Annotated in this window: 57 protein-coding genes (1 of these 57 running past the window's edge); 40 read left to right on the plus strand and 17 right to left on the minus strand. The window is 72.8% G+C overall.

From position 1 onward, the window contains the following. Positions 1–126: 126 nt before the first annotated feature. From mshD to pstB, 8 genes are all read left to right on the plus strand, one after another. Positions 127–1086: a mycothiol synthase gene (gene mshD, locus IE98_RS0113910; RefSeq protein ID WP_052390492.1), complete on the plus strand. Its 960-nt coding sequence runs from the start codon at positions 127–129 to the stop codon at positions 1084–1086. A 264-nt stretch (positions 1087–1350) separates the two neighbouring features. Next, on the plus strand, positions 1351–3768 hold the full coding sequence (locus tag IE98_RS0113915; protein WP_234443536.1) for an RNA degradosome polyphosphate kinase: 2418 nt from the start codon (positions 1351–1353) through the stop codon (positions 3766–3768). Between the two features lie 98 nt (positions 3769–3866). Next, complete coding sequence (locus IE98_RS0113920; RefSeq protein WP_052390493.1) at positions 3867–4916, plus strand: CHAD domain-containing protein; 1050 nt, start codon at positions 3867–3869, stop codon at positions 4914–4916. Continuing rightward, positions 4901–5449: an NUDIX hydrolase gene (locus IE98_RS0113925; protein ID WP_078661008.1), complete on the plus strand. Its 549-nt coding sequence runs from the start codon at positions 4901–4903 to the stop codon at positions 5447–5449. The genes IE98_RS0113920 and IE98_RS0113925 overlap by 16 nt, the downstream gene beginning before the upstream one ends. A gap of 309 nt (positions 5450–5758) precedes the next feature. After that, on the plus strand, positions 5759–6895 hold the full coding sequence (gene pstS, locus IE98_RS0113930) for a phosphate ABC transporter substrate-binding protein PstS (protein WP_030268707.1): 1137 nt from the start codon (positions 5759–5761) through the stop codon (positions 6893–6895). A 147-nt stretch (positions 6896–7042) separates the two neighbouring features. Then, positions 7043–8026: a phosphate ABC transporter permease subunit PstC gene (gene pstC, locus IE98_RS0113935; protein ID WP_030268708.1), complete on the plus strand. Its 984-nt coding sequence runs from the start codon at positions 7043–7045 to the stop codon at positions 8024–8026. After that, the gene (gene pstA / locus IE98_RS0113940; protein ID WP_030268709.1) at positions 8023–9096 is read left to right on the plus strand and encodes a phosphate ABC transporter permease PstA; all 1074 of its coding nucleotides are present in this window, start codon (positions 8023–8025) and stop codon (positions 9094–9096) included. Before pstC ends, pstA begins: the two co-directional genes overlap by 4 nt. Positions 9097–9132: 36 nt before the next feature. Beyond that, the gene (pstB, locus tag IE98_RS0113945; protein WP_030268710.1) at positions 9133–9909 is read left to right on the plus strand and encodes a phosphate ABC transporter ATP-binding protein PstB; all 777 of its coding nucleotides are present in this window, start codon (positions 9133–9135) and stop codon (positions 9907–9909) included. A 140-nt stretch (positions 9910–10049) separates the two neighbouring features. Here the strand turns inward: pstB and IE98_RS0113950 are convergent, their stop codons facing one another. Both IE98_RS0113950 and IE98_RS0113955 read right to left on the minus strand, forming a co-directional pair. Next, positions 10050–11045: an inorganic phosphate transporter gene (locus IE98_RS0113950; RefSeq protein WP_030268711.1), complete on the minus strand. Its 996-nt coding sequence runs from the start codon at positions 11043–11045 to the stop codon at positions 10050–10052. Positions 11046–11050: 5 nt separating this feature from the next. Further along, positions 11051–11671 (minus strand): DUF47 domain-containing protein, encoded by a 621-nt coding sequence (locus tag IE98_RS0113955; protein ID WP_030268712.1) that lies wholly within the window; start codon positions 11669–11671, stop codon positions 11051–11053. A gap of 232 nt (positions 11672–11903) precedes the next feature. Here IE98_RS0113955 and IE98_RS0113960 point away from each other — a divergent pair, with 232 nt between their 5' ends. Next, positions 11904–12290 carry a metal-sensitive transcriptional regulator gene (locus IE98_RS0113960; protein ID WP_030268714.1) on the plus strand — a complete coding sequence of 129 codons (387 nt, stop codon included), beginning with the start codon at positions 11904–11906 and terminating at the stop codon, positions 12288–12290. A gap of 119 nt (positions 12291–12409) precedes the next feature. On the opposite strand, the gene IE98_RS0113965 is transcribed toward IE98_RS0113960, so the two are convergent. Both IE98_RS0113965 and IE98_RS0113970 read right to left on the minus strand, forming a co-directional pair. Then, positions 12410–12613 (minus strand): hypothetical protein, encoded by a 204-nt coding sequence (locus IE98_RS0113965; protein ID WP_159400907.1) that lies wholly within the window; start codon positions 12611–12613, stop codon positions 12410–12412. Positions 12614–12774: 161 nt separating this feature from the next. Further along, entirely contained in the window at positions 12775–13617 is an 843-nt protein-coding gene (locus IE98_RS0113970; RefSeq protein WP_159400908.1) for a hypothetical protein, read from the minus strand. A 159-nt stretch (positions 13618–13776) separates the two neighbouring features. Here IE98_RS0113970 and IE98_RS0113975 point away from each other — a divergent pair, with 159 nt between their 5' ends. Further along, entirely contained in the window at positions 13777–13959 is a 183-nt protein-coding gene (locus IE98_RS0113975; protein ID WP_030268718.1) for a hypothetical protein, read from the plus strand. Positions 13960–13991: 32 nt separating this feature from the next. Here the strand turns inward: IE98_RS0113975 and IE98_RS0113980 are convergent, their stop codons facing one another. Both IE98_RS0113980 and IE98_RS0113985 read right to left on the minus strand, forming a co-directional pair. Beyond that, positions 13992–14702, minus strand: a complete 711-nt coding sequence (locus IE98_RS0113980; RefSeq protein ID WP_030268719.1) for a phosphatase PAP2 family protein — start codon at positions 14700–14702, stop codon at positions 13992–13994. 190 nt (positions 14703–14892) lie between these two features. After that, positions 14893–15942 (minus strand): NlpC/P60 family protein, encoded by a 1050-nt coding sequence (locus IE98_RS0113985; protein ID WP_030268721.1) that lies wholly within the window; start codon positions 15940–15942, stop codon positions 14893–14895. Between the two features lie 249 nt (positions 15943–16191). On the opposite strand from IE98_RS0113985, the gene IE98_RS0113990 reads away from it, so the two are divergent. The 5 genes from IE98_RS0113990 (at position 16192) to IE98_RS0114010 (ending at position 21672) form a co-directional block, all read left to right on the plus strand. Then, positions 16192–16542 carry a hypothetical protein gene (locus IE98_RS0113990; protein ID WP_052390495.1) on the plus strand — a complete coding sequence of 117 codons (351 nt, stop codon included), beginning with the start codon at positions 16192–16194 and terminating at the stop codon, positions 16540–16542. Between the two features lie 112 nt (positions 16543–16654). Then, positions 16655–17479, plus strand: a complete 825-nt coding sequence (locus tag IE98_RS47895; RefSeq protein ID WP_030268725.1) for a hypothetical protein — start codon at positions 16655–16657, stop codon at positions 17477–17479. Then, complete coding sequence (locus IE98_RS0114000; protein WP_052390496.1) at positions 17469–18734, plus strand: hypothetical protein; 1266 nt, start codon at positions 17469–17471, stop codon at positions 18732–18734. Before IE98_RS47895 ends, IE98_RS0114000 begins: the two co-directional genes overlap by 11 nt. Before the next feature lie 3 nt (positions 18735–18737). Continuing rightward, positions 18738–20312: an SCO6880 family protein gene (locus tag IE98_RS0114005; RefSeq protein WP_052390497.1), complete on the plus strand. Its 1575-nt coding sequence runs from the start codon at positions 18738–18740 to the stop codon at positions 20310–20312. Between the two features lie 49 nt (positions 20313–20361). Continuing rightward, positions 20362–21672: an ATP-binding protein gene (locus IE98_RS0114010; RefSeq protein ID WP_052390528.1), complete on the plus strand. Its 1311-nt coding sequence runs from the start codon at positions 20362–20364 to the stop codon at positions 21670–21672. 28 nt (positions 21673–21700) lie between these two features. Here the strand turns inward: IE98_RS0114010 and IE98_RS0114015 are convergent, their stop codons facing one another. Further along, entirely contained in the window at positions 21701–22141 is a 441-nt protein-coding gene (locus IE98_RS0114015) for a hypothetical protein (protein ID WP_030268733.1), read from the minus strand. A 200-nt stretch (positions 22142–22341) separates the two neighbouring features. Between IE98_RS0114015 and IE98_RS0114020 the strand changes: the two genes are divergently transcribed. Next, a complete protein-coding gene (locus IE98_RS0114020) occupies positions 22342–24147 on the plus strand; it encodes a bifunctional metallophosphatase/5'-nucleotidase (RefSeq protein WP_030268735.1) in 1806 nt (601 codons plus the stop codon). Between the two features lie 86 nt (positions 24148–24233). Here IE98_RS0114020 and IE98_RS0114025 read toward each other — a convergent pair whose 3' ends face one another. The 5 genes from IE98_RS0114025 to IE98_RS0114045 all read right to left on the minus strand — a co-directional run bounded on the left by IE98_RS0114025 (position 24234) and on the right by IE98_RS0114045 (position 29813). Further along, positions 24234–25679 (minus strand): sensor histidine kinase, encoded by a 1446-nt coding sequence (locus IE98_RS0114025; RefSeq protein WP_052390498.1) that lies wholly within the window; start codon positions 25677–25679, stop codon positions 24234–24236. Positions 25680–25738: 59 nt separating this feature from the next. Continuing rightward, on the minus strand, positions 25739–26515 hold the full coding sequence (locus tag IE98_RS0114030) for a response regulator transcription factor (RefSeq protein WP_030268738.1): 777 nt from the start codon (positions 26513–26515) through the stop codon (positions 25739–25741). 92 nt (positions 26516–26607) lie between these two features. Continuing rightward, the gene (locus tag IE98_RS42440; RefSeq protein WP_043174143.1) at positions 26608–27786 is read right to left on the minus strand and encodes a S1C family serine protease; all 1179 of its coding nucleotides are present in this window, start codon (positions 27784–27786) and stop codon (positions 26608–26610) included. A gap of 89 nt (positions 27787–27875) precedes the next feature. Beyond that, the gene (locus tag IE98_RS0114040) at positions 27876–28928 is read right to left on the minus strand and encodes a LacI family DNA-binding transcriptional regulator (protein ID WP_030268742.1); all 1053 of its coding nucleotides are present in this window, start codon (positions 28926–28928) and stop codon (positions 27876–27878) included. A gap of 150 nt (positions 28929–29078) precedes the next feature. Continuing rightward, positions 29079–29813, minus strand: coding sequence for a response regulator transcription factor (locus IE98_RS0114045; protein ID WP_030268743.1), 735 nt, complete (start codon positions 29811–29813; stop codon positions 29079–29081). A 657-nt stretch (positions 29814–30470) separates the two neighbouring features. On the opposite strand from IE98_RS0114045, the gene IE98_RS0114050 reads away from it, so the two are divergent. The 6 genes from IE98_RS0114050 to IE98_RS42445 all read left to right on the plus strand — a co-directional run bounded on the left by IE98_RS0114050 (position 30471) and on the right by IE98_RS42445 (position 33591). Next, positions 30471–30782: a MoaD/ThiS family protein gene (locus IE98_RS0114050; protein WP_052390499.1), complete on the plus strand. Its 312-nt coding sequence runs from the start codon at positions 30471–30473 to the stop codon at positions 30780–30782. 89 nt (positions 30783–30871) lie between these two features. Next, a complete protein-coding gene (locus IE98_RS44565; RefSeq protein ID WP_159400909.1) occupies positions 30872–31561 on the plus strand; it encodes a DUF2993 domain-containing protein in 690 nt (229 codons plus the stop codon). Positions 31562–31798: 237 nt separating this feature from the next. After that, entirely contained in the window at positions 31799–31879 is an 81-nt protein-coding gene (locus IE98_RS52565; protein ID WP_350637490.1) for a putative leader peptide, read from the plus strand. Positions 31880–32092: 213 nt separating this feature from the next. Beyond that, entirely contained in the window at positions 32093–32929 is an 837-nt protein-coding gene (locus tag IE98_RS0114060; protein WP_030268748.1) for a sulfurtransferase, read from the plus strand. A gap of 36 nt (positions 32930–32965) precedes the next feature. Then, positions 32966–33256 (plus strand): DUF1416 domain-containing protein, encoded by a 291-nt coding sequence (locus IE98_RS0114065; protein WP_030268750.1) that lies wholly within the window; start codon positions 32966–32968, stop codon positions 33254–33256. Between the two features lie 62 nt (positions 33257–33318). Then, positions 33319–33591 (plus strand): DUF3099 domain-containing protein, encoded by a 273-nt coding sequence (locus IE98_RS42445; protein WP_043174144.1) that lies wholly within the window; start codon positions 33319–33321, stop codon positions 33589–33591. Here IE98_RS42445 and IE98_RS0114075 read toward each other — a convergent pair. After that, on the minus strand, positions 33585–33947 hold the full coding sequence (locus IE98_RS0114075) for a DsrE family protein (RefSeq protein ID WP_030268753.1): 363 nt from the start codon (positions 33945–33947) through the stop codon (positions 33585–33587). The two genes, IE98_RS42445 and IE98_RS0114075, sit on opposite strands and share 7 nt — an antisense overlap. 279 nt (positions 33948–34226) lie before the next feature. On the opposite strand from IE98_RS0114075, the gene IE98_RS0114085 reads away from it, so the two are divergent. From IE98_RS0114085 to IE98_RS0114095, 3 genes are all read left to right on the plus strand, one after another. Beyond that, complete coding sequence (locus tag IE98_RS0114085) at positions 34227–34811, plus strand: FABP family protein (RefSeq protein ID WP_030268755.1); 585 nt, start codon at positions 34227–34229, stop codon at positions 34809–34811. Positions 34812–34908: 97 nt separating this feature from the next. Further along, positions 34909–35358 (plus strand): Fur family transcriptional regulator, encoded by a 450-nt coding sequence (locus tag IE98_RS0114090; protein WP_030268757.1) that lies wholly within the window; start codon positions 34909–34911, stop codon positions 35356–35358. A gap of 10 nt (positions 35359–35368) precedes the next feature. Further along, positions 35369–36343: a YgfZ/GcvT domain-containing protein gene (locus IE98_RS0114095; RefSeq protein WP_030268759.1), complete on the plus strand. Its 975-nt coding sequence runs from the start codon at positions 35369–35371 to the stop codon at positions 36341–36343. A 27-nt stretch (positions 36344–36370) separates the two neighbouring features. Here the strand turns inward: IE98_RS0114095 and dtd are convergent, their stop codons facing one another. Next, positions 36371–36802 carry a D-aminoacyl-tRNA deacylase gene (gene dtd / locus IE98_RS0114100; protein WP_030268761.1) on the minus strand — a complete coding sequence of 144 codons (432 nt, stop codon included), beginning with the start codon at positions 36800–36802 and terminating at the stop codon, positions 36371–36373. 338 nt (positions 36803–37140) lie between these two features. Between dtd and IE98_RS0114105 the strand changes: the two genes are divergently transcribed. The 3 genes from IE98_RS0114105 (at position 37141) to IE98_RS0114115 (ending at position 39037) form a co-directional block, all read left to right on the plus strand. Continuing rightward, complete coding sequence (locus tag IE98_RS0114105) at positions 37141–37650, plus strand: hypothetical protein (RefSeq protein ID WP_030268763.1); 510 nt, start codon at positions 37141–37143, stop codon at positions 37648–37650. 56 nt (positions 37651–37706) lie between these two features. Beyond that, positions 37707–38657, plus strand: coding sequence for an asparaginase (locus tag IE98_RS0114110; protein ID WP_030268764.1), 951 nt, complete (start codon positions 37707–37709; stop codon positions 38655–38657). A 164-nt stretch (positions 38658–38821) separates the two neighbouring features. After that, positions 38822–39037: a dodecin gene (locus tag IE98_RS0114115; protein ID WP_030268766.1), complete on the plus strand. Its 216-nt coding sequence runs from the start codon at positions 38822–38824 to the stop codon at positions 39035–39037. Between the two features lie 101 nt (positions 39038–39138). Here IE98_RS0114115 and IE98_RS0114120 read toward each other — a convergent pair whose 3' ends face one another. Next, the gene (locus IE98_RS0114120; RefSeq protein ID WP_030268768.1) at positions 39139–39630 is read right to left on the minus strand and encodes an inorganic diphosphatase; all 492 of its coding nucleotides are present in this window, start codon (positions 39628–39630) and stop codon (positions 39139–39141) included. A 74-nt stretch (positions 39631–39704) separates the two neighbouring features. On the opposite strand from IE98_RS0114120, the gene dacB reads away from it, so the two are divergent. From dacB to folE, 6 genes are all read left to right on the plus strand, one after another. Further along, positions 39705–41225, plus strand: a complete 1521-nt coding sequence (gene dacB / locus IE98_RS0114125; RefSeq protein ID WP_159400910.1) for a D-alanyl-D-alanine carboxypeptidase/D-alanyl-D-alanine-endopeptidase — start codon at positions 39705–39707, stop codon at positions 41223–41225. A gap of 78 nt (positions 41226–41303) precedes the next feature. Then, positions 41304–42470 (plus strand): zinc-dependent metalloprotease, encoded by a 1167-nt coding sequence (locus IE98_RS0114130; protein WP_043174145.1) that lies wholly within the window; start codon positions 41304–41306, stop codon positions 42468–42470. A 237-nt stretch (positions 42471–42707) separates the two neighbouring features. After that, positions 42708–43832 carry a tRNA lysidine(34) synthetase TilS gene (gene tilS, locus IE98_RS0114135; protein WP_030268773.1) on the plus strand — a complete coding sequence of 375 codons (1125 nt, stop codon included), beginning with the start codon at positions 42708–42710 and terminating at the stop codon, positions 43830–43832. Between the two features lie 63 nt (positions 43833–43895). After that, the gene (hpt, locus tag IE98_RS0114140) at positions 43896–44450 is read left to right on the plus strand and encodes a hypoxanthine phosphoribosyltransferase (RefSeq protein ID WP_030268775.1); all 555 of its coding nucleotides are present in this window, start codon (positions 43896–43898) and stop codon (positions 44448–44450) included. A gap of 218 nt (positions 44451–44668) precedes the next feature. Further along, on the plus strand, positions 44669–46711 hold the full coding sequence (gene ftsH, locus IE98_RS0114145) for an ATP-dependent zinc metalloprotease FtsH (RefSeq protein ID WP_030268777.1): 2043 nt from the start codon (positions 44669–44671) through the stop codon (positions 46709–46711). A 127-nt stretch (positions 46712–46838) separates the two neighbouring features. Next, positions 46839–47444, plus strand: coding sequence for a GTP cyclohydrolase I FolE (folE, locus tag IE98_RS0114150; RefSeq protein ID WP_030268778.1), 606 nt, complete (start codon positions 46839–46841; stop codon positions 47442–47444). A gap of 103 nt (positions 47445–47547) precedes the next feature. On the opposite strand, the gene IE98_RS0114155 is transcribed toward folE, so the two are convergent. Continuing rightward, a complete protein-coding gene (locus IE98_RS0114155; RefSeq protein WP_030268781.1) occupies positions 47548–48732 on the minus strand; it encodes an alpha/beta hydrolase in 1185 nt (394 codons plus the stop codon). Between the two features lie 435 nt (positions 48733–49167). Here IE98_RS0114155 and IE98_RS0114160 point away from each other — a divergent pair, with 435 nt between their 5' ends. The 6 genes from IE98_RS0114160 to IE98_RS0114185 all read left to right on the plus strand — a co-directional run bounded on the left by IE98_RS0114160 (position 49168) and on the right by IE98_RS0114185 (position 54423). Beyond that, positions 49168–51024, plus strand: coding sequence for a phosphatidylglycerol lysyltransferase domain-containing protein (locus tag IE98_RS0114160; RefSeq protein ID WP_078661011.1), 1857 nt, complete (start codon positions 49168–49170; stop codon positions 51022–51024). Positions 51025–51160: 136 nt separating this feature from the next. Then, positions 51161–52015: a dihydropteroate synthase gene (folP, locus tag IE98_RS0114165; protein WP_030268786.1), complete on the plus strand. Its 855-nt coding sequence runs from the start codon at positions 51161–51163 to the stop codon at positions 52013–52015. A 73-nt stretch (positions 52016–52088) separates the two neighbouring features. After that, positions 52089–52565 (plus strand): nuclear transport factor 2 family protein, encoded by a 477-nt coding sequence (locus IE98_RS0114170; RefSeq protein ID WP_030268788.1) that lies wholly within the window; start codon positions 52089–52091, stop codon positions 52563–52565. 207 nt (positions 52566–52772) lie between these two features. Further along, positions 52773–53132 carry a dihydroneopterin aldolase gene (folB, locus tag IE98_RS0114175; RefSeq protein ID WP_030268790.1) on the plus strand — a complete coding sequence of 120 codons (360 nt, stop codon included), beginning with the start codon at positions 52773–52775 and terminating at the stop codon, positions 53130–53132. A 40-nt stretch (positions 53133–53172) separates the two neighbouring features. Continuing rightward, positions 53173–53772 (plus strand): 2-amino-4-hydroxy-6-hydroxymethyldihydropteridine diphosphokinase, encoded by a 600-nt coding sequence (gene folK / locus IE98_RS0114180; protein WP_030268792.1) that lies wholly within the window; start codon positions 53173–53175, stop codon positions 53770–53772. 159 nt (positions 53773–53931) lie between these two features. Next, complete coding sequence (locus tag IE98_RS0114185; protein WP_030268794.1) at positions 53932–54423, plus strand: DUF3180 domain-containing protein; 492 nt, start codon at positions 53932–53934, stop codon at positions 54421–54423. Positions 54424–54454: 31 nt separating this feature from the next. Here IE98_RS0114185 and IE98_RS44570 read toward each other — a convergent pair whose 3' ends face one another. Beyond that, positions 54455–55490: the 3' portion of an alpha/beta hydrolase gene (locus tag IE98_RS44570; protein ID WP_052390502.1), read on the minus strand. It continues 521 nt past the right edge of the window; the window shows 1036 of its 1557 coding nt (coding positions 522–1557); the start codon falls outside the window, past its right edge; it ends in the stop codon at positions 54455–54457.

The raw sequence follows: 55490 nt of genomic DNA on the forward strand, positions 1-55490 counted from the left end.
CCTGTGGGAGAGTAGGACGCCGCCGAACAATTCTTCTGAGAAGCCCCGCCCGGGGACACCGGGCGGGGCTTCTCGCATTTCCGGGTTCGGCACGGCCGGTGAGCGACCGCGACGTAGGGTCGCCCTATGGAGACCACCACGACGCCGCCCTCCGGCGAGAGCATCCGTGTCATGTCCGAGCTGACCGCGGAGGACCTGTTCCTCGCCCGGTCCGTGCTGACGGCGGCCGCCGTCGACGACGGCCGGGAGGCGGTCTCGGAGGCGGGCCGGCTGCGGCTGCGGGAGGGCGCGGGACGTCCGGGCGTGCGGCACCTGCTGCAGACGCTGAACGGCCGTCCGGCGGGGTACGCGCAGTTGGAGGTGGCCGCGGACGGGAGTGCGGCGACGGCGGAGCTGGCCGTCCACCCCGAACTGCGGCGCCGTGGTCTCGGCGGCCGGCTGGCGGAGGTTCTCCTCGCGGAGCTGGCACCGGCGAAGGCGGTCGACTGCTGGGCGCACGGCGGTCACCCCGGTGCTGCCCGGCTGGCCGAGCGGTTCGGCGGCGAGCTGATCCGGGAGCTGCGGCAGATGCGCAGGCCGGCCGGTCCGGAGGTGCCCACCACGGTGCTCCCGGAGGGCGTCGAGCTCCGCACCTTCCGCCCGGGCGAGGACGACCGGGCCTGGCTGGCGCTGAACGCGCTGGCCTTCGCCCACCACCCCGAGCAGGGGGCGTGGACGGAGGCGGACCTCGCGGACCGGATCGCCGAGCCCTGGTTCGACCCGGCCGGGTTCTTCCTCGCCGTCCGCGGCGGCGAGCTCGTCGGCTTCCACTGGACGAAGGTGCACCCCGACGGCCTGGGCGAGGTGTACGTGGTCGGGGTGGCCCCGGGCGAGCAGGGCAGCGGGCTCGGGCGGGTGCTCACCGCGGCCGGTCTGCGGCACCTCGTCCACGACCGCGGAGTCCCGGCCGTCCTTCTCTATGTGGACGCTGACAATCCGGCGGCGGTGCGGGTATATGAACGGTTGGGCTTCACCGTCCACGAGGTGGACCTGATGTACCGGGTCCGGGAGGCCGGCCCGGCCGGTGGTTCCGGCCCACAGGGGTGACCGACTCAGCTTTCCTCCTGGCCATCCGGTGTTTACCGTGGATTCAATTGACGCCGCGAAGATCACAGGATGACGCCCGTAGTGCCTCGTCCGCGCTCCGCCCGCCGACCGGCTCGGCTCCGCCCGGCCGCTCCCGGCGGGTGGGCACCGGAGTGGCGGGACGAGGACGCTGCGTACGCCACAGACACGTACGCCGCCGCGAGCACGGCTGACGACCGCGGTACGTGCGCCCGGGACTTCGCCCTGCATGAGGAGCTGGCACCGATGACCATCCCTGGCCCCGTCTCCGCCTCGTCCGGTGCGGCCCCCGGCCCCGCCTCGGGTGCGGGCTCCAAGCAGGCAGCCAAGCAGCCGTCCAAGAGCCGCGCCCGCGTGCCCAAGGCGGGCAGGTCCACGGCGGCGGGCGAGTCCCGTCCGCCGGCCGCGGCCCGTGCCGCCGCTTCGAAGGCGGCCCCGGCCACGCCGGCACCGCTGCCGAGCGTGATCACCAATGCGCTCGGCGTGCCGGTGAACGACGAGCCGGCCGTCCGGATCGCGCCCCGGTCGGCGACGGCCAGCTCCACGGGCGGGGTGCACTCGGCGCTCGCCGACGTCGAGACGGAGTTCGGGGCCCTCCCCGAGGGCCGGTTCCTGGACCGTGAGCGGAGCTGGCTGGCGTTCAACGAGCGGGTGCTGGAACTCGCGGAGGACCCGGGGATCCCGCTGCTGGAGCGCGCCAAGTTCCTCGCGATCTTCGCCAGCAACCTGGACGAGTTCTTCATGGTCCGGGTGGCCGGCCTGAAGCGCCGCATCGCCACCGGTGTCGCCACCCGGAGCGCCTCCGGGCTGCAGCCGCGCGAGGTGCTGGACCTGATCTGGCGGCGGTCGCGCGAGCTGATGGCCCGGCACGCGGCGTCCTTCCAGCACGAGGTGCTGCCGGACCTCGCGGCCGAGGGCATCGAGGTGGTGCGCTGGCCCGAGCTGCTGGAGAAGGAGCAGGCCCGGCTGCACACGCTGTTCCGGCAGCAGATCTTCCCGGTGCTCACCCCGCTGGCCGTCGACCCGGCGCACCCCTTCCCGTACATATCCGGGCTCAGCCTGAACCTGGCGGTCGTGGTGCGGAACCCGGTCTCCGGGCACAAGCACTTCGCCCGGGTGAAGGTGCCGCAGTCGCTGTCCCGCTTCCTGGAGGCCTCCCCGCAGCGGTACGTGCCGCTGGAGGACGTCATGGGCGCGCACCTGGAGGAGCTCTTCCCGGGCATGGAGGTGCTCGCCCACCACGCCTTCCGGGTGACCCGCAACGAGGACCTGGAGGTCGAGGAGGACGACGCCGAGAACATCCTCAAGGCGCTGGAGAAGGAGCTCATGCGGCGGCGCTTCGGCCCGCCCGTCCGCCTGGAGGTCGAGGAGTCGATCGACCCGTACATCCTCGACCTGCTGGTGCGCGAGCTCAACGTCAGCGAGTCCGAGGTGTTCCCGCTGCCCGGGCCGCTCGACCTGACCGGGCTGTTCGGCATCTCCGACCTGGACCGGCCGGAGCTGAAGTACCCGAAGTTCGTCGCGGGCACCGCGCGCGGTCTGACCGACGTGGAGTCGGCCTCCCAGCCGGACATCTTCGCCGCGATGCGCGAGCGGGACGTGCTGCTGCACCACCCGTACGACAGCTTCTCGACCTCGGTGCAGGCCTTCCTGGAGCAGGCCGCGGCCGACCCGCACGTGCTGGCGATCAAGCAGACGCTGTACCGGACCTCCGGTGACTCGCCGATCGTCGACGCGCTGATCGACGCGGCCGAGTCAGGCAAGCAGGTCCTCGTCCTGGTCGAGATCAAGGCCCGCTTCGACGAGCAGGCCAACATCAAGTGGGCCCGCAAGCTGGAGGAGTCCGGCTGCCACGTGGTGTACGGCCTGATCGGGCTGAAGACGCACTGCAAGCTGTCGCTGGTGGTCCGGCAGGAGGGCGAGACGCTCCGCCGCTACGCGCACGTCGGTACCGGCAACTACCACCCGAAGACCGCCCGGCTCTACGAGGACCTCGGCCTGCTGACCGCGGACCCGCAGGTCGGCGCGGACCTCTCGGACCTCTTCAACCGGCTGTCCGGGTACTCGCGCCGCGAGTCCTACCGGCGGCTGCTGACCGCACCGCGCGGGCTGCGGGACGGCCTGGTCTCGCGGATCCACGGGGAGATCGCGCACCACCGGGCCGGCCGTCCGGCGTACGTGAAGATCAAGGTCAACTCGATCGTCGACGAGGCCGTGATCGACGCGCTGTACCGGGCCTCGCAGGCGGGCGTGCCGGTGGAGGTCTGGGTGCGCGGCATCTGCGCGATCCGCCCCGGCGTCCCAGGGCTGAGCGAGAACGTCCGGGTACGCAGTGTGCTCGGCCGGTTCCTCGAACACTCGCGGATCTTCGTGTTCGGCAACGGCGGCGAGCCCGAGGTGTGGTTCGGCAGCGCCGACATGATGCACCGCAACCTGGACCGCCGGATCGAGGCGCTGGTGCGGGTCTCCGACCCGGCGCACCGGGCCGAGCTGTCCGGGCTGCTGGACCTCGGGGTCTCCGACGAGACCGAGTCCTGGCACCTAGGTGCCGACGGGAGCTGGACGCGGCACTCGACCGACGCCGACGGCCGGCCGCTGCAGCACGTCCAGGACCTGTTCATCGCCTCGCGCAAGCGCCACCGGAACGCGTCCGCGAGCCGCTGACCACTCTCCGGGCCGCCGCCCGTGCCCCCGGTTCCGGCGGTGGCCGGGACGGCGGCCGCGGCGGCGGCCCGGGACGACCACATGGGGGAGTCCTTGTCATGACCGATTCGCCGATGACGGCCCCGGCGGCGCCGAGCGCGTCCGCGGGGGAAGTCCTCTCCGGCTACCTCACCACCCAGGCCGGCGCGTTCCTGCGCGCGCTGCCGCAGGCGGTGGGCGAGGCCGGATCGAGACCGGGCTCGCTCCCGGCCTCGGCGGCGGGTGCGGACGACCTCCTGCGCGCCGTCCGGCGGATCGGCGGCGCCCTGCACACCTTCGGGGCCGTGTTCGAGTCCGACTGGGCCGGTGAGCTGCGGACGGAGCTGGCCTGGCTGCTCGACCTGCTCGGCCGGGAGCCCGGCTACCGGCGCCGCTCGTCCCGGCTGCTGGCCGCGCTGGACTCGCTGGGCGACACCGGCGCCGACTCCCCCGGCATGCTCGCCGGGCACACCGGCGTGCCCAAGGCCCGCGCCCTGCTGGAGCGGCAGCTCACCCTCGCCCGGACGAGGGCGCACACCGCCCTGCTGCAGGAGCTGCGGACGGCACGGCTGCACGCGCTGGCCGACCGGATGACCCTGCTGAGCGGCGAGGTGCCGCTGCTGGACGGGGCCGCCGGGCGGGACGGCGCTGCGCTGGTGCAGCACGCCGCCGGGGCGCTCGCCGCGCTCGCCGCCGCGGCGGAGCGGCTGCCGCTGGCCCGCGCGGTCGAGCCGTACGGCGGCGACGGGCTGCACCGGCTCGCCGTGCTGCCCGCGGCCCGCAGCGCCTCCCCCGGCGACGCCGACGTGCTGCTGGCCGCGGACGACGAGCCCTGGCACCGGGTCCGGGTGCTGGCGAAGCGGGCCCGGTACGCCCTGGAGGTGTGCGCGGCACCGGCCGTCGAGCTGGACCGGCTGGACGCGGTGCTCGACCGCCACCGGGACGCCTCCGACGCGGCCGCCACCGCCTCCACCGCGGCCCGGACGCCACGGATCACGCCGGCGACCGCGTACGTGCTCGGCGTGGTGCATGCTGATCAACGACTGGAGGTGGAGGCGGCCCGGTACGCCTTCGGCCACCAGTGGCCGAAGCTCCCGCACCACGGATGGCACGAATGGGCGACCGTCTGACCGCAGCGCAGCACCGCGCTGCCAATCCCTTCCGCGTCCGGCTCGCCCGGCGGTCCCGCCGCGGCGGCGCGCCCGCCCTGCGGGCCGCCGTGCCCGGCTACGGGCCGACCGTGCTGGCGGCCGGCGGGGTGCTCTGGGTACCAGGCGGGCCGAAGAAGGACGGCCGCAGCCTCAAGAAGCCGCGGATCGCGGTGATCCACCGGCCCAAGTACGACGACTGGAGCCTGCCCAAGGGCAAGCTCGAACGCGGTGAGGGCTGGCGGACGGCGGCGCTGCGCGAACTGCGCGAGGAGACCGGGATGCACTGCGTCCTGGGCCAGGAGCTGCCCGCGCAGCACTACCTGGTCGACGGGCGGCCCAAGGAGGTGCGCTACTGGGCGGCGGTGCCGACCGGTGGTTCGTTCACCCCCGGACGCGAGGTCGACCGGCTGGAATGGCTGCCCCCGAAGAAGGCGAAGGCACGCCTCACGCACGTCCGGGACCGCGCTCTGGTGGACGCGCTGCTCGCCCTCCTGGAGGGTGCGCGGGCCTGACCCGGGCACCCTCCGCAGTGCGGCCCCGCCGCCCCTCCGCCGCAGGTCGGCGGCGGGGCGGCGGGGCCGTTCCGGGTGATCTCACCGCGCCCTCACCGTGACGCAACCGTTACTACCGGCCGCGGTTTCCCGCCAGCCGTTCGAGGTTCACCATCCGTTCATTTGCGACCGCCTGACGCGTCACCTGCCCGGCCTACCTTCGGGACCACCGGAGGGCCGAACGGGCCCCGGACCACAGCGAAACCCGCGCTGATCGAGCCATCGACGAGCTCGTCAGGGCGCCGGGTTTGCCTCAGAAAGGGACACCCAGTGAAGCTCCAGCGGAACGGCTCCAAGGCCCTCGCCATCGGTGCCATGGCGCTCGTCGGCTCGCTGTCGCTCGCGGCCTGCGGTACGGACGACAACTCGACCAGCAACTCGGGCAGCAGCGCCGCGGCCTCCGGTGCGGCCCCGGCCGCGCAGATCGCCTGCGGCAAGGGCGGCCAGCTGCTGGGTGCGGGTTCGACCGCGCAGACCAACGCGATCGACGTCTGGAAGGCCGCCTTCGGCTCGGCCTGCTCCGGCTCGACCATCACCTACGGCGGTGGCGGCTCCGGCGCCGGCGTGCAGCAGTTCAACCAGGGCAAGGTCGCCTTCGCCGGCTCCGACTCGGCCCTCAAGCCCGCCGAGGTCGACGCCTCGAAGCAGGTCTGCACCGGCGGCCAGGGCGTCAACCTGCCGATGGTCGGCGGCCTGATCTCGATCGTCTTCAACGTCGAGAACGTCGACAAGCTCGTCCTCGACGGCCCGACCATCGCCAAGATCTTCGACTCGCAGATCGCCAAGTGGAACGACCCGGCGATCGCCGCCCTGAACCCGGGCGTCGCCCTGCCGGACGCGCCGATCCAGGCCATCCACCGCTCGGACGACTCCGGCACCACCGCCAACCTGACCGGCTACCTGGCCAAGGCCTCCGGCGGCGCCTGGACCTACCCGGCCAGCAAGACCTGGGCGGGCAAGGGCGGCCAGTCCGCCAACGGTTCGGCCGGCGTCTCCGCACAGGTCAAGCAGGTCAAGAACTCGATCAGCTACGTCGAGCTCTCCTACGCCCAGACCAACAGCCTGAAGAGCGCCGCCATCAACACCGGCGCCTCCAAGCCGGTCGACGCGACCGCCGAGAACGCCGCCACCACCTTCTCCAAGGCGAAGATCGCCGGCACCGGCAGCGACCTGGCCCTGGGCCTCGACTACGCGACCAAGGACGAGGGTGCCTACCCGATCGTCCTGGTCACCTACGAGATCGTCTGCGACAAGGGCAACAAGGCCGAGAGCCTCGACACCCTGAAGTCCTTCCTCACCTACACCATCAGTGACGCCGGCCAGCAGGCCATCGGCGCCAAGGGCTACGTCCCGCTGCCGAAGGAGCTGAGCGCGAAGGTCCAGGCGGTCATCCCGACCCTGGCCTGACCCCCGCACCACCGGCGGGGCGGCCCTCAGAGGGGGGACCGGGCCGCTCCGCCGGAAGCACCACCGCACGAGCACCACACGTCCGGGGCACCGCCGCCAGGTGCCGTCCCCCACGGGGGCAGCACCGTCAGACCGGAGTAGACGATCATGACTTCATCCCCCCCTGCCGCCTCACGAGGCAGGGCCCGCCGGAGCCGGAGCGACAGCCGGCTCGGCGACAGCATCTTCTTCAACCTCTCCCGCGGGTCGGGCATCCTGCTGCTGGTCATCATGGCCGCGATCGCAGGCTTCCTCGCCTACCGCTCGGGCATCGCGCTGTCCAAGGACGAAGGCAACTTCCTCACCACCTTCGAGTGGAACCCGGACGCGCCCAAGCCGGTCTTCGGCATCGCCGTCCTCACCTTCGGCACCATCGTCAGCGCGCTGATCGCCATGGTGATCGCGGTGCCGGTCGCCGTCGGCATCGCGCTGTTCATCTCGCACTACGCCCCCCGCCGCATCGCGCAGCCCTTCGCCTACCTGGTCGACCTGCTCGCCGCGGTGCCCAGCATCGTCTACGGCCTGTGGGGCGTGCTGTTCCTGGTCCCGCACATGGACGGCCTGACCGCCTGGATGGACCAGTACCTCGGCTGGACGTACGTCTTCGACCAGACCCAGGCCGGCGTCACCCCGCGCAACCTGTTCACCGTCGGCATCCTGCTGGCGATCATGGTCCTGCCGATCATCACCGCGGTCAGCCGCGAGGTCTTCCGGCAGGTCCCGCGGATGCACGAGGAGGCGGCCCTCGCCCTGGGTGCCACCCGCTGGGAGATGATCCGCACCGCGGTGCTGCCCTTCGGCCGCCCCGGCATCATCTCCGCCTCGATGCTCGGCCTCGGCCGCGCCCTCGGCGAGACCATCGCCGTCGCCATCGTGCTCTCCGCCAACAGCGTGCTCTCGCTGCACGTCCTCGACCCGGGCGGCGGCACCTTCGCGCAGAACATCGCGCTCAAGTTCAACGAGGCCCAGCCGTTCGGCCGTGACGCCCTCATGGCCTCCGGCCTGGTCCTCTTCGTGATCACCCTGCTGGTGAACGGCGCCGCCCGACTGATCATCGCGCGCCGCAAGGAGTACTCGGGGGCCAACGCATGAGCACCGCGACCACCATTGCGGACGCGACTCCGCAGCTGCGCCGCAGCCTGACCTCCGCGCGGCTCCCGAAGTGGGCGCCGGCCGGCGTCGCACTGCTCTCGATCGGCCTCGGCTGCGCCATCGGCGCCGGTGCCGGACTCGCCAGCCACCTGCAGTGGGGCATCATCGCCGCCGCGCTCTTCGTGGTGCTGAGCTACTCGCTCTCCGCCCGCGTCGAGGGCCGCCGCCAGGCCAAGGACCGGCTCGCCACCGCGGTGGTCTGGGTCGCGTTCATCCTGGCCGTCGTGCCGCTGGCCGCGCTGACCTTCTACACCGTGCAGCAGGGCATGGAGGTGCTGGACGGCAACTTCCTGACCCACTCCATGAAGAACGTGATCTCCTCCGGCCCCGGCGGCGGCATCTACCACGCGCTGATCGGCACCCTGGAGCAGGTCCTGCTGGCGACCCTGATCGCCGCCCCGATCGGCCTGCTGACCGCCGTCTACCTGGTGGAGTACGGCCGCGGCCGGCTCGCCAAGTGGGTCACCTTCTTCGTCGACGTCATGACGGGCGTGCCGTCGATCGTCGCCGGTCTGTTCATCCTCTCGCTCTGGAACATCCTGCTCGGGTTCGAGTACTCGGGCTTCTCCGGCAGCCTCGCGCTGGCCATCCTGATGATGCCGGTCGTCGTCCGCTCCACCGAGGAGATGCTCAAGCTCGTCCCGAACGAGCTGCGCGAGGCCTCGTACGCCCTGGGCGTGCCGAAGTGGAAGACCATCCTGCGCATCGTGCTGCCGACCGCGATCGGCGGCATCACCACCGGCGTGATGCTGGCCGTCGCCCGCATCACCGGTGAGACCGCGCCGGTCATGATGCTGGTCTTCGGCGCCGACGCCATCAACGGCGACCCCTTCAACGGACCGCAGCAGTCGCTGCCGCTCTACATCTGGCAGCAGTACTCGATGGTCAACAACGACTTCGGCTACGCCCGCGCCTGGGGCGCCGCGCTGGTGCTGATCTTCTTCGTGATGGGGCTCAACCTCGTCGCGCGGGGCATCGCACGCTGGCGCTCGCCCAAGGGCGGACGCTGACCCGACTGACGTACGAGACGAGAGAAGAGAAAGACCATGGCCAAGCGCATCGACGTCAGCGGACTGTCCGCCTACTACGGAACCACCCGCGCCATCGAGGACATCTCGATGACCATCGAGCCCCGCTCCGTGACGGCCTTCATCGGCCCGTCCGGCTGCGGCAAGTCCACCTTCCTGCGCACCCTCAACCGCATGCACGAGGTCATCCCCGGTGCCCGCGTCGAGGGCAAGGTGATGCTGGACGACGAGAACCTGTACGCCTCCAACGTCGACCCGGTCGCCGTGCGCCGCTCGGTCGGCATGGTGTTCCAGCGGCCGAACCCCTTCCCCACCATGTCGATCTACGACAACGTGGTGGCCGGCCTCAAGCTCGCCGGTGTGCGGAGGAAGTCCGTGCTGGACGGCGTGGTGGAGAAGTCCCTCAAGGGCGCCAACCTCTGGAACGAGGTCAAGGACCGGCTGAACAAGCCCGGCGCCGGCCTCTCCGGCGGCCAGCAGCAGCGCCTGTGCATCGCCCGCGCGATCGCGGTCGAGCCCCGCGTCCTGTTGATGGACGAGCCCTGCTCCGCCCTCGACCCGATCTCCACCCTCGCCATCGAGGACCTGATCGGCGAGCTGAAGTCCCAGTACACGATCGTCATCGTGACCCACAACATGCAGCAGGCGGCCCGCGTCTCCGACCGCACCGCCTTCTTCAACCTGGCCGGCGTCGGCCAGCCGGGCAAGCTGGTCGAACTGGACGACACCCAGCGGATCTTCTCCAACCCGTCCGTCCAGGCGACCGAGGACTACATCTCCGGCCGCTTCGGCTGACCGGGCCGGGCTCCCCGGAGCCCCACCGACTACTTCGCGGTGCTGCATGGCGGTGCCGCCGCGAAGTACGCAGGGCCCGCCCCCGTGATGTGGGGGCGGGCCCTGCACCCTTCCGGGCGGGCTCGTCGGGCTCGTCGGGCTCAGAGCAGGAGCAGGTCCACGACGCCGTACATCGCCGCCGCCACCAGGGCCGCGGCGGGCATGGTGATGAACCAGCCGAGCACGATGTTCTTGGCGACGCCCCAACGGACCGCGCGGATCCGCTTGGTGGCGCCCACACCCATGATCGCCGAGGTGATCACGTGGGTGGTGGAGATCGGCGCCGCGTAGACGAACGAGGTGATGTACATGACGGTCGACGCGGTGGCCTCCGCCGCGAAGCCCTGCGGCGGGTCCAGCTCGATGATCTTGCGGCCGAGGGTCCGCATGATCCGCCAGCCGCCCGCGTAGGTGCCCAGCGAGAGCATCGTCGCACAGGAGATCTTCACCCAGATCGGGATGTCGTTGCCGGCCTGGTGGCCCGAGATGGTGAGCGCCAGGACCACGACACCCATCGTCTTCTGGGCGTCCTGCAGACCGTGCGCCAGGGCCATGGCGGCGGCCGAGGCGGTCTGCGCGACCCGGAAGTTGCGCTTGGCGCGGTGCGGGTTGGCCCGGCGGAAGATCCAGAGGATCCCCAGCATGACCAGGAAGCCGCCGGTCAGGCCGACCACCGGCGAGACCACCATCGGAATGATGATCTTGTCGACCACGCCGCTCCAGATCACCTCGGTGCCGCCGGCCAGCGCCGCACCCACCATGCCGCCGAACAGGGCGTGCGAGGAGGACGAGGGGAGGCCGAAGTACCAGGTGACCAGGTTCCAGGTGATCGCGCCGACCAGGGCGGCGAACAGGATCGCCATGCCCTGGCTGCCCGAGGGCGTCTCGATGATGCCGCTGGAGACCGTGTGCGCCACCCCGGAACCGAGGAAGGCGCCGGCCAGGTTCATGACCGCGGCCATCGCCAGCGCCGCCCGCGGGGTCAGCGCCCGGGTCGAAACGGAGGTGGCGATCGCGTTCGCGGAGTCGTGGAAGCCGTTGGTGTAGGTGAAGAAGAAGGCCACGCCGATGACGGCGATCAGTGCTGCCGTGTCCACGGAGGTCAGGACTCCTTGACCGCGATGGTCTCCACCGTGTTCGCCACGTGCTCGAAGGCGTCGGCGGCCTCTTCCAGGACGTCGACGACCTGCTTCAGCTTCAGCACCTCGATCGCGTCGTACTGGCCGGAGAACAGGTGCGCCAGCAGCTTGCGGTGGATCTGGTCCGCCTGGTTCTCCAGCCGGTTGACCTCGATCCAGTACTCGGTGAGGTTCTGCATCGACCGCAGGTTCGGCATCGCCTCCGCGGTCAGCTCGGCGGCCCGCGCCAGCACCTCGATCTGCTGCTCCACGCCCTTCGGCAGGGACTCGATGTCGTAGAGGACGACCAGGTCGACCGCCTCCTCCATGAAGTCCATGATGTCGTCCAGCGAACCGGCGAGGCTGTAGATGTCCTCGCGGTCGAAGGGCGTGATGAAGGAGGAGTTCAGCTGGTGGAAGATCGCATGGGTGGTGTCGTCGCCGGCGTGCTCGGCGGCGCGCATGCGCTCGACGATCTCCGCGCGGGCCGACACGTCTGATCCCAGCAGTTCCAGCAGGAGCTTCGACCCGACGACGAGGTTCTCCGCCGCGGCGGCGAACATGTCGTAGAAGCTCGTCTCCTTCGGGGTCAGGCTAAAACGCACGGAAATCTCCGATGTGCGGGGTAGGGACTGAACGACTCTAGGCGCTCGCCGTCCCAGGAGTGCAAACGGGGTGTTGACACGGTTCCCCAGTCTGGCGGAACTCACGCCGGTTTGCTCCTGCCGTGCACGCGCAGATCCGGGCACCCGCCCGGACGGCGGAACATGCAGCGAGCCGCCCGTGTTGGACACTGGAGGTCCAGGGACGGCGAGCAGGGAGACAGAGGCGGGCCGGATGACCACGATTCAGACGCGCACCGAGGACACCAGTACCCCCGGCACCGCGCCCGGCGGCGACGACGTCACCGCCGAGGCGGGCGCGGCCCATCCGCACGGCGGCCCGCACGGCTACAGCGCCCAGAAGAACGAGCACCTCAAGCGGCTGCGCCGGATCGAGGGCCAGATCCGCGGCCTGCAGCGCATGGTCGACGAGGACGTCTACTGCATCGACATCCTCACCCAGGTCTCCGCCGGCACCAAGGCGCTGCAGTCCTTCGCCCTCTCGCTGCTGGAGGAGCACCTGCGGCACTGCGTGGCCGCCGCCGCCGAGCAGGGCGGCGCGGAACTGGACGGCAAGGTCGCCGAGGCCACCGCCGCCATCTCCCGGCTGCTGCGCACCTGAGCACCGGTCACCGGCTGAGCACCGGTCAGCGCGGCTGCGGCCGACGGGGCACCGGTCGACACGGCACCGGGCGGCGCGGACGGCGGACACCGCCGGGACCCGCGCCGTCCGGCGCCGTGTTAACCGGCCGCGGCCGACCGCTCGGCGCCGTCCTGCCGGGGTGCCGCCACGGGCACCCGGTCGAGCAGCACCCGGTCGATCTGCTCGGTGGCCAGTTTCTCGTCGGAACTGGTCGATGCGGCGATCATGAGCTCGCCGGCCAGCTCGATCTCGTCGAGCGCGGTCTTGTCGTGGCCGCCCGTGCGGCCCTCCGAGGACGCCACCTGCACCACCCCTCCAGCGCCGCCTCCCGGCCAGGGCGGCGGTACCCCGTCCTTCCAGGGTAGGGAGGAGCGGGGCCCCGCCGTATGGCACGGACGGGTCATCTCTGCGGCCACAGGCACTAGAACCGGCGGTCGAACCCGGCTGCGGGCCGCTCGGGCCGTCACTTCGCGGGCGCCGAGGCCTTCGGCGAGTAGATGTCGGCGGAACCCGGCTCCGCCGCCTGCACCGGGGCGCCGAAATCGGCCAGCGAGGTGGTCGAGACCACCTTCACCTGGTCCTTGGCCTCCTTGGACCCCGCCACCCCGGCGAAGGCGAAGGTCTCCACCACCTTGTGCACCCGCCCCTGGGCGTCCAGCCACACCTCGTACGGCACCTGCTTGGCCGTGAAGGTCTGCGCGGCCATCCGCAGGCCGTCCGCGCCCCGGCCGCCGGTGGCCTCGGCGGCCTTGGCGAGGTCCAGGGTGCCCTTGTAGTGCTTGAGCTCGGTGCCGTCGACCGTCTCGGTGCCGACCAGCTCGGCCGACTCTGCGCCGCGCAGTGCGCCGGCGGCGCTGGCCGGGTCCGTCGCGCCGCTGCTGACCAGGTTGCCGTCGGGGAGCTGGCGGACGTCCAGCCGGACCCACTTGCCCGCGGGGACCTTGGCGCCGCTGTTCTGCAGGTAGACCGTGCCCGGCAGGACGATCTCCTTGATCCGGCCGGTGGTGGCGGCGCCCGGCGGCACGTCGATCTCCAGCGTGCCGATCCGCTTCACGTAGTCGTAGCCTCCGGTGCCGTTGAACACCGCCTTCTTGTCCCCCGACTCGGTGACCAGCTCGGTGGTGGTGCGGGCCGAGCCCGTCCGGCCGGTGATGTCCGCGGCGGAGCGCACCGCGGTCAGCGGGTCGGAGGAGAGCACGTCCGCCGAGCCGCCCTGCGGCTCGGTGCCGCCGCCCGAACAGGCGGAGAGGACGGCGGCCAGCACGGCCGCCGCCGCGGCGGTGCGGACGGGCTTCAGCTTCTTCACGATCGACACAACCCCCTCGGGCACCGATGCCCGGCAAGCAGCCACCCCCGATGGGCAGAGCTCTCCAGGGCCCAACGAGCCCGGGCCGCAAGGGTTACGGCCGTCCCGGCGTACGGAATCGTGCACGCGCCCCCCGGTCGGCGCGTTACGGTGAAGCACGTGTCCAGCGACGTCCCGGCGGAGTCCGTACCGGCCCCGCCCGCCGCCCACCGGGTGGCACTCGAAGAACGCGGATCCTTCTGCTTCGCGCAGTGCAGCTGCGGATGGTTCGCGCCGGGGCGGCGCTCCCGCGACCGCGCCAGGCGGGACGCGGACGAGCACGAGAACGGCGGCGGGGCCTGACCCGGCCCTCGCCGGGCGGGGAGCCGGGGCCCCTACGCGGCCAGGTCGGACTCCGGCGCCGGCTGCGCGGCCGCGGCCGGCTCGCGGCGCCGGCGGCTGCGGCCGTCCCCGCCCCCGCCGTCCGACCGGCGGGCGACGATCAGCGGCGCGGCCGCCGTCCTGGTGATCGCGTGGCAGAACGGCACCAGCACCGCCATCGCCAGCGGCGCCAGCAGCAGAACCACGGCGGTGGCGAGGGCGAAGCCGCCGATCACGTCCGTCGGGTAGTGCACGCCCATGTACATCCGGCAGAAGCCCTGCAGCAGGGCGAGCGCGCCCGCCACCAGGCCGAGCCGGCGGTTCACCAGCAGCAGCGCGACGGCGATGCCCATCGACATCGCCGAGTGGTCGCTGACGAAGGAGAGGGTGCCCTCCTTGCCCTCCACCAGGACCACCAGCTCGGGGTGGTCCACGAAGGGGCGCGGCCGGTCGACGATCGCCGAGATCGGCAGGTTGGCCAGCTCGGAGATCGCCACCGCCAGCGGGGCCCACAGCAGCCCGGCCACCGCCACCGGGGCGTCCGGCCGCCGACGGGCCTGCAGCCAGGCGGTCAGGCAGACCGCCGCCAGGCCGAGCAGGATGCCGTACTCGCCGATCCACGAGACCGCGGAGTCCAGCCAGCCGGGGGCCGAGACGGCCAGCCCGTTGATCGCGCGGAGCAGGCCCAGGTCGGGGTTGCCCGTGTCGGCGAGCAGCGTCGACACGCCGCACCTCCCTCTCGGTGTCCGGTGCACCGGCCGGTGCGCCGCCTGCGTTCCTCCGGGTACCGGTCGGGTGGCGTCCGGTACGGAGCAACAACGTTCTGAGCAGGCCGGAGGGTTCCGCGGAGATCGCACGTCACCGAAAATTGACTCACCGTCCACCGCCCGCCCACACCCGGGGCGGGCCGGCGGGTCAGCTCTGCGCCGGGCCCTGGCCGCCGCTGATCGTACCGTCGGCGTTCCGGAGCGGCAGAGCCGCGGCACCGTCCGGGGTGACCCGGGTGGCGCCGATGTAGTCCCGCTGGTCGATGGTGTCGTAACGGATCACCGCACCGGTGTGCGGGGCGTCGATCATGTACCCGCCGCCGACGTAGATCCCGACGTGGTGGATGGACCGCGGATCGTTCAGGTCGTTAGCGAAGAACACCAGGTCACCCGGGCGGAGTTGGTCCCGCGAGGGGTGCTCGCCGGCGTACCACTGGTCGTTGGCCACCCGGGGCAGGCTGATCCCGACGCTCGCGAACGCGGCCTGGGTCAGGCCCGAGCAGTCGAACCGCCCCTGCTGGGAGGGCAGGCCCTCGCCGCCCCACAGGTACGGCGTGCCGAGCTTGGTCTGCGCGAAGTAGATCGCGCCGGCCGCCGGCTGGGAGAGCCCGACCGCGGTCTGCGGGGCCGGCGCGGTGAAGCTCCTGGCCAGCGACTGGATGTTCTTCACATAGCCCTGGGTCTCCCGGTAGCCCGGGATTCCGCCGGCCTTTATCACCGCGTAAGGACCGGCGTTGTAGGCGGCCAGCATGTTCGCCTGCCGGTCGCCCGGCACGTTGGTGACGTCCTTGGCGAGCGCGCAGTCGTAGGTGGCGGCCGAGGCGATGGCGTCCGCCGGGTCCCAGATGTCGCGCCGGCCGTCGTTGTTGGCGTCCACCCCGTAGGTGGCCCAGGTGCCCTCCAGGAACTGCGCCATGCCGTAGGCCTTGGCCGGGCTCTTGGCGGTCGGGTCGAATCCGCTCTCCTGGTACAGCTGCGCCGCGAGCATCGGGGGAGAGATCTCGGGGCAGAGGGTGCCCCATTTCTCGATCAGCGGCCGGTAGGCGGCCGGTACCGTGCCCGATGAGATCGCGAGGTGGTTGGTGCCCGACCGGGCCGTGCCGCTGGCGGCGAAGGTCCCCACCGAGACCAGACCGACGAAACCGACCGTCACAACCGCTGCAGCGGCGGCCGCCGTGCCCGCTCTGCGGAGTACCATCAGCACCATCCCCGACGTGGCGTCAGTCGCGAGTGTTCCGGAAGGCGTTGCTCAGCGCAATCAGCACAGATACGAAGAGTGAGCGGTATCCTTCGTACGGTGGACATCCTGTCGTACGTGTCCCATGCCTCACGACCAATCCACGAGATATAGCCAAGTCGACATCAGATCTGGCCAAGAATAGGTCCTGCCCCTTCGCGAACCCGTGCTCCGGGGCCTTGAATTTGCCTGATCGGGCGGTGAGACGGAATGAACCTGAGCAGCGTGGACAGCAAGGTGATCGGCTACCTGGCCGAGGACCCACCCAAGAAGGCCAACATCGACACCATCATCGGCGGCATCGCCCCCGACTGGGGGCCGTTCGCCAGCCTCGGGTCCGAGGCGCGCGTGATGGTCGAGGTCGTGATGGCGGTCGCCATCCTGGGCTGCCTCGCCATCGCGGTCTGGGGGGCCGCCAAGCAGCGCATTGGTGCCACCGCGATGCGCGACACGTTCAGTGCCGAGCAGGGCAAGGGACTGATCATCGCGGGATTGACCGGCGTGTTCATCATCGGATCGCTGGGCACCCTGTTCACCATTGTCTACGGCATGGCGATCTGACGATCGTACGGATCGGATAGTCATCCCGGCGGAGCGGCCATGCGACTCTGCCGGCACAGTCGTGTTCGCGTCACCGGGGCCCCGCGGGGCTCCCCGCACCAGGAGGGCCGCCGTGCCGTTGTCCGACGACCAGCCGCACACCCGTACGCGGCTGCCGGTCGGCGAACAGCCCTCCCACCAGATGACCGCACGCCAGCCGCGTCCGGTCCGGACCCTGCTGACCGTCCTGCTCGTCGTCACCCTGCTGGTGATCGCGGTCTCCATCGCCAACCGCGGCAAGCCCGGCCCGGGCTCCGGCGGCAGCGGCACCGCCGCCACCGGCTCCGGGGACGGCGCACAGGCCGGCGCGGCCGCCACCGCGCCGAGCGGCACCAAGCCCGTCGACACCACCGCCAACGGGATCGCCAACGGCTTCCCGCACACCGACCAGGGCGCCCAGTCGGCCGCCGCCAACTACGCGACCGCGCTCGGCTCCGCGGAGATGTTCCAGACCGCGAGCCGCCACACCATCGTCGACACCGTCTCCGACCCCACCGTCGCGGGAGGGCTCCAGCAGCGGCTCGACACCGCCTTCACCGCCGAGAACAACGGCCGCTTCGGCCTCGACGCCCAGGGCCGGGCCCCCAAGGGCCTCACCTTCGTCAGCCGGACCGTCCCCGTCGGCACCCGCACCACCAACTACGCCGACACGGCGACGAAGGTGGAGGTGTGGTGCACCGGGCTGCACGGGCTCGCCGGCGACGGCTCGACCAGGCCGGTCTCCCAGGACTGGTACACCCTCACCGTCACCATGCGCTGGAACGGCAGTGACTGGAAGGTGACCGACTTCGACCGGGCCTCGGGCCCTGCCCCCGTTCCGGGTGATCAGCAGGCGGCCACGGCCCAGCAGATCACTGACGCAGTCCAGAGGTTCGGAGGCTTCCGCTATGCGCGGTGACGGCTCGACCAGCTCCTTCGTCCGGCGGGCCGGCGCGCTGGGCGGCGCACTCGCCGTCCTGCAGGCCACCGCGCTGATCACCGCCCAGCGGGTGTTCGCGGACCCGTCGCCCTCGCCGACGCCGTCGTCCACCTGCGCGGCGCAGAGCGTGCCGCTCCCGGGCGCGGGCGGACAGTGCGCTCCGCCTGGTGCGGCGGTCGTGGGCGGCGACACGGTCGGCACCGTCACCGACCCGCTCGGGTCGCTCGCCAAGGGGTGCGCGCAGGCCGCCGCGTGGGTGGTGCGCAAGCTGTCGGGGGCGATCGACGGCACGACGCAGGTGGACTTCACCAACGCCGCCTTCCTGCAGCAGTACGCGGTGGTGTTCGCCGGTTCGACGGTCATCACGCTGGTGCTGTGGCTGCTCGCGGTGACCAAGCGGGCCGTCCGCGGGGCCCCGCTGACGCAGGCGTTCTCGGAGGCGATCGGCTTCCTCTGGCTGACGGTGGTGGCCTCGGCGTTCACCCCGCTGATCCTCTACACGGTGGTCTCGGCCACGGACGGCCTGACCGCGGCGATCTCGGCCGGCACCAAGTCGGACACCGGCACCTACCTGGGAGGCTTCGCCGACACCCTGGAGAAGGGCTCCATCGGCGGCGGCCCGCTGATCCTGATCATCGTGTCGCTGGTGGCCGTGCTGGCCGCGGCCGTGCTCTGGATCGAGCTGCTGATCCGGGCCGCCATGCTGTACGTGGGCGCGCTGCTCGGCACCGCGGTCTACGCCGGTCTGGTGGACAAGCAGCTGTGGAAGCACGTCCGCCGCTGGGCCGGTCTGATGCTGGCGGTCGACCTGGCCAAGCCGATCATCGTGATCATCCTCGGGCTGGCCGGCGCGGTCGCCACCGGAGCCGGGGCCAACGACGACTTCGCCCGGGTGCTCTCGGGTCTCGCGATCCTCTTCCTGTCGATCTTCTCCAGTACGGCCGTCTACCGCTTCGTGCCCGGTTTCGGCGACGAGCTGCAGCAGATGCGCCGGGCCCGGGCGAGTGCGGTCTCCGCCGGCTCGGCGATGATCAACGGCCCGGCGAACCTGGTCAAGCAGGGCATCTCGACGCACGGTTCGCGCGGCGGCCCGCAGGCGGCGAACGCCTCCTCCGGTGCGGGCGGCTCCGGCATCGCGCCGGGCATCGCCGCGCACGCCGGCCGCGCCGCGGCGCCCGCCAAGCCCCCCGTTCCCGCCCCCGCCCCGGTCAACAACCCCACGAAGGGAGGGTGACCGGTGAGCAGCGAACCGCTCGGCCAGTTCGGCGCCCAGTACGCCCAGCCGTACGTGCACCAGCGCCGCACCTACCTCATCGGCAAGTCCCGGCCGAACGCGCCGATCGGGCGCAACCGCGAGTCGGGCGAGATCGTGCTGATCATCTTCGGCGCGTTCCTCGGCATGATGTGGGGTCTGCTGATGCCGGTCCTGCCGCTGCGGATCGCCGGCCTGGTGGGCTTCCCGCTGCTGGCGATCATGGCGGTGTACGTGCCGTACCGCCGCCGCACCTTCTACAAGTGGGTGGAGATCAACCGGACGTACCGGCGGACGGTGCGCAGCGGCCGGGCGGTCTGGAGGTCCGAGGTGATCGACGCGGGCACCCGGCTGGACGGTCGCGAGGTGGAGATCGGGCCGCCGCCCGGGGTGGGCCGGCTGCGCTGGCTGTCGGCGCCGTTCGGGCCGGACGAGGTCGGGGTGCTGATGCACCTGGAGCGCCGGACGGTCACCGCCGCGATCGAGATCGAGGGCCCGGGCGTCGGCCTGCGCGACTCGGAGGACCAGGAGGCGCTGGTCGACCGGTTCGGCACGCTGCTCAAGCACGTGGCGAACGGCGACGGCTTCGTGACCCGCCTGCAGATCCTGGCCCGGACGCTGCCCGCGGACCCGGACGCGCACGCCAAGGACGTGGAGCGCCGCGGCGCCGACGAGGCGCCGCGCTGGCTCAAGGAGTCGTACGACCAGCTGCAGTCGATGGTGTCGACCTCGTCCGAGCAGCACCGCGCGTACCTGGTGGCCTGCATGCACTACACCCGCGACCTGGCGGCCGAGGCGCACGCCATGGGGCGGACGGCGGACGGCCGGCGGCAGCGCGACGACGAGGGCCTGGCGACGGTGATGGCCCGTGAGCTGACCGACATCTGCGCCCGGCTGGCGGAGGCTGACATCCGGGTCCGGCAGCCGCTGGGCCAGGCCCGGCTGGCCTCGCTGGTGCACTCGATGTACGACCCGGACCACCCGATCGACCACATCCAGGCGATGAGCCGGCGCAACGCCTGGCCGGCCGAGCTGGACGCCACCCATCAGCAGTTCCTGCAGGCGAAGACCCGCGAGTCGGCGACCCGGGAGCCGTGGTGCCACGCCACCGCCTGGGTCAAGGAGTGGCCGCTGACCCCGGTCGGCGTGAACTTCCTGGCGCCGCTGCTGGTGCACACCCCGGACGTGATCCGCACGGTCGCCGTCACCATGGACCTGGAGCCGACCGACGTCGCCATCGAGCGGATGCTCACCGAGAAGACCAACGACGAGGCCGAGGCCAACCGCGCGGCCAAGATGAACCGCACCGTCGACCCGCGCGACCTGGCGCACACCGGCCGGGTCGACCAGCGCGGCGACGACCTCGCCTCCGGCGCGGCCGGCGTCAACCTGGTCGGGTACATCACGGTTTCGGCCCGCACCCCCGAGGCGCTGGCCCGCGACAAGCGGACCATCCGCGCCTCGGCCGGCAAGAGCTACCTCAAGCTGGAGTGGTGCGACCGCGAGCACCACCGGGCGTTCGTCAACACACTGCCGTTCGCGACCGGCATCCGCCGCTGAGGGAGGGGACCCCGTGATCGGCAACCTCACCGACGCCTTCACCAGCCTGATGTTCGGCAAGGTGGAGACCACCCGTCTGCCCGTCCGCACCTCCACCGGCCAGGCGCAGGCGGTCTACCTGCCGACCGCCGCGCCGGGCCTGGGCGACTCGGGCGTCATCATCGGCCGCGAGGTGTACAGCGGCAAGGGCTACGTCTACGACCCGTTCCAGCTGTACGGCCAGCAGCTGCCGGCGCCGCACTGGCTGGTGCTCGGCGAGTCGGGCAACGGCAAGTCGGCACTGGAGAAGACGTACGTGCTGCGCCAGCTGCGGTTCCGCGACCGGCAGGTGGTGGTGCTGGACGCGCAGGGCGAGGACGGCGTCGGCGAGTGGAACCTGATCGCCAACGCGCTCGGCATAAAGTCCATCCGGCTCGACCCGATGGCGGCCCGGGACGGCGGGGTGAAGCTCAATCCGCTCGACCCGTCGATCACCACCACCGGCCAGCTGTCACTGCTGCGCACCATCATCGAGGTGGCGATGGGGCGCGGGCTGGAGGAGCGGGCCGGCTTCGCGCTGAAGGCCGCGCACGCCCACGTGCACGCCACGGTGAAGGACCGCCAGCCGGTGCTGGACGACATCATCGCCACCCTGCGCAACCCCGAGCTCTCCTCGGTGGAGTCGCTGGGGGTGGCCGTCGGCGACGTGCAGTCCTGGGGCCTGGACGTGGCGCTGGTGCTGGACCGGCTGGTCGACGGCGACCTGCGCGGCATGTTCGACGGCCCGACCACGGCCGGCATCGACCTGGACGCGCCGCTGATCGTCTTCGACCTGTCGCACATCGACCGGAACTCCATCGCGATGCCGATCCTGATGGCGATCGTCGGGGTCTGGCTGGAGCACACCTGGCTGCGGCCGGACCGGGTGAAGCGGATCTTCCTGGTCGAAGAGGCCTGGCACATCATCAACAGCCCGTTCGTGGCGCAGCTCTTCCAGCGCCTGCTGAAGTTCGGCCGCCGTCTCGGCCTGTCCTTCGTGGCGGTGGTCCACCACCTGTCGGACGTGGTGGACGGCGCGGCCGCGAAGGAGGCCTCCGCGATCCTGAAGATGGCCTCCACCCGCACGATCTACATGCAGAAGGCCGAGGAGGCGAGAGCCACCGGCCGGGTGCTGGGCCTGCCGCGCTGGGCGGTGGAGATCATCCCCACCCTGTCGCCCGGCATCGCGGTCTGGGACGTCAACGGCAACGTCCAGGTGGTCAAGCACATCATCACCGAGCCCGAGCGGCCGCTCGTCTACACGGACCGGGCGATGACCGAGGACGCCGTCGTGGAGCGCCAGCGGGCCGAGCAGCAGCTCGCCTCCGAACCGATGATCTGACCGCCCCGGCGGCGCAGGCCGCCGGGGCTCACCGGAGACCCTCGACCGCTCCGGCGGCCAGCACTCCGGTCGCCGCGGCGGCGGTCAGCAGCCAGGCCGCACCGGTCTGCCACGGCCCCCACGAGGACAGCAGCCCCGCGGCCAGGGCGTGCGCGCACCCGTACCCGGCCGCGAGCGTCGCCGCACCGCGCTCGCCCCGGGCGTACCGGGCCGAGGCGAGCAGGGCGAGGCCGGCCGGCAGCAGGAAGGTCAGGCCGCAGAACAGCGCGGGCCCCGTATCGATCATGCGGAGGAACTGCTCCTCGCCGTCCGGCCGACCCTTGGCGTCGAGGGGTGCGGAGAGGGGCTGCAGCACCAGCGCCGTGTAGGCCGCGGTGCCGAGGGCGGCGGTGACCCAGAGCACCGCGGAGGCGGTGAGCAGCCACCAGGCGGTCAGGCTCGCGGGGCGGGTGCGGGGTCGGTTCTCCATGGTGGCGACGCTACGGCCGCCGCCGCGGGCCCCGCCTGGGTACGGGTGCTCAACCCGCCTGCTCGACATGACGTCAGCTGGTGGAAACCCTCTCGTTACGTCAGAAGACCTGACAGCTACGCGCGTTGACCCTAGGCTTCACTGGTCATGCCACCATGGCCCCGGCCCCCGCCGGGCCCCAGACGGTACGGGGTACCCTCATGTCCACATCCGGTCAGACCGGCAGATACCGCCGCACGGCCCTCGCCGCGGCCGCGGCCGCGGGACTGCTCGGCACGCTGCTCGTGCCGAGCGTCGCCGAGGCCCACGGCCACCACAAGCCGAAGGTCGAGGACCTCCAGCTCCTCGCCATCAACGACTTCCACGGCAACCTGGAGCCCCCGGCCGGCTCCTCCGGCACCATCAAGGAGGTCGACCCCGCGACCGGCCAGGTGGTCTCCACCCCGGCCGGCGGCGTCGAGTACCTGGCCACTGCCCTGCGCGACGCCCGCAAGGGCCACCGCAACACCCTGACCGTCGCCGCCGGTGACATCGTCGGCGCGAGCCCGCTGCTGTCGGGCCTGTTCCACGACGAGCCGACCGTCGAGGCGATGAACAAGCTCGGCCTCGACGTCACCAGCGTGGGCAACCACGAGTTCGACGAGGGCTCCAAGGAACTGCTGCGCCTGCAGGACGGCGGCTGCCACCCGACCGACGGCTGCTACACCAAGGGCCGCAAGTTCAAGGGTGCCGACTTCCAGTACCTGGCGGCCAACGTCACCAACGAGAAGACCGGCCGCCCGCTCCTCGACCCGTACTGGATCGCCGACGTGCACGGCGAGAAGGTCGGTTTCATCGGCGTCACCCTGGAGGGCACGCCGAACATCGTCACCGCCGCCGGCGTCAAGGGCCTCAAGTTCGGCGACGAGGTCGAGACGATCAACAAGTACACGGCGGTGCTGAAGCGCAAGGGCGTGAACGCGATCGTCGCCCTGATCCACGAGGGCGGCTACCCGGCCTCCACCACGTACAACTACGACTGCGGCGCGGGCGGCGCCGGCGTCTCCGGCCCGATCGTCGACATCGCGAAGAACATCGACCCCGCGGTCGGCGCGATCGTCACCGGCCACACCCACAACGCGTACGCCTGCGCCATCCCGGACAGGAACGGCGTGCCGCGCTCGGTCACCAGCGCCGCCTCCTTCGGCCGCCTCTACACCGAGATCAACCTGCAGATCGACAAGCGCACGGGCGCCATCGTCCGTCCGTCGGTCACCGCCGCCAACCACGTGGTGCGCCGCACCGTGGCCAAGGCGCCGGACATGACCAAGCTGATCGACACCTACAACAAGCTGGCCGCCCCGATCGCCAACCGCCCGATCGGCTACATCTCGGCCGACATCAACGGCCGCGGCTCCGCCGACCTGGAGAAGCCGCTCGGCGACGTCATCGCCGACGCCCAGCTGGCCGGCACGGCACCCGCCGACAAGGGCGGCGCCCAGATCGCCTTCATGAACCCCGGCGGCATCCGCTCGGACCTGGTCTACAAGGCCTCCGCGGCCGAGGGCGACGGCGTGGTGACCTACGGCGAGGCGTTCACCGTCCAGCCGTTCACCAACATGATGCAGGTCAAGACGCTCACCGGCGCCAAGGTCGTCGAGCTGCTGCAGCAGCAGGTCAGCGGCCTGAACGACGCCGCGCCGAAGATCCTGCAGGTCTCCAAGGGCCTCACCTACACCCTGGACATGACCAAGACCGGCGCCGCCCGCGTGGTCGTCCCCTCGATCAAGCTCAACGGCACCGCGATCGACCCGGCCGCGTCCTACCGGGTCGCCGCGAACGAGTTCCTGGCCGGCGGCGGTGACGGCTTCCCGGCCTTCACCGCGGGCACCGACACCCTGGTCGGCCCGTCCGACCTGGACCTGTTCAGCGCCTACCTGGGCGCCAACAGCTCGGCCGCCAAGCCGCTGGCCCCGCCGGCCCGCGACCGGATCGCCCTGGTCGGCGACGGCACCGACAAGGACTGACGCAGGACGGCACGAGCCGCGGAGGGCGGGGCACCTGAGGGGGTGTCCCGCCCTCCGCCCGTTGCCTCCCGCCCACGGGGCGGGGACTACTCCGGCCGGCTCGGCTGCCCCGGCAGCTGCAGGGTCGCCAGTGCCCCCGGCCCGCCGTCCGAGGCGGGGCCGAGCGTGACCTCTCCCCCGGTGTCCCGGACGGTCTGCGCCACGATCGACAGCCCCAGGCCCGAACCGGGCAGCTGCCGCGAGGAGGGCGAGCGCCAGAACCGGTCGAAGACGTACGGCAGCTCGTCCTGCGGGATGCCCGGCCCGTGGTCCCGGACGGTCAGCCGGCCGCCGGCCAGCGAGACGTCCACGGTGCCGCCCGGCGGGCTGTACTTCACCGCGTTGTCCAGCAGGTTGATCACCGCCCGCTCCAGCGCCGCCGCGTCCCCGTGCACGTACCAGGGACGCACCGCCACCTCGAAGACCAGCCCCGGGCCGCGCAGCCGCGCCCGCTCGACCGCCCGCCCGGCGATCTCGTGCAGGGCGACCACGGAAAGGTTCTGACCGGGCTTCGGGGAGTCCGGCCGGGACAGCTGCAGCAGGTCGCCGATCAGCACGGTGAGCTCCTGCATCTGCGCCTTCATGTTGCCCAGCAGCTTGGTGCGGGTGGCCGGCGGCAGCGGCCGCCCGGTGTCGTCGCTGCGGATCAGCAGGTCGACGTTGGTGCGCAGCGAGGTGAGCGGGGTGCGCAGCTCGTGCCCGGCGTCGGCGATCAGCCGGGTCTGCCGCTCACGGGAGTTGAGCAGCGCGGTGGACATCGAGTTGAACGAGGCCGACAGCCGCGCGATCTCGTCGCTCCCGTTGACGGGGATGGTCGTCCCGACCTCCTCCGTGCGGGCGATGTGCTCCACCGCGTCCGTCAGCTGGTCCACCGGCTTGAGCGCCGACCGTGCCACGATCCGGCCGATGAACCCCGCACCGACCACACCGACCGCGGCGACCCCCGCGAGGAGCAGGGCGAGGCCTTGCAGGGAGTCCTGGACGGCGGTGACGTCCTGCGCGGTCAGCATGATCGCCGGTTCCTGGGACGGTACGAGGTAGACCTTCGTCACCCGCACCACAGCGGCATTGCCGCCGACGAAGGCGCCGTCCCGGTAGTGCGCCGTGTTGTCCGGCTCGTTCAGGATCGACCTGTCGCCCGGGTCGGTCTGGATGGCCTTGGTGGCGCCGAGCGGCAGGCAGGCCAGGCCGGCGGCGGTCACCAGTTGGTTGTCCCAGCGGTTCGGTCCGCCGTGCTCCGGTCCGCCCCGGTTGGGGTGGGTGGCGGCGAAGACCGCGTTGGCGGCCTGCGACTTGGTCAGCGCCTGCTGCGGCGTGCTGCCGCAGTTCGGGAGGGTGTCGCCGGCCAGCTGCCCGTTCGCGATGGTCCGGAAGTCGTACGGCGCCCCGGCGAGGTTGATGCGGACCTGGTGGTACAGCTGATTCCTGACGAAGAACCAGCACGCCAGTGCCGACAGCGCGATCGCCACGGCGACCGCGGCGGCGGTGAGCATGGCCAGCCTGCTCCGCAGCGAACGGCCGCGGAACCACCCCGTGAGCCGGCCCGCCGCCTTCACGCCGCCGCGCCGCTGGCGGGCCGCAGCGCGTAGCCGACGCCGCGCACGGTCTGGATGAGCCGGGGCATGCCGCCGTGCTCGGTCTTGCGCCGCAGGTACATGACGTAGACGTCGAGCGAGTTGGACGACGGTTCGAAGTCGAAGCCCCAGACGGCCTTGAGGATCTGTTCGCGGGTCAGCACCTGCCGCGGGTGCGAGAGGAACATCTCCAGCAGCATGAACTCCGTCCGGGTGAGCTCGATCGGCTTGCCGCCGCGGGTGACCTCGCGGGTGGCGGTGTTCATCCGCAGGTCGGCGAAGGCGAGCACCTCGCCGTCGTCCTCGGCGGCGGCCGCGCGGGCGGCGGCCTCGCTGGCGAGGGCGCTGCGGCGGAGCAGGGCGCGGACCCGGGCGAGCAGTTCGTCGAGCTCGAAGGGCTTGGCGAGGTAGTCGTCGGCGCCGACGTCGAGGCCGGTGACGCGGTCGCCGACGGCGTCGCGGGCGGTGAGCATCAGCACGGGTGCCGTGTCGCCGCGCGAGCGCATCCGGCGGACGGCGGTGAGGCCGTCCATGCGGGGCATCATGATGTCGAGCAGCACCAGGTCGGGCCGGTCGCGTTCGACGGCCTCCAGGGCCTCGAAGCCGTCGGTGGCGGTGGTGACCTCGTAGCCCTCGAAGGCGAGACTGCTCTCCAGGGCGTCCCGCAGGGCGGGCTCGTCGTCGACCACGAGGAGCCGCGCGGGGCCGGAGCCGGCGGTCTCGGCAGGGGTGCGGTCGTCGGCGGGGGGAGTCATGGGCTGTGGCCCTTTCTGGCTCTCGTGGGGGCGGTGCTGCGGGGGTGCTGCCATTGTCCTGCGGGAGGCGCCCGGGTGCGGGAGGTGTGCCGTCACAGGTTCCGGCCGGACTGCATGTCCGACAGCACCTGCTTGACGGTGTCGATCGGGATCGCGAAGCCGAGGCCGACGCTGCCGGCGCTGCTGGAGTCGGCGGTGGAGTTGGAGCCGCTCGCCGAGTACATGGCCGAGTTGATGCCGATGACCTGGCCGTTGGCGTTGATCAGCGGGCCGCCGGAGTTGCCGGGGTTGAGCGCGGCGTCGGTCTGCAGCGCCTTGTACGTGGCGGAATCACCGGTGCTGCCGGAGCCGTCGGAGCCGGAGCCGCCCTGGTAGCCGGGCAGCTGCGGGAAGCCGAAGCCGCCGTTGCCGCGGGTGGTGCCCTCGTCGACCTGGACGGTGACCTGGCGGTTCTCGGCGCTGATGATGCCGGAGGTGACGGTGCCGGTGAGGCCCTCGGGGTTGCCGATGGCGACCACCGGGTCGCCGACCCGCAGGGCAGAGGAGTCGCCGAGGACGGCGGGGGTGAGCCCGCTGACGCCGGAGGCGGTGATCACGGCGACGTCCAGGGACTTGTCGGTGCCGGTGACGGTGGCCTCGGCGGTGCTGCCGTCCTTGAAGGCGACGGTCATCCGCCCGCCGTCCACCGCGCCCGCTATGACGTGGTAGTTGGTGAGGATCTGGCCCTTGGCGGTGAGCACGATGCCGGTGCCGGTGGCGGTGCCGCTGCCGTCCTGCACGGTGATCTGGACGACGCTGGGGGAGACCGCGCCGGCGATGGCGGTGACGTCTGCGGTGCCGTCGGACTTGGCGGCGACCGGGCTGACCACCGTGCTGGTGGCCGCGGCCGTGGTCTCGCCGGCCTTGGTGACCACGCCGCCGGCGACCCCGCCGAGGACGGCGGCCACCGCGGCGACGGCCGCGGCCAGGGCGAGCCGGCCGTGCAGGAAGCTCCGCCGGGCGTGGCCGCCCGAGCCGGCCGCCGCGGCGTCGCCGGGGCCCTCGGGCGGTACGGGCGGCTCGGGCGGGTCCGCGAAGGCGGCGGTGTACGGCGGCGGGAGCTGCCCGCCGCCGGCGGCGTGTCCGGCGGGTTCGGCCGCGGGCGCCGGGTGGGCGTCGGCCAGATGCGCGGTCGGCTCGTGGGCCGGCCGGGCGGGGGGCGCGGCGGGCCACACCAGGTGGCCGTCGGCGGTGCGGTACGGGTCCTCGCTGCTGCGGTACGGGTCGCTCATGAGGACCACGCTCCGCCCGACGGATGAAGGCTTGATGAGAACGCGCTCAGAACGCTCCGAGAAGCCCGTCAGGTTCTCATAAAGCCTGGTCAGGCCACGGGGGCGGGTTCCTGGCCGGTGCAGCCGCAGGAACGCCGCACGACCAGGCGCGATTCGAATTTGCGCACCCGCTCGGTGTCCGAGCCCGGCACCATCAGCGAGTCGTCGAGCACCAGGTCGACCGCGGCGCGGGCCATCGCGTCGCGGTCGGAGGCGACGGTGGTGAGCGGCGGGTCGGCGAGGGCGGCCTCGGGCACGTCGTCGAAGCCGGCGACGGCGAGGTCCTCCGGCACCTTCAGGCCCACCTCGCGGGCGGCGCGCAGGACGCCGATCGCCTGGTCGTCGGTGGAGCAGAAGATCGCCGGCGGCCGGTCGGGGGAGCGCAGCAGCTCCAGCGCGACCTCGTAGGCGCCGTAGCGGTGGAACGGCGCGTCGACCAGGTGCGGCTCGGTCGGCAGTCCGTGCGCGGTCATGGCGCGCTGCCAGCCCTCGACGTGGTCGATGACCGGGTCGCCGGGCGCGGGGGACTCGACGGGGCCGCCGAAGCAGACCACGTACGGGTGGCCGTGCACCTCCAGCAGGTGGCGGACGGCGAGCTCGGAGCCGCCGACGTCGTCGGTGACCACGGCGACGTCGTCGATCGCCTCGGGCCGGCGGTGCAGCAGGACGACCTTGGCGCCCTCCATCGCGGCGAACTCCTCGGCGGCCCGCTGCGAGGGGCCCTGGCTGACCAGGATCAGGCCGGCGACCCGCATGCCGAGGAAGGCCCGCACGTAGTGGACCTCGCGGTCGTCCACGTAGTCGGAGTTGCCGATCAGCACGAGCTTGCCGCGCTCGGAGGCGGCGCGTTCCACCGCGTGCGCCATCTCGGCGAAGAAGGGCTGCCGGGCGTCCGGGACGACCATCCCGATCAGGTTGGTGCGGCGCGAGGCCATCGCCTGGGCGACGCTGTTCGGCCGGTAGCCGAGCTGCTCGATCGCCGCGAGGACCTTCTCGCGGGTCGCCGGGGCGACCGGGCGGGGTCCGTTGTTGATCACGTAGCTGACGACCGCGGTCGAGGTCCCAGCCAGTCGGGCTACATCGTCGCGCGTCACCTTGGCCACGGAGGGAGTCTACGCGGGTGGCAGGTGGACGGTAGGAGGAGTCTCACGTACCGGAGGGTCACGAGGAGGCCGCGGACGGGCACACTCCGTACCAATCGGGACAAAGCCGGGCGCGGCGGCCGGAGGCGTGCTGCCGGCCGCCGCGCGGGCTCAGACCTCCTGGACGGCGGCGGCGCGCTTCTCGGCGCCGGACCGGTCGCCGCCCTTCTCCGCCTTCTCCGGGACGACGAACCGGTAGCCGACGTTGCGGACGGTGCCGATCAGCTGCTCGTGCTCGACGCCGAGCTTGGCCCGCAGCCGCCGGACGTGGACGTCGACCGTGCGGGTGCCGCCGAAGTAGTCGTAGCCCCAGACCTCCTGCAGCAGCTGGGCCCGGGTGAAGACCCGGCCGGGGTGCTGCGCGAGGTACTTGAGGAGCTCGAACTCCTTGAAGGTGAGGTCCAGCACCCGGCCCTTGAGCTTGGCCGAGTAGGTGGCCTCGTCGACCGACAGGTCGCCGTTGCGGATCTCCATCGGGGAGTCGTCGGTGGTGACCTGGAGCCGGCCCGTGGCGAGCCGGATCCGCGCCTCCACCTCGGCCGGCCCGGCTGTGTCGAGCAGCACGTCGTCGATGCCCCACTCGGCCGTCACGGCGGCCAGGCCGCCCTCGGTGACGATCAGCACCAGCGGGCAGCCGATGCCGGTGGACCGCAGCAGCTGGCACAGGCTGCGGATCTGCGGCAGGTCGCGCCGTCCGTCGACCAGGATCACGTCGGCGCTCGGGGTGTCGACCAGGGCCGATCCCTCGGCCGGGGCGACCCGGACGTTGTGCAGGAGCAGGCCCAGTGCGGGCAGCACCTCGGCGGACGGCTGGAGGGCGTTGGTCAGCAGGAGGAGAGAACTCATACCCGGTAGTCCCCTTTCCGGGTCGTCGCGGTCGCGCTGCGCCTGCGGCGGGGGCCGGGCGGCGCGGCGGCGGTGAAGGTGGAGGAGGCGCTCGCAGGGCGTCCGGGGGGAGCTCCGGTGGGTTCGCCGGTGCGCACGGCACAGCGGTGCGGACGGCAGGAGTCCCGCGACCCCTGGCGTACCGTTCCTGCCCTGCCCATCCGCGAACCTTCCGGTCTGCTCCCACGCCGGGTGAGGCCCGGCGCCGGTCCTGACGCCCCGTCGGGCCGCGGGCACTCCGTCGTGCCGTTGTCCTCGGGGTGTTCCCGCCTCCGGCGCGGGTGGGGCGCCGTTCGCAAGAACGTCCGTACTGGCGTCCTGAAAGCACAAAAGGACCCGGGGGCGACTCTGCCCGGATCCCTCACGCATCGAGAATAGCCGACCACGCCCCGCTCCGGGAGGGGCGCGCGGGGAGTGCTGGATCACGCGGTGTGCGCCCCGGCCCTTGCGGAGGCCGGCCGTCCGCCCGTCCGAGCTGCGGCGTTGACGTCCGGGAGGCCGCCCGGGCCATCATGGGGGCAGCACCGGCCGCACCGTACGTGTACACCTTGGCGTGGGCGGGCCGGCGGACGGAGCCGGGCCGCTGCACCGGGCGAGGGACGACGAGGAGGGCTTGCCATGGGCACCACCGCCGCTGCTTCACCCCGGGGAGTGGACCCGGCCGCCGCACGGGTGACCGGGACGATCCGCTACTGGGCCGCCGCCAAGGCGGCGGCCGGCACCGCCGAGGAGCCCTACGAGGCCGCCACGCTCGCCGAGGCGCTGGCCGCGGTGCACGAGCGGCACGCCGACCGGCCGCGGCTGCTCCAGGTGCTCGGGCACTGCTCGTTCCTGGTCGACGGCGAGCAGGTCGGTACCCGGGACCGGGCCGCCGTGGCGCTCACCGAGGGCGGCACCGTCGAGGTGCTGCCCCCGTTCGCCGGCGGCTGAGCCCGCACCGCCCAGGAACCGCAAGGGTCGGCCGATCGTCGTAGCACTCCGAACGGCACGGCGACACGGAGCGACCACCGGGAGACATGATGCGCGGCTGGCTGAAGGCGACGATCGGCCTGGCGGCCCTGGCCGGGCTGCTGGCCGGCGCGGACCGGGTGGCCGTCGGCGTCGCCGAGGACGAGGCCGCCGACCGGCTCGCCGGCAGCGGGCGGATGGCCCAGCGGCCGACCGTGCACATCGACGGCTTCCCGTTCCTCACCCAGGCCCTCGCCAAGGAGTTCGACGACGTCCGGCTCTCCGGCGAGGGCATGACGGTCGGCAACGGCAGCCAGCAGGTCGCGCTGCGCTCCTTCAGCGCCCGGCTGTCCGGCGTGTCGGTCGGCGACGGCTACCGCAGCGCCACCGTCCGGCACGGCAGCGGCACCGGGCTGATCAGCTACGCCGACGCGGCCCGGCTCGCGGCGCCCCAGTCGGGGGTGCCCGGCGCCGACCGCCTGGAGCTGTCCTACGGCGGTCCCGGCAAGGTCAAGGCCTCGCTGATGGGCGTGTCCGTGGGCCAGGGCGACGTGCACAGCTCGGGCAACACCATCACCGCGGACGGCTTCAGGCTCACCGGCATGGCGTCGGTGCTGAACGGAGCGCTCGGCGGGAAACTGGGCGCGCGCAGCTTCACCCTCACCGAGCTGCCGGCCGGCCTGAACCTCTCCGGCGCGGTGCCTGAGCCGGACGGCCTCCGGCTCACCTTCCAGGGCGAGAACGTCAGCCTGATCGGCTGACCGCCCGGCGCCCGCCGCGGCGTCGCACCGTCACCCCCTCCCGTCCCGCACTGCGAGACGGGCTGTCCAGCAATGCCGTTCGCACCGCTGCCCCGGCCGCCGTTCCGGGCGCGCCGGGGCGACGTTCGCGCTGGCCGCGGCGGCGGTAAATCGGCAAATCCCAGTATTCGGGCCATCTGGTCTCATTATTCGACACACTGATGACAGCGGGCCTGCGGTGTCCCTAGCATCGTCGACATGAAGCGACAGGCGGATCTCACGAAGCGGCGGGCGGTAGACCTGTGCCGCGTGTCCACCTGCCTGTGTCGAATGCGCTGACCGGGCAGCTCTGACCAGCCCGTCAGGCCCCGCCCGCCCCGCATGCCGGCCCCCGTGCGGCCCGCTCCCGGACCGCCGGCCCCCGGCACCTCTGACGAACCGCCCGCCAGGCCCATGACCTGCGGTGTCCGAACTGTGGACACCCGGTCGGAACCCGGACTGCGGGCACCCACAGCAGCCTTCCGCAAACCGCCCCCGGATGGAGACATCACCATGAGCCGCAGCGACGTCCTGGTCGACGCCGACTGGGTCCAGGCCCGCCTGGACGACCCGAAGGTCGTCATCGTCGAGGTCGACGAGGACACCTCCGCCTACGAGAAGAACCACATCCGCAACGCCGTCCGCATCGACTGGAAGACCGACCTCCAGGACCCGGTGCGCCGCGACTTCATCGACCAGGCCGGCTTCGAGGCGCTGCTCAGCGCCAAGGGCATCGCCAACGACCAGACCGTGGTGCTCTACGGCGGCAACAACAACTGGTTCGCCTCGTACGCCTACTGGTACTTCAAGCTGTACGGCCACGGCGACGTCCGCCTGCTGGACGGCGGCCGCAAGAAGTGGGAGCTCGACTCCCGCGAGCTCGTCGTCGAGGTGCCGGCGCGCGCCGCCACCGACTACAAGGCGAAGGCCGTCGACGGCTCGATCCGCGCCTTCCGCGACGACGTGGTCAACGCGATCGGCAACCTCAACCTGGTCGACGTGCGCTCGCCCGACGAGTTCTCCGGCAAGCTGCTCGCCCCGGCCCACCTCCCGCAGGAGCAGTCGCAGCGTCCGGGCCACGTCCCGAGCGCCAAGAACATCCCGTGGGCCAAGAACGCCAACGACGACGGCACCTTCAAGAGCGACGACGAGCTGCGCGCGCTCTACCAGGAGGAGGGCGTGGACCTGGCCAAGGACACCATCGCCTACTGCCGCATCGGCGAGCGCTCCGCGCTCACCTGGTTCGTGCTGCACGAGCTGCTCGACCAGCCGAACGTGAAGAACTACGACGGCTCCTGGACCGAGTACGGCAGCCTCGTCGGCGTGCCGATCGAGCTCGGCAGCAACTGAGCCCCCGGCTCGAACCGTAGGAAGGGAAGACAAGACATGTGCGGTGCGAAGGCCGGCGGCCCGGACCTGGCAGGAGTTGACGTGGCGAGCGAGACGATCATCCAGGGTTCGGTGACCCGCGACGGCGAGCCGGTCAACGGCTACGTGCGGCTGCTCGACGAGGGCGGCGAGTTCACCGCCGAGGTGCCCACCTCGGCGACCGGACAGTTCCGCTTCTTCGCCCGTCCGGGCACCTGGACGCTGCGTGCGCTGGTGCCGGGCGCGACCGTCGACCGCCAGGTCGTGGCCGCCCAGGGCGAGTTCACCGAGGTCGCGATCGCGGTCTGACCGCCGACGACCCGTGCCGTGGCCCCCTGCCGTGCAGGGGGCCACGGCCATACCCTGGAGGTGTGCAGGCACACCGGCGGCACGTCCGCTACTTCGTCATGATGGGGGTCTGCCTCGGCACGTTCGTCCTGGCCTGGGGCGTCGTGCGGATCTGGTCGGTGCCCGTCGCGGTCGGGATGTGCGTGTTCGCCATGGTCATCCCGCCGCTCGCCGCGGTCTTCGCCAACAAGCGCGACCCGGACGACGACTGGTGGAACGACCCGCGCTGGGACGACCCCCGGTGGGACCGGCCCGGCCACGACCGGGACCGGCCCGACCACGAGCCGCGTCAGTAGACGAGCGCCTGCACCCCGTCCGCCATGATCTCGCTCAGGAAGACCTGGGCGCCCGCGATCCGGACACCCCCGACGGTGTCCTCCTCGCCGATGCCCCGGCGCGCCGCGCACTGGGTGCACAGCGTGACCGTGCCGGCTGCGAGCACCGACTCCAGCAGGTCCGGCAGCGGCGCGGCGTGCGGGAGTTCGAACTCGGCCGCCCGGCCGGGCAGCGCGAACCAGGACGACTCCCCGGTCAGCCAGAGCGACACCTCGACCCCACTGGCGACCGCGACCGCCGCCACCGTGAAGGCCTGCGAGCAGCGCTCCGGCGCGTCCGCCCCGGCCGTGACCTTGATGACCAGCTTCTTCGACATGCCGCCCAGACTATCGACGGCGTGGCGGGGCTCACCGAGACCGGCCGGAGGGCGGCCGATAGACTCGCGACGTCATTCGTCTATCTGTCCGCCCGCCCGCAATGGAGCGCCTCGTGTCCGGTCTGGAAATCTTCTTCGACAGCCTGCTCGCGCTGATGGCCGTCCTGATCACCTGGTTCGCCATCTTCTCGGTGATGAAGCTCTACCAGGGCCAGCGCTGACGCTGCCCGACTGCCGTAACGTGTGGAGTCAGCAGACTCCGACGACAGCAGCAGGAAAATGATCGAGATCCCTTCCGACCTCCACCGTGACGTCGTCCCGCTGGCCTTCCTCCTCGGTACGTGGGAGGGCGCCGGCGTTTACGACTTCCCGGGCACCGAGAAGTGCAACTTCGGCCAGGAGGTCGTCTTCCGGCACGACGGCCGGCCGTTCCTCGAGTTCCGTTCCCGCACCTGGGTCCTGGACGAACAGGGCGAGAAGGTCCGTCCGCTGGAGAACGAGCACTCCTTCTGGCGGATCACCAGCAACCAGCAGGGCACGTCCGGTGAGCGCGAGATCGAGGTCTCGTCCGTCCGCGACGACGGCACGGTCGAGATCTGGTACGGCAAGCTGCACGACGGCAAGCCGCAGATCGACCTCGCCACCGACGCGGTCGCCCGCATCGAGGGCGCCCCGGCCTACACCGGCGGCAAGCGCCTGTACGGCATGGTCAAGGAGGAACTCCTCTGGGTCGGCGAGAAGGCCGCCCCCGAGGTCCCGCTGCGGCCGTACATGTCCGCGCAGCTCAAGAAGGTGCTCAGCCCGGCCAGGCTGATCCAGGACATCAACGACCTGCCGGACGACGGCATCGCGTTCTTCCGCTGACCGGCCGGCCGGTCCCGCGGGGCCGCACGACGTAGGGACCGACCCCGGGGTCGGTCCCTACACTTGTCCCATCACCTCCAACGGGCAGGGACCTACCGTGGCGAACACCGAAACCCCCACCGACTGGAAGAGCGACCTGCGGCAGCGCGGCTACCGGCTGACCCCGCAGCGCCAGCTCGTCCTGGAGGCGGTCGACGTGCTGGACCACGCCACCCCGGACGAGATCCTCGGCCACGTCCGCAAGACCGCCAGCGGGGTCAACATCTCCACCGTCTACCGGACGCTGGAACTGCTGGAGGAACTCGGCCTGGTCTCGCACGCGCACCTCGGCCACGGCGCCCCGACCTACCACCTGGCCGGCCGCCACACCCACCTGCACCTGGTCTGCCGGGACTGCGACAAGGTCACCGAGACCGACACCGCGATCGCCGCCCCGCTGATCGAGAGCCTGCGCACCGAGCACGGCTTCGACACCGACCTCAAGCACTTCGCGATCTTCGGCCGCTGCGCCGACTGCACCGAGAAGCGCGGCGCCGCGCAGTCGTAAGCTGGCCGGTATGACCGGAACCAAGAGCCCGCTGCTCGCCCTGCCCGGAGCCGTCCCCGCCGAGGGACCGGACGAGGGCGTCGCCGCCCACTACGGCGACTTCTTCCGGGAGCAGCGCGAGCTCGCGGCCGGCCGCGGCTTCGTCGACCTGTCGCACCGCGGGGTGGTCACCGTCAGCGGCGCCGACCGGCTCTCCTGGCTGCACCTGCTGCTCACCCAGCACGTCAGCGCGCTGCCCCCGCAGCAGGCGACGGACGCCCTGATCCTCTCCCCGAACGGGCACGTCGAGCACGCCCTCTACCTGGTCGACGACGGCGAGACCACCTGGGCGCACGTCGAGCCGGGCACCGCGCCCGCGCTGCTCGCCTACCTGGAGAGCATGAAGTTCTTCTACCGGGTCGAGGTCGCCGACGCGACCGCCGAGCTCGCCGTGGTGCACCTGCCGGCCGGCTCCGCCGCGTCCGCGGAGGGTGCCGCGGCCGTCCGGGAACTCCCCTACGGGCGCGAGCTGTTCGTGCCGCGGTCCGAGCTGGAGAAGCTGACGGCCGGTTACGGACCGGCGGCCGGCGTCTGGGCGTACGAGGCGCTGCGGATCGAGGACCACCGGCCGCGGCTCGGCTTCGAGACCGACCACCGGACCATCCCGCACGAGGTCGACTGGCTGGCCACCGCCGTCCACCTCCAGAAGGGCTGCTACCGCGGCCAGGAGACGGTCGCCCGGGTGCACAACCTCGGCCGCCCGCCGCGCCGGCTGGTCTTCCTGCACCTCGACGGCACCGAGGAGAAGCTGCCGCCGCACGGCACCCAGGTCCGGCTCGCCTCGGACGGCGAGGACGGCCGGGCGCTCGGCTTCGTGACCTCCTCGGCCCGGCACTGGGAGCTCGGGCCGATCGCCATGGCCCTGGTCAAGCGGAACGTCCCGGTCGACGCCGTGCTGCTCGCCGACGGCGTGCCGGGGACCCAGGACGTGATCGTCCCGCAGTAGCGGCGCCGCCGCCCCGGCGGGCGGGGCTCAGACCTCCAGCAGCACGGTGAACGGCCCGTCGTTCACCAGCGACACCTTCATGTCCGCGCCGAACCGCCCGGTCTCCACCTTGGCGCCCAGCGCCCGCAGCTCGGCCACCACCGCGTCCACCAGGGGCTCGGCGACCGGGCCGGGCGCTGCGGCGTTCCAGGTGGGCCGACGGCCCTTCCGGGCGTCGCCGTACAGCGTGAACTGACTGATCACCAGCAGCGGTGCGCCCAGCTCCTCGCAGGAGAGCTCGGGGGAGCCGGGGAAGAGCCGCAGCGTCCACAGCTTGCGGGCCAGCTGGGCCGCCTTCGCCGGGGTGTCCTCGTGGGTCGCGCCGACCAGCACGCACAGCCCGGGCCCCTCGATCGCGCCGACGCACTCGCCGTCGACCCGGACGGCCGCCTCCGACACCCGCTGCACCACTGCTCGCATGCCGCCATTCTGCCGGAGGCGCGCGGCGCCTCGGCGTGCGCCGGGTGGCGTGCGCGTGCGCCGAGGTCGGCGCAGGTCAGCGCGCAGCCGCCAATTGTCGTACCAGCCATGGCGGTTCGCCAGGGGGGCCGTTCGGGTGCCGGGCGGTGCGCGGCCGCCCGCCGGGGTGGCACGCTGTCCGACGTCCGCCCGCGCACGGCCGTCGAGCCGACCCGGCTCCGGGGTGCCGCTAGCCCGAGCGGGTGGCACCGGCGCCCGCCGGGAACTCCCGGGGGCCGGCGGTCGTGTTCGGGTACGGGCCGCACGGCCCGGGACGCAGGGACAACGGCAGGTGGTGGATGGACGCGAGCGACATCGGCGGGCTGGGCATGGACCAGCTACGGACGCTCCGGCGCGACGCACAGGAGCAGGAGGCCGACCTCTCGTACCTCCGCCGCCTGCTGCAGGGCCGGATGGACATCCTGCGGGCCGAGCTCGCCCGCCGCCGGGTGCCGCACGACCTCGCCCCGCCCGCCCCCGCCGACCTGCTCGACCGGCTGCCGGCGATCCTGGCCGACCTGCCCTCCCCCGTCCGCCGCCCGGCCCGGCACGTCACGCTCGGCCCGCCGCGCGGCGCGGAGTACCGGCGGGAGGCCGACACCTTGATGGGCGACGTCCGGCTCGCCGACCTCGCGGCGCACCCCACCTCGGGCCTGCTGTCCGCCGTCGAGCGGCTCGCCCGGCACGAGCGCGAGGTCTCCGGCCGGCGCCAGGTGCTGCAGCGGACGGCGGACGACTGCAGTGCGGAAATCACCCGCAGGTACCGTGAAGGGGAAGCACGGGTCGACGACCTGCTCACGGGGGGCTGAGGAGCGGGCGGCGACCGGGCCACCCTCACCCAGTGCACTCGCCGTCAGGAGTCTCCATGCCCCAGTCCGCCCTGCCCGCCCTCGCCGAGGTCATACGCTCCGGCTTCGTCGAGGGCCGCCACCGCGGCTCCCTGGTGATGCTCGCCGCCGACGGCTCGGTCGAGTACGCGCTCGGCGCACCCGAGGCGCCGGTCTTCCCGCGCTCCACCGCCAAGCCCTTCCAGGCGGTCGCCACCCTGCGGGCCGGCCTCGCCCTGGAGGGCACGGCGCTCGCCCTCGCCGCCTCCAGCCACTCCGCGGAGGAGTTCCACCGCGACGCCGTCCGCGCCGTCCTCGCCGCCGCCGGCCTCACCGAGGAGGCCCTGCGCACCCCGGCCGACCTCCCGCTCGACCGGGTCGAGGCCGAGCAGCTGCTGCGCTCCGGCGGCAGCGCCGCACCGATCATGATGGACTGCTCCGGCAAGCACGCCGGCTGGCTGGCCGCCAGCGTCGCCAACGGCTGGGACACCGCCGCGTACCTGGACGCCGCCCACCCGATCCAGCTGCTGGCCCGCGAGGCCCTGGAGGAGGCCACCGGCGAGCCCGCCGCGCACGTCGGCACCGACGGCTGCGGCGCCCCGCTGCTCGCCGTCTCGCTGACCGGCCTGGCCCGCGGCTACCGCTCCCTGGTGCTCGCCGACCCCGGCACCCCGCAGCGCCGCGTCGCCGACGCGATGCGCGCCCACCCCGAGTACGTGGCCGGCACCCGCCGCGCCGACACCTGGCTGATGCGGGCGGTGCCCGGCACGCTCTCCAAGATGGGCGCCGAGGCCGTCCAGGTGGTCGCGCTGGCCGACGGCCGGGCGCTCGCCTTCAAGATCGACGACGGTGCCGAGCGGGCCCGCGGGCCGGTGCTCGCCGCGGCGCTGCGCCGCCTCGGCGTCGAGCACGAGGTGCTGGACCGGATCGGCGCCGAGCCGCTGCACGGCGGCGGCGCGGTGGTCGGCGAGGTCCGCGCCGCGTTCTGACCCGCCGCGCGGCGCACGCGGCCCCCGGCGTCCCCCGGCGTCCCCCGGGCGGCCGCCCCCGCGGCCCGCGGACGGCGGCTCGGCGCGCGGGCCGGGACGTCCTGCGGCACGGTGGACGAGGGCCCGCACACCGTCCCTCGTCACCCACCGCTGGGAGATGCGCCATGACCGACCACGTCTACCGAGTCACCGAGATCGTCGGCTCCTCCGCCGAGGGCATCGACCAGGCGATCCGCAACGGCATCGACCGGGCCTCCCGGACGCTGCGGAACCTCGACTGGTTCGAGGTGACCCAGGTCCGCGGACACCTCGTGGACGGCCGGATCGAGCACTACCAGGTCGGACTGAAGGTCGGCTTCCGGCTGGACGACGGGGACTGACGAACGCCGCGGACGCCGGCCGCGGACGCACGAGGGCCGGGGCGAGCGCGATGCTCGCCCCGGCCCTCGCGTCACCCCGGAGAACCGGGGGGAGGGACGGCTCAGTGGCCGCCCTGCTCCTCCAGGCGCTTGATCGAAGCGGTGATCTCGGCCTCCGCCTCGGTGCGGCCCACCCAGTTGGCGCCCTCGACCGACTTGCCGGGCTCCAGGTCCTTGTAGACCTCGAAGAAGTGCTGGATCTCCAGGCGGTCGAACTCCGAGACGTGGTGGATGTCCCGCAGGTGCTCCCAGCGCGGGTCGGTCGCCGGGACGCAGAGCAGCTTGTCGTCGCCGCCGGCCTCGTCGGTCATGTGGAACATGCCGATGGCGCGGCACTTGATCAGGCAGCCCGGGAAGGTCGGCTCGTCCAGGATGACCAGCGCGTCCAGCGGGTCGCCGTCCTCGCCGAGCGTGCCCTCGACGTAGCCGTAGTCGGCCGGGTAGCGGGTCGAGGTGAAGAGCATGCGGTCGAGGCGCAGACGACCGGTCTCGTGGTCGACCTCGTACTTGTTGCGCGAGCCCTTCGGGATCTCGATCAGGACGTCGAACTCCAAGGTTCCTCCAAGGTAGAAACTGACAGAATCCAGTGTCTCGCACGGCAGGGAGTGCTCGGGAAAGGGGCCGGTCGGTGAACGCGCGTGCACGGGTGTGGAGGGGGCGCCGGGCCGTCGCCGCCGGAGCCGTCGCGACGGTGCTCGCGGTCGCCGGACCGCTCGCCGTCCCCGCAGCCGCGGCCGGACCGGGGCCCGCCACCGGCCGGCCGGACCGGCACCGCCCGGGCGACGCCGCCGACGGCGCCCGCCGCCGCGCGGCCGACGTCGACGACAGGTCCGACAGGAGGAACGACTCCGGGCCGGACAAGGGCACGGTCCGCCGGCACCGCAGCGCCCCGGTGAAGGGCCCGGTGCTCGCCGCCGCCGCGGACGCCGGCGTGCCCACCGGCGACGGCATGCAGCGCTCCCTCGACCAAGCCCTGCACGACGGTGCCCTCGGCACCCTGGCCTTCGCGGTCGCCGACGCCACCACCGGCAGGCTGCTGTACGGATCCGGCGAGAACACCCCTGCCACCCCGGCCTCCACCACCAAGCTCGCCACGGCCGTCGCCGCGCTCGCCCTCGTCCCGCCGACCACCCGGATCGCCACCACCGTCGTCCGCAGCGCGACCCCCGGCACCATCACCCTCGTCGGCGGCGGCGACCCGACCCTCACCGCGCTCCCCGCCGACCAGGTCCGGATCGGCGGCCAGCCGGTGGACGCCGACACCGCCCCCGCCTCGCTCGCCGACCTCGCCGCCCGCACCGCGGCCGCGCTGAAGGCCGCCGGCACCACCACCGTCAGGCTCGGCTACGACACCTCGCTCTACACCGGCCCGCTGCTCCACCCGGAGCACGACGCCACCAACATCGCCGCCGTCACCCCGCTGATGGTCGACGAGGGCCGCATCGACCCGAAGTCCCCCGACGAGGCCCCCGCCCGGGTCTTCGACCCCGCCGGGCAGGCCGCCGCGGCCTTCGCCGACCGGCTGCGCGCCGAGGGCGTCGCCGTCGACGGCACCCCCGCGCAGACCACCGCACCGGCCGGTGCCGCCGCGATCGCCGAGGTCCGGTCGCCGACCGTCCCGCGGCTCGTCGAGCGGCTGCTCACCACCTCCGACAACACCCTCGCCGAGGCCGTCGCCCGGCAGGCCGCGCTCGCCGCCGGGAAGCCGGCGAGCTTCGAGGGCGGCGCCGCCGCCACCCTCCAGGCGCTGGCGAAGCTGGGCGTCCCGACGGCCGGCACGGTGCTCAACGACGGCAGCGGCCTCAGCAGGAAGAACCTGATACCGCCGATCACCCTCACCGAACTGCTCGCCCGGGCCGCCGCCCCCGACCACCCGGAACTGCGTCCGGTGCTGACCGGCCTGCCGGTCGCCGGGTTCACCGGCACCCTGGTCAACCGCTTCGGCGCCCGCTCGGGCGCCGCCGGGGCGGCCGGCATCGTCCGGGCCAAGACCGGCACCCTCTCCGGCGTGGTCACCCTGGCCGGCACCGTCGTCGACGCCGACGGACGGGTGCTGGTCTTCGCCCTGATGAGCCGGACGACCGGGGGCGACGCCCGCGCCGCGGTGGACCGGATCGTCGCCGCGATCGCGGCCTGCGGCTGCCGCTGACCCGCCCGCCGCGGCACCCCGGCAGCGGGCACGGCAGGTTCCCTCCCTCCACCGCCCCGGAGCACGTACGGTGAGGGCATGACGAGCGCGAGCGGCGGAGCAGGAATGGTCGACTGGAACCTCGCGGTCGCGACCGCCACCCGGCTGGCCAGGCCCGGCCCGGAGGTGACCCGCGAGGAGGCCGTCAAGGTCGTCGCCGAGCTGCGCCGGCACGCCCTGGAGGCCGAGGAGCACGTGCGCGGCTACACCGGGCTCCGGCCCGCCCGGCTGGCCGACGCCGAGGCCACCCCGGTGCTGGTGGTCGACCGGCCCGGCTGGGTGCGCGCCAACGTCGCGGGCTTCCGCACCATCGTCCAGCCGCTGGTGGACCGCCTCCAGGCCCGCCGCGGCGACGGCACCGGCGCCCAGGTCTTCGGCAGCATCGGCGAGAAGGCCACCGGCATCGAGGTCGGCGCCCTGCTGGCCTTCCTGTCCACCAAGGTGCTCGGCCAGTACGAGACCTTCGCACCCGCCGAGCCGCCGTCCGCGCCGGACAGCCCCGCCGGGCTGTTCGACAAGCCGCGCCGCGGCCCCGAGCCGCCCGGGCCGGGCCGGCTGCTGCTGGTCGCGCCGAACATCGTCCAGGTCGAGCGGGAGCTGGACGTGGACCCGCACGACTTCCGGCTCTGGGTCTGCCTGCACGAGGAGACCCACCGCACCCAGTTCAGCGCCGTCCCGTGGCTGCGCGACCACATCCAGTCCGAGGTGCAGTCCTTCCTGGCGCAGACCGACATCGACCCCGGCGCGCTGCTGGAGCGGGCCCGCGAGGTCGTCGCGGACGGCATCCCCGGCCTCGGCGGGCGCGGCGACGGCTCAGGCCCGCAGACCCTGCTGGAGGCCGTCCAGTCGCCCGGCCAGCGCGAGGTGCTCGGCCGGCTGACGGCCGTCATGTCGCTGCTGGAGGGCCACGCCGACGTGGTCATGGACGGCGTCGGCCCCGCGGTGGTGCCGAGCGTCGCCGAGATCCGGGAGAAGTTCCAGCGCCGCCGCGACCGCGGCGCGAGCCGGCTCGACCTGGTGCTGCGCCGACTGCTCGGGATGGACGCCAAGCTGCGCCAGTACCAGGACGGCGCGGTCTTCGTCCGCGGCGTGGTCGACCGGGTCGGCATGGCCGGCCTCAACCGGGTCTGGACGTCCCCGAACACCCTGCCGACCAAGGAGGAGCTCCACGACCCGGCCGCCTGGGTCGCCCGGGTGGCCCGCTGAGTCGTCCGCGCGCGACCGCACACCTGCCCAACCCCGGGCCGACGGCGGCCGAATGAACGTTTTTCCATTCACCCGTACGTGGGACCGTTGACCCGGCGCTGGCGTGCACAGCCTGGCAGCGGGCCGCTTTCTGCGACCATCTGTGAGCGCCCGGTGACCGTGAGCGTGCGAGGTTCCCCGCCCCGCCGCCCCGGGCCGGCCGCCGTCCCTCCCCGTCTCCGTCAAGGAGTGCACCCCGTGGGCCCTCACCCTGCCGTCGCGGCGATACGCCTCGCCGTCCGCCGCACCCTCGCCGACCTCGCGGCCGAGGCCGGCGTCCCCACCGCCGCACCCGTCCGCGCCCCGCGGAGCAGGCCGGCCGCCGCCGCCCTCGTTCCCGCCAGCGCCACCGCCCTGATCGGCAACGCCCGCCGCCACCCCTCCGGGCTGCCGCGCACCCCCGCCGCCCCCGGCTCCCCGCTCGTCCTGGTCGCCGTCAGCGGCGGCGCCGACTCGATGGCCCTGGCCACCGCCACCGCCTTCGAGGCGCCCAAGCTCGGCCTGCGGGTGGGCGCCGTCACCGTCGACCACGGCCTGCAGGCCGGCTCCGCCGAACGCGCCGAGCAGGTCGCCGTCCGGCTGCGCGAACTCGGCCTCGACCCGGTCGAGGCCGTCCCCGTCCGGGTCGGCCGGGACGGCGGCCCGGAGAACGCCGCCCGGGACGCCCGCTACGCCGCCCTCGACGCCGCCGCCGACCGCCACGGCGCGCTCGCCGTCCTGCTCGGCCACACCCGCGACGACCAGGCCGAGACCGTCCTGCTCGGCCTCGCCCGCGGCTCCGGCGCCCGCTCGCTCGCCGGCATGCCCGCCCAGAAGGGCCGCTACCGCCGCCCGCTGCTCGAACTCGACCGCGCGGCCACCCGCCAGGCCTGCTCGGCGCAGTCCATCCCGGTCTGGGACGACCCGCACAACTCCGACCCGGCCTACACCCGCGCCCGGGTCCGCCACGAGGTGCTGCCGGTGCTGGAGAAGCACCTCGGCGGCGGCGTGGTCGAGGCGCTCGCCCGCACCGCCCGGCTCTTCCGCGACGACGCCGACGCGCTCGACCAGTGGGCGGCCCTCGCCGAGCGTGACCTCCGGACGGCGGAGGGCTCGCTGGACGTCGGCCGGCTCGCCGAACTGCCGCCCGCGGTCCGCCGCCGGGTGCTGCGCCGGGCCGCGCTGCGCGCGGGCTGCCCGGCCGGCGACCTCTTCGCCCGGCACCTGGAGAGCGTCGACCTGCTCGTCACCGGCTGGCGCGGCCAGGGGCCGCTGCACCTACCCGGGGGGGTCGAAGCGAGCCGCAGGTGTGGCACGCTGGTGTTTCGGCGGCAGAGCGACTAGCGGCACCACAGGTCGCGGAGCCGCCGCCGACACAGACCCCGAACGTTTGAGGACGTATCCCCGGTGGATCAGAACGACATGGGCGCCGACCTGGCGAAGGTGCTCATCAGCAAGGACGAGATCGACGCCAAGCTGCTTGAGCTGGCCGAGCGGATCGACCGGGACTACGCCGGGAAGGACCTGCTGCTGGTCGGCGTGCTCAAGGGCGCCGTCATGGTGATGGCCGACCTCGCCCGGACGCTGCACTCCCAGGTGACCATGGACTGGATGGCCGTCTCCTCGTACGGGATGGGCACCAAGTCCTCCGGCGTGGTGCGGATCCTCAAGGACCTGGACACCGACATCGCCGGCCGGGACGTGCTCATCGTCGAGGACATCATCGACTCCGGTCTGACGCTGTCCTGGCTGCTCGGCAACCTCGGCTCGCGCCGCCCCGCCTCGCTGGAGGTGTGCACCCTGCTGCGCAAGCCCGACGCCGCCAAGGTGGAGATCGACGTCAAGTACGTCGGCTTCGACATCCCCAACGAGTTCGTGGTCGGCTACGGCCTCGACTACGCCGAGAAGCTGCGCAACCTGCCGTTCATCGGCACGCTGGCGCCGCACGTCTACGGCGGCTGACACCGTCCGGGCGACGGGTGGGAACAGCACACCGTTCCCGCCCGTTGTGCCGAGGTAGGAAAATACGTCGTGCCGTCGTGCTCCCGCCGCGTGCGGGTGGTACTGCGGTACGGTCCAATGAACCGCTCTTCTCATGAGCAGATACCGGATGCGCCGCGGCCGATGCCGCGCAGCGCCGTCGAGTGGCAGGAGGGACGGGGCGGCAACGCCCCGCATGGATGGACGTCAAGCGATACTTCCGTGCGCCGATCATGTGGATCGTGCTGGCCGTCCTCGCCGTCATCGTGTTGATGCAGGTCGTCTCGGACTCGAGCGGCTACAAGACGGCGGACACCGGCCAGGTCATTGCGGCGATCAACAGCAACCAGGTCAAGCAGGCGCAGCTCACCACCGGTGACTCCAACCTGATCAAGATCGAGCTGAAGGACGGCCAGCAGCTGCCGGCCAAGGCCAACGGCAAGGCCCCCAGCGGCAGCAAGTTCCAGGCTTCGTACGTCTCGGACGGTCAGGCGAACGCGATCGCCGACACGCTCCAGCAGTCGTACAAGAACGGCCAGCTGCCCAACAACTACACCGTCACCCCGGAGCGGCAGTCGACCTTCGTCAGCCTCCTGCTGTCGATGCTGCCGATCGTCATCATCGTCCTCGTCTTCCTGTTCCTGATGAACCAGATGCAGGGTGGCGGCTCCCGGGTCATGCAGTTCGGCAAGTCCAAGGCCAAGCTGCTCACCAAGGACACCCCGAAGACCACCTTCTCGGACGTCGCGGGCGCGGACGAGGCGGTGGAGGAGCTCCAGGAGATCAAGGAGTTCCTCCAGGAGCCGTCGAAGTTCCAGGCCGTCGGCGCCAAGATCCCCAAGGGCGTGCTGCTCTACGGCCCGCCCGGCACCGGCAAGACCCTGCTGGCGCGTGCGGTGGCCGGCGAGGCCGGCGTGCCGTTCTACTCCATCTCCGGTTCCGACTTCGTCGAGATGTTCGTCGGTGTCGGTGCCTCCCGGGTGCGCGACCTGTTCGAGCAGGCCAAGGCGAACGCCCCGGCGATCATCTTCGTCGACGAGATCGACGCCGTCGGCCGGCACCGCGGTGCGGGCCTCGGCGGCGGCCACGACGAGCGCGAGCAGACCCTGAACCAGCTGCTCGTCGAGATGGACGGCTTCGACGTGAAGGGCGGCGTCATCCTGATCGCCGCCACCAACCGCCCGGACATCCTGGACCCGGCGCTGCTGCGCCCGGGCCGCTTCGACCGGCAGATCGCCGTCGAGCGCCCCGACCTCCAGGGCCGCCTGGACATCCTCAAGGTGCACCAGAAGGGCAAGCCGATCGCGCCCGACGTCGACCTCTCGGCCGTCGCCAAGCGCACCCCCGGCTTCACCGGGGCGGACCTCTCCAACGTCCTCAACGAGGCGGCTCTGCTGACCGCCCGCTCGGACAAGAAGCTGATCGACAACCTCGTCCTCGACGAGGCCATCGACCGCGTCGTGGCCGGCCCGCAGAAGCGGACCCGGATCATGTCCGACCGCGAGAAGAAGATCACCGCGTACCACGAGGGCGGCCACGCCCTGGTCGCGGCGGCCTCCCCGAACGCGGACCCGGTCCACAAGATCACCATCCTGTCCCGCGGCCGCGCCCTGGGCTACACGATGGTGCTCCCGGACGAGGACAAGTACTCGACCACCCGCAACGAGATGCTCGACCAGCTGGCCTACATGCTGGGCGGCCGCGCCGCGGAGGAGCTGGTCTTCCACGACCCGACCACCGGCGCGTCCAACGACATCGAGAAGGCCACCGCCACGGCCCGCGCGATGGTCACCCAGTACGGCATGAGCGAGCGCCTCGGCGCGATCAAGTTCGGCTCCGGCGACTCCGAGCCGTTCCTCGGCCGTGAGATGGCCCACCAGCGCGACTACTCCGAGGAGATCGCCGGGCTGGTGGACGAGGAGGTCAAGAAGCTCATCGAGAACGCGCACAACGAGGCCTGGGAGATCCTGGTCGAGAACCGCGACGTGCTCGACAACCTCGTGCTGGAGCTGCTGGAGAAGGAGACGCTGAACAAGGAGCAGATCGCCGAGGTCTTCTCCACGATCGTGAAGCGCCCCGCCCGCCCCGCGTGGACGGGCTCCTCCCGCCGCACCCCGTCCACCCGCCCGCCGGTGCAGTCCCCGAAGGAGCTGGCGCTGACCAACGGCGTCGTCTCCTCCCACGAGGCCGCCCCGGTGGACGTCATGAAGCTGCCGCCCGCCGAGGGCTCCACCGAGAGCTGAGCGGCCGCCCGTACGGAATGAATGCCGCGCCCCCGGGGTTTGTACCCTGGAGGCGCGGCATTCGTGCTGCCGGGCCCCGTGCCCGACGAACGGACCCCCACTGGCAATGAGGCAAGCGAGGCCCCGCATGATCGACCCGGTGACTCTCGAGGGCGAGCCCGCCATCGGGCACTTCGACCAGAAGCGCGCGGAGAACGCGGTCCGCGAGCTGCTCATCGCCGTCGGCGAGGACCCGGACCGCGAGGGCCTGCTGGAGACGCCGGCCCGCGTGGCCCGCGCCTACCAGGAGATATTCGCGGGTCTGTGGCAGCAGCCCGAGGACGTGCTCACCACCACCTTCGACATCGGCCACGACGAGATGGTGCTGGTGAAGGACATCGAGGTCTTCTCGACCTGCGAGCACCACCTGGTGCCCTTCCGCGGCGTCGCGCACGTCGGCTACATCCCGGCCACCACCGGCAAGATCACGGGCCTGTCGAAGCTCGCCCGGCTGGTCGACGTGTACGCCCGCCGGCCGCAGGTCCAGGAGCGGCTGACCAGCCAGGTCGCCGACGCCCTGATGCGGATCCTGGAGCCCCGCGGTGCGATCGTCGTCATCGAGTGCGAGCACATGTGCATGTCGATGCGCGGCATCCGCAAGCCCGGCGCCAAGACCATCACCTCGGCCGTCCGCGGCCAGCTCCGCGACCCGGCCACCCGCGCCGAGGCGATGAGCCTGATCGCCGCCAAGTAGCACCCCGCGGCGGCGCCCGCAGCACCCGCGCCGCGGACGTCCGGCGGGCCGGTCACCACCGGCCCGCCGGACGCGTTCCGGGACGGCCCCGGGGCCGCCGCGGCTACTGCCGGGGCTCGCGGTCCGGCGGCGGGGCCAGGTGGTCGCTCATCCACTCCAGCGCCGCGGGCAGCTCCCGCCGCCAGGTCTCGAAGCTGTGCCCGCCGTCGTCCAGGAAGAGCGAGTCCACGGTGAAGTCCTGGTTGTTCGCCGCGACCTGCTGGGCGGTCGCCAGGAACTGCTGGGTCGCCTGGTAGTTGTCCTCCGTCCTGGTGCTGACCACCAGCAGCGCCGCGTGCGGGGCCGGCAGGTTCTTCAGCCGCCAGTTCAGGTCCGACTGCGAGGCGGCCTGCGCGTCGCCGTGGAAGAGGTCGCCGTCCGTCCAGCGGTCGTTCGGCACCTGGTAGTCCGCGTGCAGGGCGGCCGCGTTCGGGAAGGCGTCCGGGCTGCGCATCGCCATCCGCAGCGCGCAGCTCCCCCCGGTCGAATAACCGAACACCCCCCAAGAGGCGGGGGAGTGGCTCGCCCGGTAGGCGGATCTGATCGCCGTCGGGACGTCCTTGGTGAACCAGGTCTCGGAGCGCGGCCCGCCGGCCACGTCCACGCACTCGGTGTTCCGCGGCGGTGCCACCGTCGGCCGGGCCATCACCACGATCGTCGGCGACATCCGGCCCGCCCGCTCCAGCTCCGACACCGTCTGCGGCACCTGCAGCCCCTCCACCAGGTGCAGCGACGGCCCGGGGTAGCCGCCGATCGCCAGCATCACCGGGAACCGTTCGCGTGCGTACTTCGGGACGAAGTACTCCGGCGGAAGGTAGACGAAGACCTGGTCGGACAGCCCCGACTCGGTGCCCGTCACCTTCACCGAGTCGACCCGGCCGACCTCCTCCGGCTTGCCGGCCGGCAGGACGTCCTTCACCGTCTCCAGGCCGCCCTCGGAGGTCGGCTCGACCAGCTTCTGGGAGTCCGGTGCGGCCCCCTTGGCGTGCTCCGAGCTGGTCAGCGCCAGTGCCGCCCCGCCCGGGTGCAGCAGGTCGTTCCACGAGGTGTAGAAGCTGTACGCGTTGTTGACCGAGAGGGCCAGCACCCCCAGCACCGAGACCTGAACCACCGTCAGCAGGCCGAGCCGCCCGAGCACCGCCAGGGGCCGCTGGCGGGCCAGCCGGGGCCACAGCCAGAGGGTCGCGACCAGGCCCGCGGCCGCCGTCGCGATCAGCGAGTACACCAGCGACCTGCTGGTCAGTTCCATGGCGGCGCCTTCCATCGGGCGGGGTGGGGCCAGGGTTCATCGTGCGTTCGCCCACCGACCCGGGCCACCGGGGCTAGCCTGACCGGGCGTCGGATTCCCGCTCCGCCCGGGGTGCTGATCCGGGTGCAACCGAGGCCCTAGAATGCGGCGTCCACCGAGTGCAGTGCGTGAACCACCGTCCCTGCCGCGACGGCCGCTGCGCGCCGTCACCCGCGACCGCCGACCGACCGCCCGGCTCCCTGCCGGGCCGGGCCGGCAGCGGTCACCACCCGTCCCCAGGCACCCCTCGGCCCGGGAGGCGCCCGCCCGGCACACCCGCCGGCGGGACCTTCTTGACCAGCGGATTGCCCGATCAAGGAATAGTCATGAAGGTCCATCACAACTCCTACTTCGGAGTGACAGGACGACCCGGATCAGCCCCTACGCTGAACTTCCATGAGCGTTCCCGTGTCCGTTGAGCCGTCGACCGAGCAGCCCCGCCGAGGCGGGCTGCAGACGCTGCGCACCCAGGCCGCGGCCGTCCCCCGCGCCTGGCTTCCGGGCGTGGTCGGCTACGCCTGCCTGCTGATCGGCCTGCTCGACATCTGCAGCGCCGTCTTCCCGAAACTGCGCCACACCCGGATGCACACCTTCGCCGGGCAGCTGCCGGGCGCGACCACCACGCTCGCCGCGGCGGGCACGCTCATGGTCGGCGTCCTGCTGGTGCTCCTCGCCCACGCCCTGCGCCGCCGCAAGCGGCGCGCCTGGCGCGCGGTCGTCGTCCTGCTGCCCGTGGGCGCCGCCCTGCACCTGCTGCGCTGGCACCAGACCGGCCCCGCCGTGATCTCCCTGGTGCTGTTCGCGGTGATCCTGGTGCACCGCCGCGAGTTCTACGCCAAGGCCGACCCGCGCACCCGCTGGCGGGCCCTCGCCAACCTGGTCGTCATGGGCGTCTTCAGCGTCCTGCTCGGCCTGCTGATCGTGAGCGTCCACCCGAAGTCGGAGATCGGCGACCCGTCGACCCTCCAGCGCCTGCAGGAGACGGTCTACGGCCTCTTCGGCTTCGACGGCCCGATCCACTACGGCTCCGACCGGATCTCCGACCTGGTCGCCTACTCGCTCGGCGCGCTCGGCCTGCTGACCGCGTTCACCTCGGCCTACCTGCTGCTGCGCCCGGAGAAGCCCGAGCCGGAGCTCACCGTCGAGGACGAGGTCAGGGTCCGCGAGCTGCTCGCCCGGCACGGCACCCGCGACTCGCTCGGGTACTTCGCGCTCCGCCGCGACAAGAGCGTGCTCTTCTCGCCCTCCGGCAAGGCCGCCATCTCCTACCGCGTCGTCTCCGGCGTGATGCTCGCCTCCGGCGACCCGGTCGGCGACGTCGAGGCGTGGCCCGGCGCGATCAAGGTCTTCATGGCGGAGGCCCGCGAGCACGCCTGGGTCCCCGCGGTGATGGGCTGCAGCGAGGTCGGCGGCGAGGTCTGGACGCGCGAGGCAGGCCTCGACGCGCTGGAGCTCGGCGACGAGGCGATCGTCGACACCGCCACCTTCTCGCTCTCCGGCCGCGCCATGCGCAACGTCCGCCAGATGGTCAAGCGGATCGAGCGCAACGGCTACTCCTGCCAGGTCCGCCGGGTCGGCGACCTCACCCTGGAGGAGCGCCGGCAGATCGCCGACGCCGCCTGCCGCTGGCGCGGCACCGACACCGAGCGCGGCTTCTCCATGGCGCTCGGCCGCTTCGGCGACCCGACCGACGACCGCTGCGTCGTCGTCACCGCCCACAAGGCCCCGGCCGAGGGCGAGCCGGCCGGCGCGCCCGGCAGCGACCTCAAGGCCGTGCTGCACTTCGTGCCCTGGGGCCCGGACGGCATCTCGCTGGAGCTGATGCGCCGCGACCGCGAGGCCGACCCCGGCCTCAACGAGCTGCTCATCGTCGCCGCCCTGCAGGCCGTCCCGGCGATGGGCGTCAAGCGGGTGTCGCTGAACTTCGCGATGTTCCGCTCCGCCCTCGCCCGCGGCGAGCGGATCGGCGCCGGCCCCGTGCTGCGCGCCTGGCGAGGCCTGCTGGTGTTCCTCTCCCGCTGGTTCCAGATCGAGTCGCTGTACAAGTTCAACGCCAAGTTCCAGCCGGAGTGGGAGCCCCGCTTCCTCGTCTACAAGCAGACCCGCGACCTCCCGCGGATCGGCTTCGCCGCGATGCAGGCGGAGGCCTTCATCACCCTCGGCATGCCCCGCCTGGGCCGCTCCAAGCAGCGCCAGGGCCTCATGCCCGAGCCCGACCAGGCCCGGCTCGCCGCCGTCACCGAGGCGGCCTGACCGACCGGCCGCGCGGCACGGCCCGCACGGCCCGGTCCGCACCACCACCCGCCCGCGGCGGGCACCGACCCCGGTGCCCGCCGCGGGCGCGTTCCGGCGTCCTGATCCGGCCGCCGGGTGGCTCGATAATGGCCCCATGGACAACCTGCCCGGCCTCCCGACCCTCGACCGCTGCGCCGTGATGGGGGTGGTCAACGTCACTCCCGACTCCTTCTCCGACGGCGGCCTGTGGCTCGATCCGGCCGCGGCGGTGGCGCACGGGCTGCGGCTCACCGCACAGGGCGCCGACCTGATCGACGTCGGCGGCGAGTCCACCCGGCCCGGTGCCCGGCGGGTCACCGAGGAGGAGGAGCTGCGCCGGGTCGTCCCGGTCGTCCGCGAGCTCGCCGCCGCCGGCGCGGTCGTCTCGGTGGACACCATGCGGGCGAACGTCGCCGCCGCCGCGGTGGAGGCCGGCGCCCGGCTGGTCAACGACGTCTCCGGCGGCCTGGCCGACCCCGGGATGGCCGAGGTGGTCGCCGCCACCGGCGCGCCCTTCGTGGTGATGCACTGGCGCGGCCAGTCCGCCGACATGGACTCCCTCGCCGTCTACGACGACGTGGTCGCCGACGTCACCGCCGAGCTCACCGCCCGGGTGGCCGCCCTGCTGGCCGCCGGCGTCAAGGAGGAGCAGCTCGTCCTCGACCCCGGCCTCGGCTTCGCCAAGACCTCCGAGCACAACTGGGCCCTGCTCGGCCGGCTCGACGCCCTGACCTCGCTCGGCCGCCCCGTGCTCGTCGCCGCTTCGCGCAAGCGCTTCCTGGGTACGCTGCTCGCCAACCCGGAAACCGGGGAGCTGCGCCCGGCGAGGCAGCGGGACGACGCCACCGCGGCGGTCTCCGTGCTCTCCGCCCGGGCCGGCGCCTGGGCCGTCCGGGTGCACGACGTGGCCGGCACGGCGGACGCCGTACGAGTGGTCGCGGCCTGGCAGCAGGCCGCCCGAAGGGGGTAGGCGTGGCAGGAGCCCGGCAGGAGGCACAGTGCGGGACGACGACGAGGCCGGCCCGCCGATCGGAGGCGGCGCGATGAGCGGCGACCGGGCGGCGGCCCTGGAAGTGGACCGCGAGGCCGTCCTGGCGGCGAACCAGGCGCTCTACGAGGCACTGGAGAACGGCGACCTGGAGGCCGTCGAGTCCATCTGGCTGGGCGCCGGGGACGCCGACGACAAGACCGGCGTGGTCTGCGTCCACCCCGGCTGGCCGGTGCTGCGCGGGCGGGCCCAGGTCACCCGCTCGTACATGCTGATCATGGCCAACACCGAGTACATCCAGTTCTTCCTGACCGACGTCGAGTGCGAGGTGCAGGGCGATGTGGCCCTCGTCACCTGCACCGAGAACATCCTCTCCGGCGGCGAGGCCGAGGAGGAGGGCGAACTCGGCCCGCTGGTCGGCGGCAAGGTCGTCTCCACCAACCTCTTCCGCCGCACCCAGGACGGCTGGCGGATCTGGTCGCACCACGGCTCACCCGTTCTGACCAGCGGAGACGACGAGGACGAGGACTGACCCCGGAGGACGGCCCCGCAGCGTCACCGGAACGGCCCGAAACGTTCACGTCAATCGCCGATCCGGCGTGCGTGGCGCCCCGCCCTGCCGGGTAGACGGTCTGGACCGCGGGCACCCGGAGGTAGATTCGAGGGACTGCGGGCGACGGTGCCCGCCTTCGCCCTGCCCTCGGTCGGGGCCGTCTTCCTGGGAGCAGTGATTCGTTTGCTGGACCGCGTCACCCTGCGGGGCCTGCGTGCCCGCGGCCACCACGGCGTCTTCGAACGGGAGCGCATCGAGGGCCAGACCTTCGTCGTCGACCTCGTGCTCTTCCTGGACACCCGGCCGGCAGCGGCGGGTGACGACCTCACCAGGACCGCCCACTACGGCGTGATCGCCGAGGAGGTCACCGCGGTCATCGCGGGCGACCCCGTGGACCTGATCGAGACGCTCGCCCAGCGCATCGCCGACCAGTGCCTCAAGCACGAGCCCGTCCAGGAGGTCGAGGTCACCGTGCACAAGCCGGACGCCCCGATCACCGTCCCGTTCGACGACGTGACCGTCACCATCCACCGGGGCCGCGCATGACGTGCCGGCTGCCCCGTCCCCGAGCCGCAGAGGGAATCCGATGAGCACCAGCGACCCGACCGCCTCGCCGACCACGTTCGACCTGGAGCGCCGGGTGGACAGTGCCGACTCCACCCTGCAGACCGTCCGCAACGCCGCGATCGCCCTCGGCGCCAACCTCGGCAACCGTCTGGAGACCCTCCAGGGCGCCGTGGACGCACTGGCCGACACCCCCGGCATCAAGGTCACCGCGGTGTCCGGCGTGTTCGAGACGGACGCCGTCGGCGGCCCCGCCGACCAGCCGTCCTACTTCAACGCCGTGGTGCTGCTGCGCACCACGCTGCCCGCCCCGTCGCTGCTGGAGCGCGGCAACGCCGTCGAGGACGCCTTCGGGCGGGTCCGCGAGGTCCACTGGGGCCCGCGCACCCTCGACGTCGACATCCTCGCGGTGGAGGGCGTCCTCAGCGACGACCCGCACCTGCTGCTGCCGCACCCGCGCGCCCACGAGCGCGCCTTCGTGCTCGCCCCCTGGCTGGACGCCGACCCGGCGGCCGAGGTACCCGGCCGCGGCCCCGTCGCCGACCTGCTCAAGGAACTCGGCGGCGAGGACGCCCAGGGCGTCCGCCGCCGCGCCGACCTGCGGCTGCGCCTGCCGGAATAGGACCGCCGCACGGCCCGGCGGACGGGGAACTTCCCCGTCCGCCGGGCCGTCCGTACAGGTGGCGCGCGACGGCCCGGTACGGTGGGCTCGCACCGCCGCACCGCGACGGTCCGTCAGGGACAGCAGTCCGTCGCCACCGCCGGGAAGGACATCGTCCGCGTGAAGCCGCTCCGTCTGCGCCTGCTGCTCGGCATCACCGCCGTGGCGGGGGTGCTGTCCTGGTCCGGGGCCAAGCTCTGGGGTTCGCTCGGCAGCCTGCCGGGCGTGCCGGCCGCGGCACCGCTGGTGCTGGCCGCCGTCGCCGTGGTGCTGCTCGCCACCGCGATCTCGCTGCGCTCGCGGCTGAAGGCGGTCCGCGAGCGGCAGCCGGACGCCAAGGGCGTGGACCCGCTGCACGCCGCCCGCGCCCTGGTGCTCGCCCAGGCCAGTGCCCTGGTCTCCGCGGTGGTCACCGGCCTGTACGCCGGCATCGGGGTCTACCTGCTGGAGCAGCTCGACATCGCCGCCCGCAAGTCACAGGCGCTCACCGCCGGGTTCGCCGTGCTCGCCGGTGCCGCCGTGATGGCCGCCGCCCTCTGGCTGCAGCACATCCTCAGGCTGCCCGAGGACCACAACGGCCAGGGGCACCCGGCCGAGCCCTCCCCGCGCTGACCCCGCCGGCGCGGGCTCCCGGCGCGGGCCGTCAGCGCGGCGGCACCGCGGTCGTCTCCGTCCCCCGCCCGGCGACCACCCGGCCGATGTTCGCCAGTGAGGCGGAGGGCCCGTCCGGGGCCGCGTCGAAGTAGGCGGAGTGGCTGTCGAAGGGGTGCCCGGGATCGCCCGGCGCCACCTCGAAGCGGCGCGCACCGAACCCGGTGTCCGCCGGGTCCCGGCCGAACCACAGCTCGTCCGGGCCGGCCACCTGCCCGACCACCGCGGCCGCCGGGCCGCCCAGCAGCATCCGGCCGGCCACCCCGGTACCGGCCGGCAGCCGGCCGACCGGGTCGTGCTCGGCCACCCCCACGTACACGTGGTCGGCGCCCACCTTCAGCGCGTCCGCCCGGTCCACCCCGGCGCCGGGGCTGCCCACCAGCACCACGTCGTCCATGCCGGCGCCGTCCTGCCGGGCGGCGAGGCCGACGACCAGCGAGCCGTAGCTGTGCCCGACCGCGGTGACGTGCGCCGGCTCCCCCGGCCGGGCGGCCCGCAGCCCGCCCAGGAAGCGGTTCAGGTCGGCCGCACCGTCCTTCGCCCGGGCGTCGCCCGCCACCTGGACGGAACGCAGGTCCAGCCCCTCGTTCGGCGGGGCGTCGTAGCCCAGCCACACCATCGCGGCCGTCGTCCGGCCGCCGCCGCAGCCCGCCGCCGCGGTGCGGATCCGCTCCGCCCGCTCGGCGTCCCCGCGGCCCGCCGCGGCCAGGTCGGTGCCGAAGCCGGGCACGTACACCGCCACGTCGTCCGCGGTGTCCGGGTCGCCGTAGCTGAGCACGGCCCGGCCCTGTCCCTCCGCGCCGAGCACGAGCAGCAGCGGGCCGCCGCCCGCCGGATCGCCGCCGGCCAGCCGGGCGGCGACCGCCCGCAGGCCCTCCCGCACCGGGCCGGGCAGCACGTCCGGATGCTCCAGCAGACGGGACAGCTGCAGCCGGTTGGCGCGGTCCCGGTCCCGGGCCGGCAGCCCGTCCAGGGCGCCCACCAGCTCCGGCCGACCCTCCGTCAGGGCGGCCCGGGCGCCCGGTGCC

The sequence above is a fragment of the Streptomyces sp. NRRL B-24484 genome (assembly GCF_000717715.1).
Classification (GTDB): Bacteria; Actinomycetota; Actinomycetes; order Streptomycetales; family Streptomycetaceae; genus Kitasatospora.

What these genes read in the sequence shown, in the direction of transcription:
- pstA (WP_030268709.1), top strand. Translation starts at nt 8,023, where the DNA reads ATGAGCACCGCGACCACCATTGCGGACGCGACTCCGCAGCTGCGCCGC.
- IE98_RS0114075 (WP_030268753.1), bottom strand. Translation starts at nt 33,947, where the DNA reads ATGTCGAAGAAGCTGGTCATCAAGGTCACGGCCGGGGCGGACGCGCCG.
- IE98_RS0114000 (WP_052390496.1), top strand. Translation starts at nt 17,469, where the DNA reads ATGCGCGGTGACGGCTCGACCAGCTCCTTCGTCCGGCGGGCCGGCGCG.
- IE98_RS44565 (WP_159400909.1), top strand. Translation starts at nt 30,872, where the DNA reads ATGCGCGGCTGGCTGAAGGCGACGATCGGCCTGGCGGCCCTGGCCGGG.
- IE98_RS52565 (WP_350637490.1), top strand. Translation starts at nt 31,799, where the DNA reads ATGAAGCGACAGGCGGATCTCACGAAGCGGCGGGCGGTAGACCTGTGC.
- IE98_RS0114115 (WP_030268766.1), top strand. Translation starts at nt 38,822, where the DNA reads ATGACCGACCACGTCTACCGAGTCACCGAGATCGTCGGCTCCTCCGCC.
- IE98_RS0114155 (WP_030268781.1), bottom strand. Translation starts at nt 48,732, where the DNA reads ATGGAACTGACCAGCAGGTCGCTGGTGTACTCGCTGATCGCGACGGCG.
- IE98_RS0114045 (WP_030268743.1), bottom strand. Translation starts at nt 29,813, where the DNA reads ATGAGTTCTCTCCTCCTGCTGACCAACGCCCTCCAGCCGTCCGCCGAG.
- pstB (WP_030268710.1), top strand. Translation starts at nt 9,133, where the DNA reads ATGGCCAAGCGCATCGACGTCAGCGGACTGTCCGCCTACTACGGAACC.
- IE98_RS42440 (WP_043174143.1), bottom strand. Translation starts at nt 27,786, where the DNA reads ATGAGCGACCCGTACCGCAGCAGCGAGGACCCGTACCGCACCGCCGAC.
- folK (WP_030268792.1), top strand. Translation starts at nt 53,173, where the DNA reads ATGAGCACCAGCGACCCGACCGCCTCGCCGACCACGTTCGACCTGGAG.
- IE98_RS0114015 (WP_030268733.1), bottom strand. Translation starts at nt 22,141, where the DNA reads ATGGAGAACCGACCCCGCACCCGCCCCGCGAGCCTGACCGCCTGGTGG.
- IE98_RS0113920 (WP_052390493.1), top strand. Translation starts at nt 3,867, where the DNA reads ATGACCGATTCGCCGATGACGGCCCCGGCGGCGCCGAGCGCGTCCGCG.
- IE98_RS0113985 (WP_030268721.1), bottom strand. Translation starts at nt 15,942, where the DNA reads ATGGTACTCCGCAGAGCGGGCACGGCGGCCGCCGCTGCAGCGGTTGTG.
- IE98_RS0114095 (WP_030268759.1), top strand. Translation starts at nt 35,369, where the DNA reads ATGACCGGAACCAAGAGCCCGCTGCTCGCCCTGCCCGGAGCCGTCCCC.
- IE98_RS0114025 (WP_052390498.1), bottom strand. Translation starts at nt 25,679, where the DNA reads ATGCTCACCGCCGCCGCGGTCGCCGTGGCGATCGCGCTGTCGGCACTG.
- IE98_RS0114060 (WP_030268748.1), top strand. Translation starts at nt 32,093, where the DNA reads ATGAGCCGCAGCGACGTCCTGGTCGACGCCGACTGGGTCCAGGCCCGC.
- IE98_RS0114050 (WP_052390499.1), top strand. Translation starts at nt 30,471, where the DNA reads ATGGGCACCACCGCCGCTGCTTCACCCCGGGGAGTGGACCCGGCCGCC.
- IE98_RS0113990 (WP_052390495.1), top strand. Translation starts at nt 16,192, where the DNA reads ATGAACCTGAGCAGCGTGGACAGCAAGGTGATCGGCTACCTGGCCGAG.
- IE98_RS0114085 (WP_030268755.1), top strand. Translation starts at nt 34,227, where the DNA reads ATGATCGAGATCCCTTCCGACCTCCACCGTGACGTCGTCCCGCTGGCC.
- IE98_RS0114130 (WP_043174145.1), top strand. Translation starts at nt 41,304, where the DNA reads ATGACGAGCGCGAGCGGCGGAGCAGGAATGGTCGACTGGAACCTCGCG.
- IE98_RS0114110 (WP_030268764.1), top strand. Translation starts at nt 37,707, where the DNA reads ATGCCCCAGTCCGCCCTGCCCGCCCTCGCCGAGGTCATACGCTCCGGC.
- IE98_RS0114170 (WP_030268788.1), top strand. Translation starts at nt 52,089, where the DNA reads ATGAGCGGCGACCGGGCGGCGGCCCTGGAAGTGGACCGCGAGGCCGTC.
- folE (WP_030268778.1), top strand. Translation starts at nt 46,839, where the DNA reads ATGATCGACCCGGTGACTCTCGAGGGCGAGCCCGCCATCGGGCACTTC.
- ftsH (WP_030268777.1), top strand. Translation starts at nt 44,669, where the DNA reads ATGGACGTCAAGCGATACTTCCGTGCGCCGATCATGTGGATCGTGCTG.
- IE98_RS0113925 (WP_078661008.1), top strand. Translation starts at nt 4,901, where the DNA reads ATGGGCGACCGTCTGACCGCAGCGCAGCACCGCGCTGCCAATCCCTTC.
- pstC (WP_030268708.1), top strand. Translation starts at nt 7,043, where the DNA reads ATGACTTCATCCCCCCCTGCCGCCTCACGAGGCAGGGCCCGCCGGAGC.
- folP (WP_030268786.1), top strand. Translation starts at nt 51,161, where the DNA reads ATGGACAACCTGCCCGGCCTCCCGACCCTCGACCGCTGCGCCGTGATG.
- mshD (WP_052390492.1), top strand. Translation starts at nt 127, where the DNA reads ATGGAGACCACCACGACGCCGCCCTCCGGCGAGAGCATCCGTGTCATG.
- IE98_RS0113960 (WP_030268714.1), top strand. Translation starts at nt 11,904, where the DNA reads ATGACCACGATTCAGACGCGCACCGAGGACACCAGTACCCCCGGCACC.
- IE98_RS0114160 (WP_078661011.1), top strand. Translation starts at nt 49,168, where the DNA reads ATGAGCGTTCCCGTGTCCGTTGAGCCGTCGACCGAGCAGCCCCGCCGA.
- IE98_RS0114105 (WP_030268763.1), top strand. Translation starts at nt 37,141, where the DNA reads ATGGACGCGAGCGACATCGGCGGGCTGGGCATGGACCAGCTACGGACG.
- IE98_RS0114030 (WP_030268738.1), bottom strand. Translation starts at nt 26,515, where the DNA reads ATGACTCCCCCCGCCGACGACCGCACCCCTGCCGAGACCGCCGGCTCC.
- dtd (WP_030268761.1), bottom strand. Translation starts at nt 36,802, where the DNA reads ATGCGAGCAGTGGTGCAGCGGGTGTCGGAGGCGGCCGTCCGGGTCGAC.
- IE98_RS0114065 (WP_030268750.1), top strand. Translation starts at nt 32,966, where the DNA reads ATGTGCGGTGCGAAGGCCGGCGGCCCGGACCTGGCAGGAGTTGACGTG.
- IE98_RS0114010 (WP_052390528.1), top strand. Translation starts at nt 20,362, where the DNA reads ATGTTCGGCAAGGTGGAGACCACCCGTCTGCCCGTCCGCACCTCCACC.
- IE98_RS0113915 (WP_234443536.1), top strand. Translation starts at nt 1,351, where the DNA reads ATGACCATCCCTGGCCCCGTCTCCGCCTCGTCCGGTGCGGCCCCCGGC.
- IE98_RS0114020 (WP_030268735.1), top strand. Translation starts at nt 22,342, where the DNA reads ATGTCCACATCCGGTCAGACCGGCAGATACCGCCGCACGGCCCTCGCC.